This is a genomic window from Shewanella electrodiphila (genome assembly GCF_023283985.1).
Classification (GTDB): Bacteria; Pseudomonadota; Gammaproteobacteria; order Enterobacterales; family Shewanellaceae; genus Shewanella; species Shewanella electrodiphila.
The window spans coordinates 57,672-115,342 of the sequence record NZ_JAKIKU010000011.1; the positions used below are offsets into that span (position 1 = coordinate 57,672).

Below are 57,671 nucleotides of genomic sequence, written 5' to 3' on the forward strand. Positions count from 1 at the left end.
AACTGGTTTGTTTAAGTCTTCTAGTTCATCAAACATATCTTCACTGTGCTGGACTCTAACCACTCGGTCTTTATCACCATGAATAAGTAACACTGGCACATTGATATCTTTGGCCTTGCTCACTGGTGAACGCTCATAAAGCGCATCATAGTCATCACCAATTTGTTTTTTAACGATATCAAAGTTGCTATACCGTCTGGATGATTTTACTAAGTACTCAATGTCAGTAACGCCTGCAAAACTCACCGCACATTGATATAAATCTTTAGTCGTGGCCACTCCCATTAGGGCTGCATAGCCGCCATAACTGGCGCCAACAATACACACTTTATTGGGATCGGCGATGCCTTCATCGATTAACCAGCGAGTGCCATCTTCAACATCATTTTGCATATCAAGCCCCCAATTTTGTAAGCCAGCTTTCATGAAGTCGTAACCATATCCTGCAGAGCCTCGAAAGTTCATTCTAAGGACTGCATAGCCTCTGTTGGCTAAAAACTGAGTCCAGTAGTCAAAGCTATTGGAGTCATAGCTAATTGGACCGCCATGGGGGAAGATAATGGTTGGTAGCTGTTTAGCTTCTTTATCTAACGGTGTGGTTAAGAAAGCTTGGATTTCTAAACCATCTCTAGCTTTGTACGATAAGGTTTGGGTGTTAGCCAATAAATCAGGTGTTAGTTTTTTATATCGATAAGCAATCGGGAATAGCTTTCCTGCATCGCGGTCACCAAATAGATAAGTGCCAGCTTCTTTTGAGTTGGTTGAATACACAATGTAACGACGCTCATTATCACTAAACTGGGTTATATAATTACGGTATTCAGGCAGTGCTTTGTTTAGACCATTAACAAGGCCGATATATTCTTTATCCCAAAAGGTATATTCAGACTCATCGCCATCATCAATACCAATAACCTTTTGCTTGAGTTTTGAATAAATGAGTGAGCCTTCGACGTCGTTAAACTCTTTACTGAATATTAATTCTTTAGCAAGCTCAGGGTCGCGTAAATCAACCTTGAAGATTGCTTCAAAACCTTCATGATAAGCCTGAACATAGAGGATGTTTTTATCCTGAGCAAAGCCCATTGGCCAAACTTGATCTTCCTCGAAAGCTTCAAACTCCCATAGAATTCTTCTATCTTTATGGGCATCTTCTTGTTCATAAATGCGGTATTTGGTTTCTTTACGGTATATGCCGATTCGAATTCTATTTTGCCTATCCGTTATCCAGTCTGTAACGTTTGCTTCAGCAGGTTGCTCAAAACGAATATTGCCGTTATTTAAGTTAACTTTGATAACCGACTCAAATTGAGTTTTATTACCAATACCATTAGTACCCAGTAACAAGTATTTGTCGTCATCGGGAAGGTAGTCGATAATATTTGATTGGATTTGTGGCATCCATTTAAACTTTTTAAGTCCAAAACGACTTAGTAAATTAGAGGTACTTTTCTTACTCAGAGAATACTTAATAATGCGAGTTTCTGTGGTTGGGGTACCGAAACGAACAGCGGGAAACTTAGCTTTTATGAGTAGTAAATCATCATTTGCCCAGCTCATGGATAAAATGACAAATTTTTCATTGTCCGTTTGAATAGGGTAAGAAGACTCACGAGTATCAATATCTAGAATATTGACTAATGTGCCTTCCATTCCTTTAGCTTCAGAACGAACTAAAGAAGCAATTTTAGTACCATTAGGAGACATAGTGACATGACTGACATCAGGAATACTGGCAAACGCTTCAACAGGTAGTTGCTGATTTTTTGCAAATGATGTCAGTGAAGATAACAGCAAGATTGATGCTGTTAGTATAAGTAAAATCCTTTTCATCCAAACTTTCCGTGTTGAACATAAACATGTTGCACACATGTTATCAGCAAAAAGATGGATAAAGCCAGTTTTACTAATGCTAAACCTATGTAATGGTTATATTTGCTTAAAAGCCTGACTGTATTTGTAATGCAGCGCGAGTGAGGCGCTACGGCACAGCATAAAGGCGCTCATTGCCGCCCATAAACCGTGATTACCGTAACCTTGTAATAGATACCAGCAAGGAAAAAACACCACGAAAGTGGCAATAATCATGCTGTTTCGCATTGCTCTACCTTGAGCAGCGCCAATATAGACACCATCAAACAAATAAGATCCGAATGCCAATAAAGGCATAAACACTAACCAAATAAGGTACATATTGGCTTGCTGTTGCACGATTTCGATACTGGTAAGTAAGCTAATAATGCCACTTCCACCAAAATAGAATAACAAGCAAAATCCCACTGAGAATAATGCAGACCAATAGCCAGCTAAGAGCACCGACTCATGCAGTAAGGGGAGGTTTTTCTGACCGACTGCACGGCCGACTTCAGCTTCTGCATAATAGGCTATGCCATCTAGGGCATAAGAGATGAGCATGAGTAAGTTTAACAACACCGCATTAGCGGCAATGATGTCATCGCCTAAGCCAGCGCCGTAAAAGGTCATGAAGGTAAAGCTCGCCTGTAAACATAAACTGCGGATAAAAATGTCACGGTTAAGTTTAAGCAGTTGCGAGTAGCCTTTATAGCTCAGGTGGATGAATAGCTTACTGAGATTAAAATCACTTTGCTGATAAAGGGCACGTTTAACAATCACCGCTGCGACAGTGAACGCACAAATATCTGCGATGACCGAGGCTAAAGCGGCACCTTTAACGTTCCATTCAAAACCGATGACAAACACTACATCCAAAACAATATTAACGATGTTGGCAATGATAAGTTGCCACATCGCAGCTTTAGGCGCTTGTCTGCCGAGCAGCCAGCCGAGTAAGACTAAGTTCACTAATGCGAATGGAATCGACCAAATACGGATGTTGACGTATTCGCTGCAAAAGTGCTTTACCTCTTCACTGGCTTGGCTAAGAGACATGGCGAATTCAAGCAATGGCTGTTGTAAGATGATTGCGCTAAATCCAAATATCAATGCTAGGCTACAACCTTGTACCAGCAATTTTTGCTGAGTTACGGTATCATTAGCGCCATATGCTTGGGCGACAAGACCCGTAGTCGACATTCTCAAAAAGCCCAATAGCCACACAATTAAGGTAATAATTGTGCTGCCTAATGCCACACCGCCTAAGTAATAGGCTTCACTTAAATGACCAATGACAGCGGTATCGACTAAACCTAATAGTGGGATAGTGATATTGGATAAAATCATCGGCAATGCTAACGCAAATAGCTGACGGTTTTTTTGGCTGTTAAATAGTAATGCTTTTATGGACATAGGAATCTTATGTTAAAACAAAGTCTTTTGGGATTAATCTGCTTATTCTCGTTTAATGCCAGTGCAGTGGTGATTTTGCAATATCATCATGTATCAGAAACCACGCCTGCCAGCACGAGTGTGACACCGGCGCAATTTGAAGAGCAAATGCAATATCTTGCTGATAATGAGTTTACCATCATTAGCTTGCAAGAGGCGGTGGATGCCATAAAAGAAGATAACCCCATGGCTGACAAAACTATCGTGATTACCTTTGACGATGGATACGACAGTATTGCAGCTGCAGCAGCGCCCATTTTAGCCAAGCATAACTTTTCATATACCTTGTTTGTCTCGGTTGAACCCATTGAAAAAGGTTATGCAGGGATGATGAGCTGGGATGACATTAATCAACTTGCTCAAAATGGTGCGACGATTGCCAACCATAGCTGGGCGCACGAACACCTCAACCGCAAATTAGACGGTGAAAGTCGCCAGCAATGGTTAACTCGCATCGAAAAGAATTTACTGGATACCGAAGCTGAAATTAAAAAGCATACGGGGCAAAGCGTACGCATGTTGGCTTACCCTTATGGTGAATATAATGCGGATGTTGAAGATATTCTTAAACAGCATGATTTTATTGGCTTAGGGCAACAGTCTGGCGCAGCGGGTAAGTATTCGATACTGACGGCATTACCCCGTTTTCCTGTTGCAGGGGCTTATGCGGATTTGGATAGTTTAAAAGTTAAATTTACCAGCCTGAACATGCCAGTGGTTAAGCAAAATATCACTGATCCATTATTAACTTCTGGTGATTGGCGACCTGAGTTAAAAGTCGAGTTAGACATCACTGATATTTACCCACATCAAGTGATGTGCTTTGTTCAGGGGCAAGGCGCGAAAAAGCCAACATGGTTGACCGAAACAGAGTTTAGCATTCAAGCGCCAGCGAATTTACCCGCAGGGCGTAGCCGTTATAATTGCACCGCACCGAGTAAAACTCAGAAAGGCTATTATTGGTTTTCACAGGCTTGGGTGAGACCCAATAATGATGGAAGTTGGCCCAAAGAATAATCTTTTGGTTAAGGATAAAACTTAGGTTTTCGGTATATGTTTTAATCTAGTTTTTATTCTAAGTATTTCAAAACTTCGTTTGGAGTAGATCAAGATCGTGGGTTGTCCACCTACACCCGACCAAAAGGGAGTGAACGGCAACTCCCTCTTGGAACACCCACCCGCTCCGGCGAAGTTTTAAAAAGCGAAAACTTCCAACGGAGGTTTTCATAGCTTTTGACTTCGTTTGTAGCCTGCTTCGACAAGCCACAAAAATCACTAACGCTTCCAATGGGGCGTCCCTTCCCCTCGAAAGCTAGCCAGACATCCATGTCTGGACTCACGTGATTTTCTTGCTTACCTCAATTTAAATTGAATATTAAAAGCCTTCAAAGATTTTAATTCGTGCTTAACTAGGACAAACGAACCTGCGGATACAACAATTCCCCATTGAAATTGCTGAAATGCGTTGAAGAAAATGGCGTAAGCCTGACAGGACGTCAGGCTAGCTTTAGTTGGCCAAGGATGGCCTATCTAAAGCGTTAGCTATTTTCGAATAAGCATGAAGCTTACTCGCTTTGAAAGAGTAATTTCGTAGGGGCGGCAAGGGATATCGAAAAGGGAAATGCTGTTGTTTCCCTTTCGTCTGGTGTGGGCGAAGCGCCACGACCTTGATCCTAATCCAAATGAAGTTTGGAAATGTACTTTGGAAATGACGATCCATAATCAAGAATGCACTAACGCTTCCAATGGGGCGTCCCTTCCCCTCGAAAGCTAGCCAGACATCCGTGTCTGGACTCACGTGATTTTCTTGCTTACTTCAATTCAATTGAAGCATTCAAGCCTTTTAAGATTTTAATTCGTGCTTAACTAGGGCAAACGAACCTGCGGATACAACAATTCCCCATTGAAATTGCTGAAATGCGTTGAAGAAAATGGCGTAAGCCTGACAGGACGTCAGGCTAGCTTTAGTTGGCCAAGGATGGCCTATCTAAAGCGTTAGCTATTTTCGAATAAGCATGAAGTTTACTCGCTTTGAAAGAGTAATTTCGTTGGGGCGGCAAGGGATATCGAAAAGGGAAATGCAGTTGTTTCCCTTTCGTCTGGTGTGGGCGAAGCGCCACGACCTTGACCCTAATTCAAACGAAGTTTGGAAATGTACTTTGGAAATGAATCTTGGGGTTGATGATCATAATCAAGAATGCGTTTTACAAATTTAAGAGCTAGCTCATTTTTGTCCCCGAATTATCATTTAGGCCGGAGTATAGTGACTTCTCTTTCTGCGTGAATATTGCAATTTATGCAATGATGACAGTTCTTTGTTTCACTCAGACAGAGAAACTAGGAATGAGTTGTTTCTACGTTATAACTCATTGTTGATACACTGGTTTACTGTTAGTCTTGAGTGATTAAAGTACTGGCTACCTGTTCTTATTAAGACCGTTCTTATTCGGAATTCAGCCTAATATACTGTTAAGTAGCCATGGAAAGTACGGCGTTTAAATGACCTACGAAGAATTTTATTACAGCATTGATTGTAAATTTCCTTACCATCAAGAAAGTGAGTGGAAGCGAATTATTGGTCAATCAATTGAAATAGCTGAAGACGCGCCTTTTCTCGTGCTTCATGAAATATGCAGAGTTCCTGCCTCAGAGAAGCTGGATAAATCGAAGCATATGGAAATGTATAAATATTGGAAGCAATCGTTTGTCAGCCCAGTACAGGATATCGTTGAACCAGCTTCTCTTTCATACATTAACAAAATTGAAATATCAGACTCCGAAGCACTAGACATAATGGAAAAACTTTCAGCGTTTCCAAAATCCTATAATGCGCTTCAAGTTGTCTTGTTTTCATGTCCAGATGATGATGAATTGGTCGACGAAAAATATGAAAATATTGTAGCTCAGTGGAAATCGGCTACTTAACAAGTTACTCAAAAGGACGCAAAACGCTTGGCTTTTGCTCCTTCGTCGCTAATTTTAGCCAAGCATTTATGCGCCCATTAGTAAGGCGTGATATCTCTTGGAGTTTATATTGACTGTAGTGGAAACAGAAAGGTTATCAATTCGTCAAATTACAGATGCAGATGCTGAGGAACTTTCGAAGGTCTTAGCTGACTCTGCAGTAATGAAATACTCTACAGTAGGGGTTCACTCCGAACAGCAGATTAAAGCGTATATTGTTAATTGCCAGCAACAATATGACCTAACTGGTTATGGACACTGGGCTATTTATAACTCTGCTACTTCTGAATTTGTAGGTGTTTGTGGCCTCAATAAACATAAAATTGATTCTGGCGAAGTTGTACATATCAATTACCGTTTAGCTGCCAATCAACAGGGCAAAGGCTATGCTGTTGAGTCTACGCTTGGAGTATTAGGCCTCGCTAAGCACACTTTACAGCTAGAAGTCGTACACGCACTTATTGAGCCTGAGAATACTAGCTCTATTAAAGTAGTAAACCGAACAGGCTTTAAATTCATTGGTAGTTCGTTATTTCGTGGGTTTGAAATAGATGTCTATCAAGTCATGCTATAAAACGAGCTTCAGCAAAGGGCTATCACTTAAATCGAACTCCTCAACGGCTCGTATTAAAAAGCCTCAATACTTTCATATTGAGGCTTTGTTATATTTCCAATACCTATATAAAATCTTAAGCACTTTCAATAATCTGCTTTAGATCAGCAACCAGCTCTTTATTTAAAATCTGTGGAATTTTCCCTGGTTGTTGTTTGGGTTTAAACACCGCAAACTTTTCCCCTTTAGGTGATACTAAAACATAACTAGCGCTGTGGTCGACTTGATAGTCAGCGCCGTCTCCCACCATGGCGTAGGCAAAGCCTAAGTCTCTGGTGAACGGGAATAACTGTGCATGTTCAGCGGTGACTGCTTTAAAGTCTTTATTAAAAAAGTTGATGTAATCTAAGCGCTTGGTTTGCGAATCTCTGTCAGGGTCAACCGAGACAAACACCACCTGAATATCGTCTGATACTGATTGCAGTTCAGTATAAGCAGCATTGAGCTTATTCAGTGTGGTTGGGCACACATCAGGGCATGAGGTAAACCCAACAAACACTAAACTCCATTTGCCTAGTAGTTGCTGATTAGTAAACTCATTGCCCAGTTGGTCATGCAAAGTAAATGGCGCTAATGCTCTTGGTTGGTCGAACATATAACTGCTGGCAAGTTCAAGCGGCTTAGGCTGCGAAAAATTAACCGCTACCGCCACCCCTAAACCTAACATCATCACAGCCAGTGCGATTATCTTTTTCACATTCCTTCCCCTCTACTGGTCACTGATACTGTCATTAATTGACCCAAAGGTAATGGTCGACAAGTAACACCAAAAACAGAATCATTAAGTGGTAGATAGAGAACTTAAATACATCCATCGCCAACCCTGGTTTGTCATGATATTTAAGTTGCCATGCTTTGCAGATAAAGCCACAACTTAAAATGGTGGAACCCACTAAATAAACTGGGCCACACATACCAACAAGCACAGGCAATAAACAGGCTATTGCTAGCAATAATGTGTATAGCAAAATACAGGTTTTAGTGAACTCTACTCCGTGGGTTACAGGTAGCATTGGCACATCGACTTTGGCGTATTCTTTTTTACGATGAATCGCTAAAGCCCAAAAATGTGGTGGTGTCCAAGTGAAAATGATGATCACTAATAACAGTGCATTACCATGCAGTTCATTGGTCACAGCTGTCCAGCCTAATAGTGGTGGCATGGCACCAGCTAACCCACCAATGACAATATTCTGCGGTGTCGCGCGTTTTAAATAGGCGGTATACACCACTGCATAGCCAATTAAACTAGCAAAAGTCAGCCATGCAGTTAATGGATTCACTAAAGCGTATAAAATGATAAAGCCACCGAGTCCGATAGACGTTGCAAAGGTCATTGCTTTAATTGCAGACACTTTACCTTTTGGTAAAGGACGGTTGTAGGTACGTGCCATTAAACCATCGATACGGCGATCAATAAGATGATTATAAGCTGCTGCTGCGCCTGCCATCATGGCTATGCCAATCATGCCAAAAATAAGTGGTTGCAGCGGTACAGCGCCAGGCAGTGCTAAGCACATACCGACCAATACCGTCAGTAGCATCAGCGCGACGACTTTAGGTTTGGTCATTTCGAAATAAGCACGCCATTGCAGAGTGTCATTTTTGGTTGCGCTTGCGGGTAAAGATAGTGATTTAGCCATAATAGAATCCTTGCTTTATGCTTTACGCCACAGCGCATAGTTAATGAAAATAACGGTTAACAGCAGTAATGCTGCGCCGCCGTTGTGTGAGACTGCAATGCCTAAAGGCAAGTGCATTACAATATTGCTGATGCCTAAGCCTACTTGTAATACGACAAGGGCAATTAATATCCACGCACTTTGACGTATGGTTGACGATTGTGCTTTGAGTAATTTAACGCCTAGCCAGCATAAGCTGATGGCAGTGATAACACCCCAAATGCGATGAGTGACGTGAATCGTCATTCGAGCAGGGTATTCAAGTACGCCATATTCAAAGCTAGGGTGATCGCCCTGAAATGGCGAGAAGGCTTTAGCAAATTGCAGGTTTTCTAACCAGTCACCTTCACAAATAGGCAATGTGGTACAAGCTAATGCGGCGTAGTTGGATGATGTCCAGCCGCCTAAAATAATTTGTATCACTAACACGACTAAACTCACCATTGCTAATGGCCCGAGTTTTCGCGCGTAAGAATCGCCGCCGGGGATCCTTAAGGGTTTGGTTCTTAGGTAGAGCAATAGTAGTAAGGCAAATAAACTAAAGCCGCCGATCAAATGCCCCATTACCACAATGGGCATTAACTTCATCGTGACGGTCCACATACCTAATGCCGCTTGAAATAAGATCAGTGCGGAAATGAAGATCGGCAGTTTTTTCGGTGCATCGGCTCTTTTTAAGCAAACAATTAAAATAGTTAACACCATTAAGCCTAATGCGCCGGCAATATAACGGTGGATCATTTCTAGCCAAGCTTTTTCAGGCTCGACGGTAAGATCTGGAAAATTGGTTTCTACTTTAGCCAAGTCGGCTGCATCACTGGGTACACCAATATGACCATAACAACCTGGCCAATCAGGACAACCTAAGCCCGCATCTGATAAGCGGGTATAAGCGCCCATTAAAATAACAGCGAAGGTAAATACCAAGGTGAATTTGAGGAGGTTTTTTATATCCATTAACCGACCCTCGACAACTTCAATAACTTACGTAGGTCGGCAATCATTGACTTGCCTTGAGCCATATTTTCTTGCTCACCGATGATGCCAGGATATTCCATCACTAGGCTGCCGAGCGGGTCGACAATAATCATTTGCTGTTCAGTCATCATTGCGATGATGGCTTGGCTAGCATTGGCTGTTTCAAATGGCACTTTGAGCTTTTCAAGGATTGCCGTGTCACTATCAGGTTGCAGCATGATAATCGGACTCACGCGATCTTGATGCTTACCCAGAGCCACATGACTTTGATGCAGTACGTATAAACGTTGCTGACATTGCTCTAGGCAGTCTTTAGGCAATAGATATAACAGCTGCCAAGATTGCGGATGCGGATTTTCCATTGATAAGCTTTGATAGCTCACCTCTGGCGGAATGAGTTGGCCTTTATTGGTTGCAGCGCCATTGTATAAGTCCATGCTTAATACCAGCTTTGCGATGGCCACTGGTAAGATAAATACCAGTACTAGGGCAAACAATGCCTTGTTGTTTTTAGGTTTTACTGGGGAGTTCATACTTGCTCCTCTTGTTACGGCTTAATTTATTAGTTTGGTTTTATTCGTTTTCACTTGTCTTGCTAGTTGTCTTGGTATTAGTGGCATGAGTTGAGTTTTTAGGTGTCGCTTTTATTAAGTGTTTCCATCCTATCCATAGCATCAGTGACAAAAATACTGCCGCCATGGTGAACCATTGCAGTGCGTAGCCTTGGTGTTTTTGGGCTGATAATGGAATGGGTGTCCAAGGGTTAGGTAATGCAATGTTAGGGATTGAATCTGGCTGCAGTACTACTGGTGCCAGTGGGTGGCCTATTTTCTCAGCTAAGGCCGCTAAATTGAGGTTTTGAAAACGCATCACTTTGCCGTCTTCTGCATGGAGCTGGTGGCTTAAAGGGTTAATTTGTTTTTGATAAACACGACCCGTTAGGCTAATGGCTGACAGTGGTACAGGGGTTATGTCAGGTAAAATTCGACGATCGATATTGGCAGCAACAAAGCCTAATTCAACCATAAGCCAAGGTAGGTCTTTTTTTACTGCTTCAGCATTATCAATTGTAATAGCACCTGTATTAGTACCTGTAACAACATTTGTATTAGCACCTGCATGATCAACTTGAAAGACTTGGTAGGCTAAGTAACCGACTCGCCCTTCAAACACTTGGTTATCGAGTAGCAATATTTGCTGATTTACCGGAGTCGCATTGACGCTTAAACGGTAACCACTGAGTCTTTCATCAGCGCCAAAAGCAAGCAGTTGATCAAAACTTAATTCACTCGCAGCTTGTCTAGCTGACAAGGTGGCTTGCCACGCCGTTTTTTGCTCAGCTCTATCAAGTTGCCAAACGCCTAACTTGACCAAAATACAAAACACACTCACAGTAACAAGCAGCAATAACCCAGTAGATAATCGCCAGACTCGCAAAGGAGAGCCCATGGATACCTTAGTTATTTTCAAGCTTGTATTAGTACTGCTGCTTGTATTCATATTATTTAATCTAGCTAGAGCCTTGTTTATTATGGTTAAAGCTGAAAATAAACAACCAATGAGTCAATTTTTAGGACGTCGAGTTATCTTTTCTGCTTTGGTGATGGTGCTGTTATTACTGGCCTTAGGATTAGGTTGGGTAACCCCTAATCCAAGGCCTTATTAGTTTGTTTAAATGACGTAGACAAAAATAAACAAACAGAGCCAAACCACATCGACAAAATGCCAATACCAACTGCCTGATTGGAAGGCAAAATGGCTTTCTGGAGTGAAGTGGCCTTTGAGAATCCTAAAGAACAAGATAATCAGAAAAACCGTACCCAGTGTGACGTGCATGCCATGGAAACCCGTGAGCAAAAAGAAGGTATTACCGTAGATGCCCGATGAAAGCGTGAGCCCCATTTCTTGGTATGCGTGAACATATTCTGCAACCTGCAAAAATAAGAACCCGATACCCAATAAAATGGTTAAGCCTAACCAGACTTTTAATGCACTACGTTTAGACTTTTCCAGTGACACGTGAGCAAAGTGCAAGGTGACTGAAGAAGCTAAAAGGATGAGGGTGTTATAAAGCGGTAACCCAGTCCAAGGCATGGCTTCAGTGGTGGTGCCATCAGGGGTTTTGATCAATGGCCACATGGCTTCAAATGTTGGCCATAACACTTCATGGGTCATGGCATTATTCGAGCTACCACCTAACCATGGAATAGCCACCATTCTGGCGTAGAATAAGGCGCCAAAAAATGCCCCGAAGAACATAATTTCAGAGAAAATAAACCAGCTCATTCCTTGGCGAAATGAACGGTCCATTTGTGCTGAATATAAGCCTGACATTGATTCATCAATGACATTTTTAAACCAGCCAAATAGCATAAAGATAATGACTGCAATACCAGCCACTAGGATATAACCACCTGAAGTATCTTCAGTGGCTAGCTGTTGCACGTAGGAACCTGCACCAAAAGCAATCAGGAATAACCCGATAGCGCCGGTAATGGGCCAAACGCTTTGCGCTGGCACATAGTAGTTTTCATGTTTAGTTGTCATCTTGCTGCTCCTTGCTCTATGGCCGCAGTTTGTTTGTCTGTGATGTCATAGAGGGTATAAGAGAGAGTCAAAGTTTTAATGGAATCTGGTAAGTCTGGATCCACATAAAAGATTAATGGCAGTTCAGCATCAGCCTTTGCAGCTAGGGGTTGTTGATTGAAACAGAAACACTCGGTTTTATTGAAATACGCCGCACCTTGACCAGGCGATACCGAGGGTATTGCTTGGCCGACAAGGGGTTTAGCAGAAAGGTTTTTTGCTAAAAATGCTGTGCGAGTGAGTTCGCCTGGGTGAACCTGAATACGGTTCACTTTAGGGCCAAACTCCCATGGCATGCTGCCTTGTACTTGGGCGATAAATTCAATAGTAATGGTGCGTTCTTTATCAACGACCACCGCCTCATAACTACTTGCTGTACCTTGGGGTTTTCCGTTAATTCCCAAGGTGTCACAAAGCACGTCATAAAGCGGTACCAGTGCAAAACCAAAGCCGAACATACCAATAGAGCCCAGTACGAGACCTATTAGTAATTTACGGTTTGATTTTGTTGGCTGGCTCATATCACTTTACCTCTGGTGGTGTAGTGAATGAGTGATAAGGTGCTGGACTTGCGATGGTCCATTCTAGACCTTCAGCGCCTTCCCAAGGTTTACCTGCTGCTTTTTCGCCGCCTCTAATACACTTAATCACTACGGCTAAGAAGATAAGTTGCGATAAACCAAATGCAAACCCGCCAATAGAGACGATTTGGTTAACATCAGCAAATTGAATTGCATAATCAGGAATACGGCGAGGCATACCCGCAAGTCCTAAGAAATGCATTGGGAAAAACAACACGTTGACTGAAATCGTACTACACCAGAAATGCCAGCGACCTAAGGTTTCGCTATACATGTGTCCTGTCCATTTAGGCAACCAGTAATAGGCGGCGGCCATGATGGAGTACACAGCACCCGTCACTAACACGTAGTGGAAGTGAGCAACCACAAAGTAAGTATCATGGTATTGGAAATCCGCAGGCGTAATTGCCAGCATCAGACCCGAGAACCCACCAATAGTGAACAAGATGATAAAGGCGACAGCGAATAACATCGGCGTTTCAAAGGTAATAGAACCACGCCACATCGTTGCGACCCAGTTAAACACTTTCACCCCTGTGGGCACCGCAATCAACATGGTGCAATACATGAAAAATAGCTCGGCGAATACTGGCATACCCGTAGTAAACATGTGATGCGCCCATACCAAGAACGACAGAATCGCAATACTTGAGGTGGCGTAAACCATGGAGGAATAACCAAAAAGCTTTTTACGGCTAAAGGTTGGCACAATCGCCGAGATAATACCGAAGGAGGGTAAAATCATAATGTAAACTTCAGGGTGACCGAAGAACCAGAAAATATGCTGGAACATCACCGGATCGCCACCACCTGCAGCATCGAAGAAGCTAGTACCGAAGTATTTATCGGTTAATACCATGGTGACAGCACCTGCGAGTACGGGCATCACCGCTATCAATAAGAATGCAGTAATCAACCAAGTCCATACAAACAATGGCAACTTCATCCATGTCATACCTGGTGCGCGCATATTCACAATAGTCACGACTACGTTAATCGCGCCCATAATGGAGCTTATTCCCATAATGTGTACTGAGAAGACGAATAATGCCGTGGTATCAGGACTGTAGGTCGTTGATAGTGGTGCGTAGAAGGTCCAACCAAAGTTAGGCCCGCCGCCTTCCATAAATAGCGAACTCAACAGAATGGCAAACGCGAATGGCAGAATCCAAAAACTCCAGTTATTCATCCGAGGTAGTGCCATATCTGGCGCACCAATCATCATTGGAATAAGCCAGTTAGCTAGGCCGGTAAAGGCTGGCATAACGGCACCAAAGACCATGATCAGCCCGTGAACTGTGGTCATTTGGTTGAAAAAGTTTGGATCAACTAATTGCAATCCTGGCTGGAACAGTTCGGCGCGGATAACCATCGCCATTGCACCGCCAGTGAGAAACATGATGAAACTAAACCATAAATATAATGAGCCAATGTCTTTATGGTTAGTGGTTAAAATCCAGCGCATGATGCCTTTCGGCGCGCCATGATGGTGATCATCATGGCCATCGTGAGACTGACCATCATGAGCTTCGGTTGTATCTTTTGTAATAGTGCTCATTTTAATCCCTTACTTTCCATGACCATCAACGTCAGAAGCCTGTACAGCATCTCCAGAATCATTACCCCAAGCGTTTCGCTCATAGGTAATAACTGCTGCGAGTTGTTGCGGTGTGAGTAGAGAGCCAAATGCCTGCATTGCAGTACCAGCTTTGCCATTGACGACAACTTCAATATGACCGTCAACAGGCCCTGCAATCGCTGGGCTGCCGATTAATGAAGGGAAAGCACCAGGTAAACCTGTGCCAGCGGCTTGGTGACATGCGGCGCAATTGGTCATATAGACTTGCTCACCCATGGTCATCAGTTCTTCCATGGTTAAATCATCAAGTACGACTTCTGCTTTTGCTTCTTCTATCACTTCGGTAACAGCTTCAGTTGCAGCTTGTTCTACTTGGTCAGCGGTCGCTGGTAAGGTCACAGGCGTTGCACTGTCACTCGCAGGGCCAGATTCAGTTGTTGAACCGCCGCCATTAATATCAGCTGCTTGTACAACATCACCTGAGTTATTACCCCAAGCATTTCGCTCGTAAGTTACAACAGCTGCGATTTCTGTAGCAGTAAGCTGTTTAGCAAATGCTTGCATTGCAGTGCCAGCTTTACCATTAACCACGATATCAACATGATGACTTACCGGGCCTTTAATCAGTGGACTACCAATCAGCGATGGGAATACACCAGGGAGACCAGCACCGTTTGGTTGGTGACATGCGGCGCAAACGCCCATATAGACTTGCTCACCTTGAGCCATTAACTCGTCATATGTGAGTGTTTGTGAAAGTGAAGCTTCAGCTGCAGCTTTGGCATCTACGGCTAGCTGCTTTTGGTCAAGCAGCCATTGCTCATAATCAGCTTCGGAAACGGCTTCAACCACGATTGGCATAAAGCCGTGATCTTTGCCGCACAACTCAGCACATTGGCCACGGTAGGTGCCGATTTTATCGATTTTTGTCCATGCTTCATTAATGAAACCAGGGTTAGCATCTTTTTTAACCGCAAATGCAGGTACCCACCATGAGTGAATAACATCATCACTGGTCATCAAGAATCGAACTTTACGATTAATAGGTAATACGAGAGGTTTATCGACTTCTAATAAGTAAGTTTCAGTCTTTTCCGCAGAGCCTTGGATTTGCTCTGCAGGCGTTGAGAGTAAACTAAAAAACTCGACATCTTCGTTGAAATAGCTGTAATGCCATTTCCACTGAGAGCCAGTCACTTTAATGGTTAAATCTGCATCGCTAGGATCTTCCATAGCAATCAGAGTTTTAGTGGCAGGAATTGCCATACCAATAAGGATGATAAATGGCACGATTGTCCATGCTATTTCAACCTTGGTACTGTCATGAAAATCAGCCGGCACTGCGCCTTTTGACTTTCTGTGGTAGATCATTGAGTAAATCATGATCCCAAAGACCACAACACCGATAGCACAACAGATATATAGAATAATCATGTGGAGGTCATAAACCTTGCCACTGATTTCTGTTACGCCTTGCGTCATGTTAAGCGGCATATCAGCCGCCGCAAGCGGTACTGCAAATAGCAGCACCATTAATCCATACAACAATCGCTTCACAAGACCACTCCTCTGCCAATTGCGATTTGCAATAACAACAAGGAAAAGTCACACAGTAATACTCTGCTCTATGCAAACTTCTCTATTCCCGAAAAAGTTTGATCACTTCAAAGTACACGGTGGCTGCGAGTATCAATACTCGATTATTCTATTGGTTTATGGTGGCCACACTTGTACCTAATACTGAACTTTTCAATTCTTAAATTGACGCTTTTTATTCAAGGCTTTCTATACCGCATGGTACCAGCACAATCTTTACAGCGTTTTGTAGCTTTTTATCATTTTATAAACTCAAGAGTGACAGCAAATTGTTACTCTCTTGTTAACTACATTACTTGGAGATTAAATATTGATCAAGATCACTTTATCATCTAATTTGCTGAAAAAAGGCGCAAAAAAAGCCCTTCACATAAATGAAGGGCTTTTTAAAGAGAGATTTGTTTAGTGAAAAGCAGATAAATTTAAGCTTGTTGGTGTTACAGAAGTATTGGCACCCATATGTTCATCATGTAAGTGAGTATTTACATCTTCAATGATGACACCTTGTGCTAATGCGCTTTTAGCAACCAATTGAATGCGTCGATTATCACGCGCATCTAGTGGTGTAGTCCAAGTAATAACGGCACTGGAAGTACCACTTGTTAGTGCTTTTTCCATCGCCCAAAGCGTTTCTACTTCATCTTTAGTGTGAACAAGCAAAACACGATCCATGCGAACGTTAGCGTTAGCCAATATTTGTTTATAGCCAATATGCGGAGGATTAATCAGTACAATCCAACGACCTTGCTGGCTTAAAATGGCCAAATGGCTACACAACTGGGTTAACTCAGTTAAGCCTTGGTTGGCACTTTTTTTAGTTTCAATGCCTTGTTTAACTGGCGCAGTTGTTGATGTCATATCGACCCATAGGCCTGGATGACGTGGTGCATTACCTAATAATGTGTTCATAACCAACCTCCATTTCGGATAACGCCAACTGCAAGCCCTTCAATTGTCAGGCTCTGGCATGTTAAATCTACTTTAATCGGCGAATACTGTTCATTTTCTGCGTGCAGATAAACAACGTTACCTTTCTTTTCAAAACGTTTAACTGTGACGTCATCATCTACACGAGCGACGACCACTTGACCATTTTTAGCTTGCTGCATTTTGTGAACAGCTAATAGGTCACCTTCAATAATGCCAATGTCTTTCATACTGTCGCCACGAACTCGTAGTAAGAAATTAGCATTTGGTTTGAACATTTCAGGATCAACTTGGAAGTATTGTTCAACATGTTCCAGCGCAAGAATAGGTTCACCTGCTGCAACTTGTCCGATAAGAGGGAGGCCTTCTTCAACTTCCTCTTCTTCCTGAATCATGCGGATTCCGCGTGAAGTGCCAGGAATAATTTCGATACAGCCTTTCTTCGCCAGCGCCTTTAAATGTTCTTCGGCAGCGTTAGCACTTTTAAAGCCTAATCTAGTGGCAATTTCTGCACGAGTCGGCGGCATACCTGTCTCTGCAATATTACATTTAATTAGTTCTAGAATTTCAGCTTGTCGTGGCGTTAAAGGTCTCATATTGATTCCTGTTTTTTTATACAGTGACTGTCATTATATACAGTATCTTTGGTCGCGCAAGTATTAACCAATGAAATTTATGGTACCTGCTAGTTCATTGTTGTTTTTATTATGTGATATTGGATTTTAGTTAATATAAATCAATGGTTTGATTGTTTTAGGTTATATGTGTTTTTTATTGGTACTAATTTTACCATTAGTACTTAACAGAGAGGTTTTAGGTCGATACAGTATATTTATACAGTACTGTTGATGCATTTCGTCCAGCATAAATCAGCATTGGAATTGCTTCATTATTTTCAGCGAATGGCCTTCATAATGCTGCTCAATTGTTAACTACATATAAGCAGGTTAGTGAATCCCATCTAGATTCTGGTATCCTATGCGCAATAAATCGTTGTAGATAATGCGAATACTCATGCTAAAACCAGATTCTATCATTGCTAAATCGTTGCGTTGGATTCAGAAATTAATGGTACACAGTGTTGTTGTGCCTGAAGATCCGTTCGCTGACTTAAATCTAGATCCAGAAAAGCCAGTGGTCTATGTCATGAAGACAGAGTCGCTGAGTGACATTGCTGCTTTGCATGAAATGTCGGCTAAATTTGGCTTACCAAGTCCTTATGAAAGACTGGATGTTGATGGTTTAAATACCCCAAGAATTGTCTGTGTTGAAGGACGTAAGCCGCTGTTTGGCAAGCGTCACAGTGGTGAGAAATTTGTCGCCAATTTCACCAAACTACTCGAATTACATCAAAAGAATAAAGAGCTAGATATTCAGTTGGTGCCTGTTAGTCTTTATTGGGGACGTATTCCTGGTAAGGAAGATGACACCATGACCGCTGCCGTGTTTGAGCGCGAAAACCCGACTTGGCTGCGTAAGTGGTTAATGATCCTGTTTTTAGGTCGCCATAACTTTATTCAATTCTCTAATGCAATGTCATTACGTTACATGGCTGATGAGCATGGTACGGATGTCAGTATTGCCCATAAACTCATCCGCGTTGCACGAGTCCATTTCAGACGTCAACGTAAAGTGATGACAGGACCGCAACTGCCAAATCGCCAAGCGATGTTCAATTCGTTACTAAAATCTGAATCTATTACTAAAGCGATTCAAGAAGAAGCGGCGAATAAAAAGATTTCGGAAGAGAAAGCACGCGAAAAAGCCATTGAGTACCTCGATGAAATTGCCGCTGATTATTCTGATAACTTGATCCGCATTGCTGAGCGCTTTTTAACTTGGTTATGGAACAAGTTATACAGTGGTATCAGTATTAAAAGTGCCGAAAAAGTCAGAAAGCTACACCATGACGGCCATGAAATTGTCTATGTGCCATGTCATCGTAGCCATATGGATTACTTATTACTGTCTTACATCCTTTATTATCAAGGCATGGTACCACCGCACATTGCTGCCGGAATTAACTTGAACTTTTGGCCTGCGGGGCCAATGTTCCGTCGTGGTGGTGCGTTCTTTATTCGTCGTAGTTTTAACGGTAATAAATTATATACCGCCGTATTCAGAGAATATTTAGATCAATTATTTGCCAAAGGTTATTCAGTTGAGTACTTCACTGAAGGTGGTCGCTCACGTACAGGTCGTTTACTAGCGCCAAAAACGGGCATGCTAGCGATGACTGTGAACAGTGTTTTGCGTGGCATTGAGCGTCCAGTGACATTGGTGCCTGTGTATTTGGGTTACGATCACGTGATGGAAGTGTCGACTTACCATAAAGAGTTAAGCGGTAAGAAGAAGCAAAAAGAATCGGTGTGGCAGGTATTTGGTGCATTACGTAAATTAGGTAATTTTGGTCAAGGTTATGTCAATTTTGGCGAACCCATTAACGTACAACAATTCTTGAACCAACAAGCGCCAGACTGGCGTGAAGAAATTGCTCAAGATCCTGAGCAAAAACCGACTTGGTTAACGCCTGCGGTTAACACACTTGCCAATAAAGTGATGACCAATATCAACAGTGCTGCTGCGGCGAGTTCAGTCACGTTAACCAGTATGGTGCTGTTGGCTGCAGAGCAAAATGCGTTAGAGCGCAGTGAGCTTGAAAGCCAGTTAGGCTTATACCTGAAGTTATTGAAAGATGTGCCGTACACCGGCTATACCTCGGTTGCCGAAGGGACGCCAAGTGAGTTGATTGAGCAATGTTTATCGCTGAAAAAGTTTACTTCAACTAGTGATCAATTAGGTGAGATTATTGCGATTGAAGAGCATGCGGTGATTGCGATGAGTTATTATCGCAATAACATTATTCACTTGATGGCAGTGCCTTCATTAATTGCCAGTTGCTTAGTGCAATATGAAGAACATAATCGTGAAAATATTCATAAAATCGTCAATGACTTTTACCCATTACTTAAAGCTGAATTGTTTATGGGTATCGAGGATTTAACCGCATATGTCGATCATGTTTTAGACTTGTTTGTTGAGCAGCAATTGATTTCAGGTACTGACGAGTTTGAAGTCAATCAAGGTAATATTACCCAGTTAATGCTATTGTCCGAAACTGTCAGTGAGACATTACAACGTTACGCGATTATCTTTAATTTATTGGCTTACAAGCCAGATATTGAACGTTCAGATCTCGAAAGCGCGAGCCATATGCTAGCTCAGCGTTTAGGTGCTTTACACGGAATTACTGCGCCAGAGTTTTATGATAAAAAACTCTACAATAATTTGAGTGTAAAATTAAAAGAATTAGGGCACTTGTCGGGTAGTGACAATCAATTTGCTGTCATCCGAATTCGTGACCATGCCAATGGCATGTTGCGATTATCTGTTCGTAAAACCATAGTCGATAGTGTGACTGTGGAACATGGGTAACGACTAACTTTATGAGTTCAACACAAACGCAGCTGAAAAATAAATCCTTGTTAGGCGGCGCAATGATCATTGCTGGTACCACTGTTGGTGCCGGTATGTTTTCTCTTCCTGTTGTGAGTGCTGGTATGTGGTTTGGCTATTCAATAGTCATGCTCATCGGCATTTGGTTCTGTATGTTAGTTTCAGGCTTATTGCTGTTAGAAACCAACTTACACTTTAAACCAGGTGACAGCTTTGACACTCTAACCAAAGTCACTTTAGGTCAGTTTTGGCGTATCGTGAACGGCCTATCAATAGCCTTCGTGCTATATATCCTTACCTATGCTTACATCAGTGGCGGTGGTTCGATTGTGAACCATACTTTGTCGGGTATGGGGATTAACTTGCCGCAAAGCCTCGCAGGATTAGTGTTTGCGGCCTTGCTAGCAGCTGTGGTGGTGATAAGTACTAAAGCCGTTGACCGTATCACGACTGTGATGATTGGCGGTATGATCATTACCTTCTTTTTAGCGGTTGGCAATCTACTCATTGATGTCGATAGCGTAAAATTATTAGTACCGGATGGCGAAGCAAGCTATGCGCCTTATATTTTAGCGGCGCTGCCTTTTGGTTTGGCAAGTTTTGGTTATCACGGTAACGTGCCTAGCCTAGTGAAGTACTACGGCAAACAGCCAAAGGTGATTATCAAAGCGATATTCATCGGTACTTTTATTGCGTTAGTGATTTATAGCTGTTGGTTAGCAGCCACGATGGGCAATATTTCTCGTAGCAGTTTCAGTGACATTATTGCCCAAGGCGGCAATATGGGCGTATTAGTTGGTGCATTATCTGAAGTCATGTCTAGCTCATGGCTTAATACCATGCTGACTTTATTTGCTAACCTTGCCGTAGCATCGTCTTTCTTAGGTGTCACACTCGGATTGTTTGATTACTTAGCCGATTTATTTGGTTTTGATGAGTCAAGCAATGGCCGTTTAAAAACCGCCGTGGTGACGTTTATTCCTCCAACCGTTTTAGGCTTATTATTCCCGAATGGTTTCTTAATGGCGATTGGTTTTGCCGCTTTAGCTGCCACTATTTGGACCGCGATTGTACCTGCGATGATGGCATATCAATCTCGTAAAATGTTTGCTGACGAAACGAGTTATCGCGTGCCAGGCGGCACGCCATTACTTGCTGTGGTGATGCTGTTTGGTATCGTCACTGGTGCTTGCCACCTGTTAGCAATGGCGGACTTACTGCCTGTGTATCAATAATGAAATGTTGATTGCTACAGTTTGATATTAAGCCCTCTTATGAGGGCTTTTTTGATGCAGCTTTTCAATATATTGAGTCGGTGTTTGACGATGAAGACGCTGAAAACTTTTACTGAAACTGCGTACATTCGCATAGCCTAGCAAGGCCGAAACCTCACTCACGCTTCTTCCTTCTAGCATATAGTTGATCGCCAAATTACCGAGAATATAGCGCATTAACTCCGTAAAACTGAATCCGTTTTGCTGCAGACGCCTTTGCAGTTGTTGACGTGAAAAACCGCACAAATCTGCCAATGAGTCCACTGTAGGTAAACCATAAAAACGAATGTAATTGACTAACTCATACAGCACCTTAGGTGTGTCATGGGTTTGTGGCATATTTAAATAAGAGTCAAGCTGATTGAGTGAGATGCTGTTGCTGTTGTTTTTTTTAATTTGCTGCAGCGTTGACTGAGAAGATAAAAAATCTTGTTCAGAGCTTATTAAAGAGTCTATGTCCAACCACATTTCTGTAAGCGGCGCATTCCATGTCACTTTACAGCCAAAGGCTTGTTCAACCCCAAGTTGGCCAATTGAAGGGCCGCTAAGCATGACTTTTTTGGGCTGAAAATCTGCTCCGAGAAAATACCGACAAGTGTTTAGTAAGGTCAGTGCGACTCTCAACGAGTCATGAGATTTTGCTTTTGAGCTGACGTAATCATTGCGATAACACCACTTAATGATTTTGTTTGACTGAGCTCCGTAATAACTAGCCCCTGAATGAAAACAAGCCATAGCATAGTTAACCCGTCTAAAGGTGATGGCTAAATCAGGTGTGGCGAGAAACCAATTATTAGGCAGGTTAAATCTGCCGATATCTAAATATTCTTGAATGTTAAGCATGTAGTCACTGTCACCTGTTAACAACTCAATTTTTGTTAACCACATGGCCACCTCCGAGAAAGGGATCAATGTCATGGGCTCTAACATCAAGCTATCAGGGATCGAAAGATCCTTATGGGTGATGTTATAGCGATCTTCAACCCCTTGCAGTACAGGAAGCACACAGCAAACGCGGATAAAAGAGACATTAAAAGCCATGGCAATTTCTCTGTAGTAAAGGTTCAGGTTAATGACATGAAGGTGTCAGATTAACTCAAAAAATAACATTTATTGATACAAATGGGTACTTAATGTTGTGATTTGAAGCGGTAGGGGCAAACTAGCCACATCTAAGTTTACAGAAGTGAGATCAATATGAGTTTATTCAGTATGCCATTCGTCGATTCAGGTGTTGATGCTGCACTTCATGGCGTTGCATTAGTGGTTTTAGTCGGCGTAGTTGCCGCAGCAGGTTATGGCTTTTGGAAGGTACATGAATTGCCAATTGATAAGGCGCATAAAGAAAACCATCAACAAATAGGGCTCATCACTGCGCTCACCTGGATAGGCTTTTTGTGGCATTGGGTTTGGGTATTAGCTGTGATGGTTGCGTTTATTGATACAGGTAAAGCACTGAGAAAAATTAGAGATGTATGGCGTGAAAAGGATACTGACGAACCAGTATCAGCCACTCCCCAAAAAGAGGAGGTTAACTCATGATTGAAGGTTTAGCCGTATGGGCATTGTTTATTTATATTCTGCGTATGGTGGGTATGCCGTGGAATAAAGGCACTAAAGCGTTTGCATATTTAGGGGGCACGGGTTGGTTAATGTTCGTGTGGGTCGGTTTACTAAATTATGCACCTATGGATATTACAGGCGGCTCTGTTGTGCAATCACCGCATATTCAGTTACGTCCTGCGTCAACGAAAATTAAAGGTAATGTAAAAGGTATTTATGTTGAACCCAATGAAAGGGTCGTGGCAGGGCAGTTGATATATGAGCTTGATGATGAGCCCTATCAAATTGCTTTAAATAAAGCCTCTGTGGGTAAGCAAACCGCGACAGTCGCATTGTCACTAGCGAAAGAAGATATCCTTATTGCAGAGAAAGAACTGCAATCGGCAAATTCTGATGAAGCCATAAGTAAAAACCAACTGCATGCAGCTAAGAAAGATTTAACTTGGAAAGAGACAACGCTGGCGCGTTACGTTGAGCAAAATAGCATAGTGCCTGACACGATTACAGAAAGTCAGTTAGATGAGCAGCAAACAGCTGTTGATTTAGCCCAAGCCAAAGTCGATGCCTATGTCACTCAAATTGCTAAATCGAAAACTGAAGTTCAAAAAGCCAAGCTCGATATTCAAAAAGCTCACTTAACGGTTGATAGCCGTCAGTCGGATTTAGAAAGTGAAATCGAAAATGTGGCTCAAGCACAATGGAACCTTGATAATACAAAGGTTTATGCACCTGCTAATGGTTATGTGACTAACTTCATTATGCGAGAAGGCCAATATGTTGGTGTTGCGCCGAGAATTCAGATGTATACCGATGAAAAGTATGTACTGATGCGAGTCAATCACCAAGCGATACGTAACGTTGAGGTTGGCCAAATGGCGGAGTTTGCATCAGCGGTGTACCCAAGTAAAATTTTCAACGCTGAAGTTGAAGGGATTATTGAGGCAACAGGAGAGGCGCAAGGCAGCTTATTAGCACGTGATGACAATGTCAGACAGACCACAGGGCAAAACATCAATAATAAGCATCACTTTGTCCGCTTAAAGCTACAAGAGTCTGCAGAGTATGATATCCCAGTCGGTTCAGTTGGATTAGCTTGGGTATCAGGGACTAAGCCTGCTGAGTTTATGAGCTTTTTAGATGTGATACGCGGCATTATTATTCGAATGAAGTCTCAGATTTACTATATCTGGTCTATATAAAGGTAAGTTCTTAACATAAAGATAAGTACTTAACGATTGAATTAGTGAGTCTCAAACGTTCCAAAAGCGTCCTTAGATAAGGGCGCTTTTTTATGCCAGTAAAGAGTTGTATTTATCAAGATTCTCCTCGACAGCGGCTGAAAAAACGTCTTAACTGTTAAGTCATGTTCACGTTATTCATTGCTAACTATTACAAGGACAAGTATGTATGAAAGTGTCTAAATACGCTCAAGGTCAGCCTTGTTGGGTAGAGCTTGCAAGTCATGACTGGTTTTCTGCCAAAAGCTTTTACCAAAACCTTTTTCAATGGCACGCCGATGATATGCCTATGCCAGAAGGTCATTACACTATGCTGCAGATAGAGGGTGATGATATTGGTGCTATGTATCAAATGCCAAAAGAAATGGCATCACAGCCGACACATTGGGAGCTGTATTTTGCAGTCGATAATGTCGACGAAACAGTGAAATTGATTAAACATGCTGGTGGCGAAATTATTGCAGGCCCTCATGAAGTGGGAGATTCAGGCCGAATGGCGGTCTGTCACGATCCTGAAGGGGCGCGTTTTTCTATTTGGCAAGCCATTGAACATGTAGGAATTAAACGTTCTTTTGAACCTAATACACTTTGCTGGGTTGAGTACATGTGCCGTAATGCAGGCTTATCTAAAAACTTTTACTGCCAAGTTTTGGGCTTTGACACTGAAACGGTGGACATGTCGGAAGTGGGTGTTGCTGAGTATACCCAATGGATGGTGGCTCAGCAGGCTATTGGTGGCATGATGGAAATGACCGAAGAGTTTGGCGATATGCCACCTCACTGGATGTTGTATTTTAGCGTTGAAGATTGCGATGCAATGGCAGCTAAAGCGGATGAGTTGGGCGGTAAAATTTGCGTGCCGCCGACAGATATACCTGATGTGGGTCGGTTTGCGGTGATTGATGATCCTCAAGGAGGCACATTCTCAATCATTAAACTGAGTCTACCTGATTGCTAAATTATACTTTCGCCAAGGTCATGGGTTTGTTAGCTTAGTGAATCAGACAAAATTTTTAGTTTTATCAACCCAGTTCAAGGAAGAAACATGTCGCAGACCAAAGAGCAAAAATTAGCAGATATTCAAAAGAAAATGACCATGGTAGCAGTGATTGATTTCCCTGGAACATTGCTAATGGCTGCGGGCTTATATGGCATTTTTGCAGGCTTTAACATTGCAACGATGCCGATATTAGATAATGCGAATGTGCAGTATGTTATGGTGGCGATTGGCGGTGTGACCATGATGTGGGGAATGGTAAAAATGATGCAATTAGCCAAACTTAAACAGCAGATCATGAGTGAAGATCTATAAAATCAATGTTGTGTTTATAAAATTTAAAAGGCGCTGAGAGCGCCTTTTTTGATGGTGTTATTTAATCAGATGATCTTGGTAGTTTCCTGCCATATATCAGTAAATAAATGGCTGGAATAACAAACAATGACAGTAGCGGCGCAGTCACCATACCACCGACCATAGGTGCGGCAATTTTCTGCATCACTTCATTGCCTGTACCACTGCCCCACATAATCGGTAATAAGCCGAAGAATATAGTGGCAACGGTCATGGCTTTAGGGCGAATACGCATCACGGCGCCGTGGATTAAGGCCTCGCTTAAATCACTGCGCTGCTTGTATTGCCCTTTGGCTTGTCTGTCTTTAATGCTGTTATTCAAATATACCTGCATCACCACACCAAATTCAGCCGCGACCCCTGCAAGTGCAATCATCCCGACAGAAACTGCTACCGAGAAATTGAAATCCAACAAGTACAATAACCATGCACTGCCAACAAGCGAAAATGGCAGGCTCAACATGATCACTGAGGCCTGGGTAAATGAGCCAAAAGTCATCATTAGCAGCATGAAAATCACCGCAAGCATTAACGGAATAACCAACTCCATTTTTGCTTTCACGCGTTGCATATACTCATATTGGCCAGCAAAAGTGTAACTATATCGAGGTGGAAGCTGAACTTGTTCATTAAGCGCTTGTTTGGCTGTAGCAATATATTCACCAATGGATATGTTGTCCAAATCGACAAATACCCAACTGATTAATCTACCATTTTCACTGGCAAGCATGGGCGCACCATCGCTAATAGAAATGGTTGCTAAGTTGCCTAATGGTAAGTATTTACCTGTTTTGGTCATGACAGGTAAGTCTTGCAGCTTTTCGATACTGTCACGCAGTTCGCGGGGGTAGCGAATATTGATTGGGTAACGTTCTTGCCCTTGAATAGATTGACCCACTTGCATACCGCCAATGGCCATTTGCACCACATCTTGAATGTCTTTGAGGGTCATTCCGTAACGAGCAGCATTTTTAAGATCTGGCTCAATATCAATATAGCGGCCACCACTTGTTCGCTGAGCAAATGCCGATTGCGTACCAGGTAGTTGGCTGACAACGGCTTCTATTTCAGTACCAATACGCTGAAGTTCATCAATATCTGCGCCGGAAATCTTAATTCCGACAGGGGTTCGTACTCCTGTTGAGAGCATATCAATGCGAGTTTTTATCGGTTGAACCCAAGCATTGGTCATTCCGGGTACTTTAACCGTCTTTTGAAGCTCAGCAATGATCCCCTCAAGTGTCATACCTTCGCGCCACGTATCACGCGGGTTAAGCATGATGGTGGTTTCTAGCATGGTTAACGGCGCAGGATCGGTGGCAGTCATCGCTCGGCCAACCTTACCAAATACCCGCTTTACCTCGGGTACGGTTTTAATGAGTCGGTCAGTTTGCTGCAAAATTTCAGCGGCTTTACCAGCACTTACGCTTGGTAGAGTCGTTGGCATATAAAGCAAATCACCTTCTTCAAGTTCAGGCATAAACTCGCTGCCCATTTTTGTCATTGGATACACCGCACTGCCAAGGGCAATGATGGCTAATAAGATGGTGAACTTTGGAAATTTAAGCACTAAACGCAGCATAGGCTCGTAAATGGCAATCAATAGTCTGCTGAGAGGGTTTTTCTTCTCATCAGGGATTTTACCGCGAACGAAATAGCCCATTAACACCGGGATCAAGGTAATAGCTAATATCGCACTGGCAGCCATGGCAAAGGTTTTAGTAAATGCCAAAGGGTGAAATAATCGGCCTTCTTGAGCTTCTAGGGCAAACACAGGCACAAAGCTTAAGGTGATAATCAACAGACTGAAAAATAGTGCTGGGCCGACTTCAACCGAAGCTTTTCGCACTAACTCCCAATGGGTGTCACCCGTAGGAGTTTGACCATTATGTTTTTCTCGATATTGTTCTAAATGCTTATGCACATTTTCGACCATCACAATGGCGGCATCCACCACCGCTCCTATGGCAATGGCTATCCCACCTAAACTCATGATGTTGGCATTTACCCCGATAATATTCATCACGATAAAACTGATTAATATTGAGATTGGTAACGAGATAATCGCCACTAAGGTTGAGCGGGCATGAAGCAAGAAAATCAGGCAGATAATGCCTACGACCATCATTTCTTCGAGGACTTTATGTTTAAGATTGTCCACTGAGTTAAGAATAAGCTCAGAGCGATCGTAAGTGATCACTAACTCCACCCCATCAGGCAGGCCGTTTTCGATTTCTTTAAGCTTATCTTTGACATTGTTGATGGTGGCGAGGGCATTTTCACCGTAACGCATCACCACAATGCCGCCAACCACTTCACCTTTACCATCTAGTTCGGCGATTCCGCGTCGGGCGGCAGGCCCTGTGCGTAGTTGCGCCACATCTTTCATCAATACCGGCGTGCCAGATTCAGACACTATGCCTAATGGTATTTCCCTAAAGTCAGCCAGTGTTTGCCGATAACCTGTTGAAGTGATCATGTACTCGGCTTCTGCCATTTCAATGACTGAGCCACCTGTTGAACTGTTAGAATTGTCTAAGGCATTTTTTACAGTCATTAAATCAATTTGATACAAAGCCAACTTATGCGGATCAACAATGATTTGGTATGACTGCTCCATGCCGCCAATAGTCGCGACTTCTGACACGCCGCTAACACTTTGCAACTCAAGCTTTAAAAACCAATCTTGCAGTGAACGCAATTGCGCTAAATCATGTTGGCCTTTGCGATCAACTAACGCGTACTGAAATACCCAACCAACTCCAGATGCGTCAGGTCCCAGAGTGGGAGTGACATTGTCGGGTAGCTGCCCTTGGGTTTGGGATAAATATTCTAAGACTCGGGAGCGAGCCCAATAAATGTCTGTGCCGTCTTCAAAAATAATGTAGACGTAAGAGTCGCCAAACATAGAAAAACCGCGAACAGTTTTAGCACCAGGTACGGCGAGCATGGCGGTTGATAACGGATAGGTTATTTGGTCTTCAACTAATTGTGGTGCTTGGCCTGGGTATGAGGTTTTTACAATCACTTGCACATCAGATAAATCTGGTAGTGCATCCAGTGGTGTCATACGCATTGCCTGATAACCAATTAAGGCAATCACCGCAGTAAGCACTAACACCATAGCTCTTTGCCTAATCGAGGCGCTGATTATTTTTTCTAACATGTTAGCCTCCGATTAATGATGCGCATGAGGATCAGCTGCGGGTTCAGTGTTACTGCCACTTAATCGTTGCAAGCTACCTTGAATACTGGCTTCAGAATCTAATAAGAATTGGCCGGATACGATGACCTTTTCACCCGCTTGCAGACCTTCGATAATCTCTGCTTTACCTTGAGCAATCATGCCGACTTTGACGGCTACTGAAGCAAAGCTATTATCATCACGTTGGACTACAACACGGTTCTCTCGGCCTGTTTGAATTAAGGCTTCAGTAGGAATGGATAATACGCCGCGCTTTGGGCCGCCAAATAGTTTCACATCAACTAAGCTGCCTGGTTTTAAGCTTTTACCTGGATTTTCGAGTTTGATGCGCACTCGCATCGCACGAGAAACGGGATCAAGTTCTGGGTAGATATAATCGATTGTGGACTCAAGATCGAACAAACCTTGGGCTGAAGACGTTACTTCAACTGGACGACCTTGCTCTAACCAGCTTTGCTCATTTTCAAACACATCAGCAATAACCCAAACACTTCGTAAGTCGACGATTTCAAATAAGGTTGTTCCGGGTTCAACATACATACCATGACGAACACTCAGTTGACTGATAAAGCCATCTTGGTCGGCATAATATGGAACGCGATAAATGGTCTCGCCAGTGTTTTCCAGTTGTTGGATAGTTGTGGAACTCACCCCAAGTAGTTCAAGGCGTAATCGAGCTTTTTTAAGCAGCCCAGCACCGCGTTCAGGGTCTTGCATGAGATAATCTTTGGCTTGCATATAATCATCTTGAGCGTTGATTAACTCAGGGGAATACAGTTCATATAGCAGCTGGCCTTTTTTAACCCTCTGACCTACATTATGGATCATGAGAGTTTCTAACCAACCACTGACACGGGTATGCGCATGGCCAATGGTGTTTTCGTTGTATTCGACGGTGCCAATGGTTTTAACTAGTTTCCATAATGTGCCTTCGCTGACTTGTTCACTTCGCATTCCAAGTGCTTGTTGCATACCTCCGGATACGCCAACCACGACTTCTTCGCCTACGCCGCCCATAGTGACTTTTTCTAGATTCATTCCGCAAATCGGGCAGGTGCCTTGTTCATCAGAAATCACGTGAGGGTGCATTGGGCAAACGTATTTGATATTACCTTCATCATTCGCTTGTGGAGTGGTGAGTAATGCCGGTTTAGGCTGACTAAGTACCTGCTCAGCTTTAGATTGACTTGCTGACTTATCAGTCAGAGTCACAGCATGAGTCACAGCATGAGTATGGCTATGACCCGCATGTTCAACTGAAGTGGACTCTTCCTCTTCTTCCTTGACTAAGAACATATTACATTGCGGGCAGTGACCTTTTTCATGGCTGGTTTCTTCAGGGTGCATTGGGCAATAGTAATTGGGGTTATTTGTCACTAATTCATCGATTGCAGATTGCTCATTTTTGACCAGAAACATATTACACAGTGAGCAGCGACCTTTTTCATGGCTGGTTTCTTCTGGATGCATTGGGCATGAATACATTGGATGCGGATCAATTGAGTGATCAGCATGTTGATGATTATCTCGGGTATCAGTAGCTGCGTTAGCGGTGCTAATAGCAAGTACAGCCCCCAACGTCATTGCAATAAAAAGACTGATAATGTGTTTCATAAAAACCTCAAGTAACGAATGACGAACAACAATCCACATTTGGCAGTGAATTAGGTCATCGTAAAAGTAAAACCGGTAAAGTGATCGTTTGTAAAATGCGCCATATGAAATCACGTTTTGGTGATGTAAACAGTAATGTATGGCGGGTTTAATGCAGTTTAGGCAATAGGAGGTTTAAATGCTGGCAAGGTTTGATGGTAAAAAAAATGCGGTAATTTAGTCGCTTCTGCTTTTATATTCAGTGATTTAGCAATGATGATATCGACATTCTGCATGTGACCGGTCATCGAAATTTTCATACAATGACTGCAATCAAGACTGCAACCTGCCACTGAATCACAACATGAAGATGGTTCGGTCTGTGCTATATCAGTTATAGAGTCGCAACAATGTTTGCTTTGCTTGTTACTGTCTATCATTGAGGGGATGTTGGTCGATACCTGCTGGTGGCAGTCCATCGTAGCGCTTTCCACATCCTCGGTAGCTGCATCACTCGTTGGTTCTTTATCAACTATATGAGTCATAGGCATTGCCACCATCGCATAGCCATTAGTGACTAAGCCTTGTCCGAGTAATGCGAACAAAGCGAAGAAAATAATGATGTGGTGAGACAGTTTAACGCTCATTTATAGCCTGTAGATCCTAATTATTAAAAGTCGTAATAACAGTAAAAGAATTTTACTCATTAACTTGGTGAATATAGCTTGTTAACATTCAGCGAGCAATAAAACGGGTCACAAAACAGATAATTAAATAATATAGATTGTTTAAGTTAATGATAGTTCATTAGTTTTATTGATGGTGTCAGTTTTATGAACTTTCTAGATATTGTTAAAGAAACTTTGCCAATAAGCCCAGCTTGTATTAGGTTTAAGTAAGCTAGATTGGGTCACTAATTTTGTGGTTATTTCGATCTAGGTCTCATTTTGAACATAATGTAGCAACTTATTAATTAAAACATGCCTTTAAATCATTTTTTTAAGGCTAAAACAACCTAGAATACAAATATTATTTTTAGAATTTAAAAATTATATTTTAGAGTTTAAGAATTATAAATTATAAATTTTCTATTGGAGATGACCGATGAACTGGCGTGCACTTTTCAAACCAAGCGCAAAATATTCAATTATCGCACTGATTGTAGTCGGTGTGATTATGGGTGTAGTAGGCTACTTCGCTACACAGCAAACCTTACATGCGACAAGTAGTGATGCATTCTGTATGAGCTGTCACAGTAACCACTCACTAAAAGATGAAGTACTTGCTTCAGCTCATGGTGGTGGAAGCGCAGGTGTAACTGTGCAATGTCAAGATTGTCACCTTCCACATGGCCCAGTTGATTACTTGGTTAAGAAAATCATCGTATCGAAAGATCTATATGGTTTTGTGACTATCAAAGATTTCAACACGCAAGCATGGTTAGATGAAAACCGTAAAGAGCAAGCAGATATTGCACTTGAATACTTCCGTGCAACTGACTCAGCTAACTGCCAACATTGTCATACTCGTATCTACGAAGATCAGCCTGAAACAATGAAGAAAATGGCTAAAAGAATGCACGAACGCAACGCCAAGCAAGAAGGCGATAAGAGAAAGACTTGTGTAGATTGTCATAAAGGTGTTGCTCACCCTTACCCTAAAAAGTAAGTAGACCTACATAAGAGGTGGCGAATAGGGAGTGATGACCCTTGCAGCTATCAATTAAAAAAACCTCGCTATGGCGAGGTTTTTTTATGGCTGAAATTTGCTGTTGTGAATTAAAAAGCAAGAAGGCGACTATTATTCTAAGCAGAAAGACTTGTGTAGATTGTCATAAAGGTGTTGCTCACCCTTACCCTAAAAAGTAAGTAGACCTACATAAGAGATGGCGAATAGGGAGTGATGACCCTTGCAGCTATCAATTAAAAAAACCTCGCTATGGCGAGGTTTTTTTATGGCTGAAATTTGCTGTTGTGAATTAAAAAGCAAGAAGGCGACTATTATTCCAAGCACAAAGACTTGTGTAGATTGTCATAAAGGTGTTGCTCACCCTTACCCTAAAAAGTAAGTAGACCTACATAAGAGATGGCGAATAGGGAGTGATGACCCTTGCAGCTATCAATTAATGTCTACAACCAGTTCATTGGTGCTTGGATGCAATTAAGAACATGCTAAGCAAGAAGGTCTGATAACAACACAAAGACTTGTGTAGATTGTCATAAAGGTGTTGCTCACCCTTACCCTAAAAAGTAAGTAGACCTACATAAGAGATGGTGAATAGGGAGTGATGACCCTTGCAGTTATCAATTAAAAAAACCTCGCTATGGCGAGGTTTTTTTATGGCTGAAATTTGCTGTTGTGAATTAAAAAGCAAGAAGGCGACTATTATTCCAAGCAGAAAGACTTGTGTAGATTGTCATAAAGATGTTGCTCACCCTTACCCTAAAAAGTAAGTAGACCTACATAAGAGGTGGCGAATAGGAAGTGATGACCCTTGCAGCTATCAATTAAAAAAAACCTCGCTATGGCGAGGTTTTTTATGGCTGAAATTTGCTGTTGTGAATTCAAAAGTAAGAAGGCGATTATTATTCCAAGCAGAAAGACTTGTGTAGATTGTCATAAAGGTGTTGCTCACCTTACCCTAAAAAGTAAGTAGACCTACATAAGAGGTGGCGAATAGGGAGTGATGACCCTTGCCATTATCAATTAATGTCTATAACCATATTGATTAGTGCTTTAAAGCGTAACCCATAATAAAAGCTCAATAAAAAGCCCCACGAATGTGAGGCTCATAACTTAGATGCTGTTTAATTTCGTTATCACTTCATTTGTGATGCCAGCTATAAGTATCAATCTTCAGCTTGAGGTAAATCCAATACTTTTTGGCGGTATTCTAATAAACCAAAGACACCCAAGAAATAGACTTTAATGTAATCGACTAACTTAAGTTTTAGTAATGTGTTGAACATGGTGTAAAAAATCAATAATTGGAACAAGTGCATAAATGCCGTGATCAATAACAGAATATTGAGAACAATGCTGACCTTGCCATCGAATGGCATGAACACATTATAAAACATCACCAACCATGTCAGCAGGGTAAAGCTCTTACCTGCCAGAATAAAAAATTTCATCTGTAACCTTTAATCAATTTGATATTGGAATAAACGGTAGGTCACTTGCCCTGCCGATTTTTGTTTAAGCTCAACCCAAGTATTGGGGATGTCTAACTGAGCTAAGTCGGATTCCGTTTCGACATAAATTTGTGCATTTTCATTGAGCCATTGTTTTTCATCTAGCAGCGCGATGGTTTTACTGGCCAGATCTTTGCGAAAAGGAGGATCGACAAAAACAATATCAAAGCCTTTATCTGGATTACCTTTGGCGAGCAAAGCCAAACTATCACCATTAATGACATCGGCCGTTTCGCATTTTAGGGTTTGTAAATTTTGTTGCAACTGCTTCGCTGCGCTGGATTGCAGTTCAAAAATTCGAGCATAGTCAGCGTAGCGTGATAATGCTTCTAGGCTCAGTGCGCCGCTTCCAGCAAAACAATCCAACACTCTTGCACCGCGAACGTCTGTGGATAACCAGTTAAATAAGGTCTCGCGCACTCGATCTGTGGTTGGTCGAAGACCTTCAAGATCGTGAATAGGAAGTTTTCGTGAACGCCATTGTCCTGAAATGATCCTGACTTGGCCGCTAGCGGACTTATTTTTGGACATTTTGCCCTCGTGATTTTGCCTGAACAAAGAAAGTGGTAGACTATGCAACCAATTAGAATACTCGATATTTTATACCAAACTGATGCCTAAAGGTGAGCAATCCTTCTGACATTATCTGTATTAAGTTATCGAGAGTATTTTTCCGAATTTTTTAGCTCACTAAGTACTGGTAGTAGACATGGCAAAGAAAGGTTTTTTTTCGTGGTTTCGTAAAGACAAAACCAAAGAACAAGAGAAAGTTACAACCGACAACGCTCAAGAGCAAATTGACACCAGTAGTACTGAGCAGGCTGAAACAGAGCTTGCTGCTCAGCAATTAGCTGAACAGCAACGTGTTGAAGAGCAAAACCGTCTTGCAGCAGAAAAAGAAGCTGCTGAAAAGGCTGAAGCTGAATTACAGGCTCAGCAGTTAGCTGAACAGCAACGTGTTGAAGAGCAAAACCGTCTTGCAGCAGAAAAAGAAGCTGCTGAAAAAGCTGAGGCAGAATTACAGGCTCAGCAATTAGCTGAACAGCTACGCGTTGAAGAACAAAACCGTCTTGCAGCAGAAAAAGAAGCTGCAGAAAAAGCTGAAGCTGAACGATTAGCTCAGGAACTTGCAGAACAGCAATTAGCCGAGCAACAGCGCGCTGAAGAGCAAGCCCGTATTGAAGCTGAACAAAAAGCAGCGGAACAAGCAGCTTTAGAGTTGGCAGCTCAAGAAAAAGCGGCTGCTGATAAAGCCGAAGCCGAACGCCAAGCACAAGCTGAAGCAGATCGCCAAGCTGAGCAACAACGAGTCGCAGAACAAACTCGCCTTGCCGAAGAGCAATTAGCTCAAGAACAAAGAGAGCTAGAAGAGGCTGAACGTGCAGAAGCTCAGCGTCTCGAAGAAGAAGAAGCTGCTGCTAAAGCGGCACAAGAAGCAGAAACAACAGACCTTGTCGCAGAGCCTCAAGCTAAACCTGTTAAAGAAGGTCTTTTTGCTCGCTTAAAGCGTGGCCTAAAGCGCACCAGTGAAAACATTGGTAGCGGCTTTATGGGGATCTTTAGCGGTAAGAAGATTGATGATGATTTATTCGAGGAATTAGAAGAACAGCTGCTTATTGCCGATGTTGGTGTTGAAACCACCACTCGACTTATTGATAGCCTGACTGACAGCGCCTCTCGCAAACAGCTTAAAGACGCCGAAGCGCTTTATGATTTAATGCGCGATGAAATGCAAACCATTCTAGACCCTGTTGCGATTCCTTTAGTGCCTGAAAATGCCAATGGCCCATTTGTGATTTTAATGGTGGGTGTTAATGGCGTGGGTAAAACTACCACCATTGGTAAATTGGCAAAACAGTATCAAAAACAAGGCAAATCTGTCATGTTAGCTGCGGGTGATACCTTCCGTGCTGCAGCTGTTGAACAGTTACAAGTATGGGGACAGCGTAATGAAATCCCTGTGGTTGCTCAGCACACTGGTGCAGATAGCGCCTCAGTATTGTTTGATGCACTGCAAGCGGCTAAAGCACGTAATGTGGATGTATTAATTGCAGATACAGCAGGGCGTTTACAAAACAAAAGTCACTTGATGGAAGAACTGAAGAAAGTCGTTCGCGTGATGAAGAAATTAGACCCAGATGCGCCGCATGAAGTCATGTTAACGTTAGATGCAAGTACCGGCCAAAATGCGATTAGTCAAGCACAGCTGTTCCAAGAGGCTGTTGGCGTTACAGGTATCACGATCAGTAAATTAGATGGCACAGCAAAAGGTGGCGTAATTTTCGCGATTGCCGATAAGTTTAATATCCCTATCCGTCACATTGGTGTTGGTGAACAGATTGATGACTTACGTACCTTTAATTCAAACGATTTTATCGAAGCATTATTTAGTCAGGATAAGGCAGAATAGTCACATATGATCCATTTTGAGCAAGTCAGTAAGATCTATCCGGGTGGCCAAAAAGCACTCTCTGAAGTCAATTTTCGTCTTCAACAAGGTGAAATGGCCTTTTTAACCGGACACTCTGGCGCAGGTAAAAGTACCTTGCTCAAATTGATCACTGTCATTGAGCGTGCCAGTGCCGGTAAAGTTTCTATTAATGGTCATGACATTGCCAAGCTTGGCAAAAAGCATGTGCCATATCTTCGCCGTAATATCGGCATGATTTTTCAAAACCATCATCTACTCATGGATAAAAGCGTGTTTGATAACGTGGCTTTACCATTAGTGATTGAAGGTTTTTCTCACGGTGAAATTCGTAAACGTGTTGCAGGCGCCCTTGATATGGTGGGCTTGTATGGCAAAGAGCGTCATTTACCAGTGATGTTGTCAGGCGGTGAGCAGCAACGTGTTGGTATTGCTCGCGCCATTGTGAATAAACCGCCTTTACTGCTTGCCGATGAGCCAACAGGTAACTTAGATCCTAAGTTATCGATGGACATTCTACGTTTATTTGAAACCTTCCATGACTCTGGCACCAGCGTCCTAATCGCAACCCATGATTTGGGCTTAATTGCGCGAATGAAATACCGCACCTTAACTTTACGCCAAGGCAAAATGCTTGGTGGTGATGAAATCTATTCAGCTGATACTCAGGGGCAGATTTAATGTCGAATAAAGTTAAGATAACCGCAAGTAAACTGCCTTTTACTGGGCGCTTAGTGATGTTTTTTGTACGTCATATTCAACAAGCAATGGCCAGTATTGGTGAGCTGTGGCGTAACCCTGTGTCATCTGTAATGACAATGGCAGTGCTTGGAGTCAGCTTGAGCTTACCTGCTGCACTACAAGTCCTAGTTAAAAATGCTGAAAATATTACTCAGTCTTGGAATAACGCAGCAGAAATCTCGCTATTTATTAATGAAGGCCGCAGTGAACAGTCAATACAAAGTCTGATTTCACGGATTAATGTCTATTCCGAAGTGGATGTGGTGCACTACATTAATCGCGACCAAGCTTTAGAAGAATTTCAACGTTTATCAGGTTTTGGTGAAGCATTATCTTATCTCGATAGTAATCCGTTACCTGCAGTGGTGGTGGTTACGCCATTAGCACGACATTCAAGCCCTGAAGGTGCAAGAAAGTTGCTCGACAAGCTTGAGCGCGAACCTGAGGTCAGTTTTGGTCGTTTAGATATTGAATGGCTTGAACGATTACAAGCCATGGTGAGACTGATTGAACGCACTGTACTTGCCATTGCAGCCTTATTAGTACTCGCGGTGGTGTTAGTTATTGGTAACACCATTCGATTAGCGATTATGAATCGCCGCACCGAAATCGAAGTGATGAAGTTAGTTGGTGCAACGGAAGCCTTTATTCAAAGGCCCTTCTTATATACCGGTATTTGGTATGGAGTGATTGGCGGTGTGCTCGCCTGGATCATCATTAACCTTTTAGTCTGGTATCTTGATTCTGCCCTTGCTGAGTTACTTGGCTTATACGGTAGCCAACTGCAAATACAAGCCTTAAGTATGGCTGAGTTAGTCAAATTGGTGCTATTGGCTTCTTTCTTAGGCTGGTTAGGCTCATACCTCTCTGTTAGGCAACATTTACGCGCAATTGAACCTTCTTAATATTACTGTCGTATTGTAGTGGCAATATATGATGTCCAAATGTGTTGGTAAGATTATTTTGGACTAAAAATGAACATTTGTTCACTTGCAATTGCTTTGGATTCAGCAGAGTATAATTCAGCGCGCATTTTGTGTGCATCCTTGTGTTGAACCACTGTTGACATATGTTGTCCGATAATAGATAGTTCACCACTTAACTTAAAATATTTTAAGTTACATAAGTGTTAAAAACGCAGTAATAGTAGGAGCTTTAATGGCCTTTCAATCGCAATCTATGTCACTCACTGTCCCTAGAGGAAGTAGCAGCTTAGAAGCTTATATGCAATCAGTCACAGGCATCGAGATGCTTGGGGCAGACGAAGAGCAGGAGCTTGCAAAACGCTTGCAAGAAACTGGCGACCTACATGCTGCAAAAAAACTGATTATGTCTCACTTGCGCTTTGTTGTGCATGTGGCGAAAGGTTATTCTGGGTATGGTTTGCCACAAGCAGACCTTATTCAAGAAGGTAACATCGGTTTGATGAAAGCGGTAAAACGTTTTGATCCTGGTGTTGGCGTTCGCTTGGTATCTTTTGCAGTGCATTGGATTAAAGCTGAAATTCATGAGTACGTGCTTAAAAACTGGCGTATTGTGAAGGTCGCAACAACCAAAGCGCAACGTAAATTATTCTTCAATATTCGTAAAACTAAAAAGCGTTTAGGCTGGTTTAGCGACGAAGAAGTCGGCATGGTAGCAGAGAATTTAGGGGTGTCTAAAAAAGACGTCACCGAAATGGAGTCGCGTATGGCGGCACAAGATCCTGCATTTGATTTAGCCAGCGACAATGACGATGATAGCAGTGTTGATTTTGCACCTGTTCATTATCTAGAAGATCATTCTTCTGATGTAGCCGTTGAAGTTGAAAATGAAAATTGGGAATCAGATTCTCAAGCGCGTTTATTCTCAGCGATTAAAACTCTAGACGAGCGTAGCCAGCATATTTTGCGTGCACGTTGGTTAGATGATGATAAAACGACTCTGCAAGAATTAGCATCAACTTATCAAGTTTCTGCTGAGCGTATCAGACAGCTTGAAAAGAACGCGATGAACAAACTTAAATCTTGCATGGAAATCTAATTCCGCTTGGTTAAGTTTATAATTAAAACCTGCTACGGCAGGTTTTTTTATGGCTTTTTTTAGCTCTGTTATAGAAGCGTTGTGGGACTTTAGCCTACAAAGGCAATCTTTGCTTTACTGCGGCAATAATCGCTTTACGAGGGATCTTAAGGCTAGTGGTTTTGATACCGGTTGGCCAAGAGTAATAATGTCTTGGGCGCTTGAAACGCGCAATTCTTTCAATAATAAATTGCTCGATTGAATTAACTTGTGCTGTTGATAATTGGGCTTCTACTGGAACAGTCGCAGTCTGTTGGCTTGATAGTTCACTATTCTTGAGTTGAATGATAGCTGCAGGCAATAAGCTGAATGTCTTATCTTCTTCTGCAAACACAAGCGCATTTTCGATTAAGGGGTGTGCTTTTAATGCCGCTTCAATCTCTTCTGGGTGAATATTTTCACCACCGCAAATAAACATGTTATCGGCGCGACCAAGTAAGCGAAGGTTATCAGAATCATCCAGTTCGCCTAAATCTTGGGTGTTAAACCAGCCTTGTTCATCAGTGACTTTTTCAGCAATACATTGCTGGTGTGAAGGTACAGTATTATCGGTTACTGCATCAGTTAAATAACCTAAGAATAGGCAGTCGCCTTTTACCCAAATAGTGCCATCTCTAATTTCCATTTGTCTGTGGCTTAATGGCTTTCCTAAATGACCCTGAGGGTTTATCAAAGCTGTTGTGATTTGTGAACTCATTTCAGACATGCCATAACTGCAATATGCATTAATATGTCTGTCAGCGAGCGCTGAGACTAATTTAGCTTCTATGGCGCCGCCGCCTAATAACAAGGCTTTTACTTGATCTAATGCTTGAGGATGCTGGGCCAAAATTTTACTTAATTGTGCAGCCACTAACGAGACATGACTGATTTCATTGTCGCTAATTTGTTGCCATAAAGGCTGATTATTACTCAGTACCACACATGCCCCAGCGAGCGTACAACGATTAATGATGGCTAAACCACCAATATGAAACAAAGGTAGCGATAATAACCAGGTGTCACCGCTTTTGAGGCTAATATTTTCAGCCGAGCCCTGTGCACTGGCAATGTGATTTGATAAACAATGCACCACGCCTTTTGGGGTGCCACTAGAGCCAGATGTGAGAATGATATTCAATGGCTTTTTGCTATCAATACTTGGCTTGCTTTGAATTGGGTCAGGATGTTTTCGCTCTAGTTGAAGATCAATTTTGAGCCGTTGTTGGGTCCCATCACTGATATTGAAATCAGACTGCTGCGCCTCTGACCAATAAAAATCAATCTTAAAACGCTGACATAATTGGGCTTGTTGCGATACAGGAAACTTAGGTGATATTGGCAAAAATATCGCGCCTAAATCAACGCATGCCCAATAAAGGCAAATCATTTCGAGGTTATTAAGGCTGATACAAGCGAGACGGCTATTATGACTAACGCCTTGCTTTTTCAGCGATGTCACAAGGTTAGTTACCAGCGCACTTAACTTAAGGTAACTGACTGCGTCACTATGCTTAATACTGGCTTTATCGCCGTTATCTGTTTGCTGAATAGCTATAGTTTCGGGCATGTCTAAAGCTGTTTGGTGTAGCGGAGAAATCATCACAAAACCTTTGTTAACCTGTCTGACTATGGCGTTTCTTATTCATTAGTATAGCGATTGATTAGCTGAGTAACTTGTGGATTCAGTTGATTGTTTTCGAGCATTAACGGCTCGCTAAAGTTAGCTAGCGTGTCGAGCCCCGGGATTTCATCAGGGGTTAACTGTGCGGCTAGCGTCGCTAAGTCGTTAATCCCCAGGTTAGCTTCTAAACTTGAGCTGAATATACAACGCACGCCATGTTCTGTGGCGGTTTCAATGAGTTTCGCTAGTTTGTCGATATTGCCAATAATCATCGGCTTGATGATAAGTGCTGCTAACCCATCAAACATAGTAAATTGATAGTCTGCATCATTTAACGTTTCATCTAGCGCAAAAGGAATCTTAAGTGCTTGATAAACCATGCGGCTTTCTTTGAGCGTTTGGCAAGGTTCTTCAATGTATTCGATGCTGGCTTTTGGTAAGCATGCCAGAAACTCAATGGCTTGCTCAGCACTAAAACCTTGATTCGCATCAAGGCGTAATTTGAGCTTTGGATTAATAGATAATATCTGATGAATAAACTGGATTTCTTGTTCTATTGAAGCTTGAGCCACTTTGACTTTTATTGCATAAGTACGTTTAGGTAGTGCATTTATTTTGGCCGCTAACGCTTCATTTGTCGTGTTAGGCTGATAATAAAATAAACTGATTTTTCGGTCATCAACATGGGCATATTGAAATGCCGAACTAAACTTAGTCGCTAATAAGCTGAGCCCAAACGCTGCAGAGGGCAGCTTTATTTCACTGGCAATATTAGCTAATTCGGTTAACGGCTTATTGATTAACAGCGGTAATTGCTGCTGGAGTAATGCAATCACTTGTTCAAGTGATTCTTCGCTAAATCCAACAAGAGGTTTGTTGTTGGTATCTACGCCTGACAAAGGGCTGATTTCGACACTTTCGCATTGAGCATGATTTAATTGAGCATGATTTAACTGAGCACTGATGACTAAACCAGACCGTTGATCGATGCGCTGAGTTGCCACAGGCAATGTGGGTGATAATGGGATTTGGTAACGGTGCAGTGTAAGCTCACTGATGATGGCAAGTTCGACTTTTTCAAGGCTAGAAGTTTCATTGTTATCATCAGTGTGCATAAAGCGTAAATCCTTTATTAACGAATACTCACCGCTTAACAGTGTTGTTAGCAGTTATGGGTAAAGCAGCTGTATGACGCTTGCTGCAAACATCTTTGGTTGCGCTTTATGGGTATTGTGCCCTGAATTTGGGATTGTGATCACCGATAAATCAATTTTCTGTTGCCACTTCTCTGCCAAGTTAGAAAATTTATTGTCATTTTCACCCACCAATAGATATCTCGGGCAGTGTAATTGTTTCAGTACTTTTTGGCCATTATCTTGTAATCCAAGTGAAGTGCTCTGAAAGCAATGCAGTAACGCTTGAGGATTATTTTTACTACGAATATTAATCAGCTGTTCACGAGCATCATTATTTAATTCAGCAAAAACCGGCTGTTGGTACCATTCACTTAAAAAATTTCTTATTGGCTTAGACGCTAGTTTATCTGCCCATTTCTGATCGTGTTTCAGTCTGGTTTGCTTATCACGTGTGGAACATAAACCTAAATGAGCTGACTCCAACATAAGACTCAATAGTGTCGCAGGATGGAATTTAGCGATATGCAGTGCAACTCGGCCACCTAAAGAGTATCCCAGCAAATGAAATTGCGGATAACCTAGATTAATCACTTGATGGGTAATGGTATCAGCAAGGGCTTCAAAGCCTGGCGTTGGCAATATCTGCTCGTTTTCACCATGGCCTGGCAGATCGATGCAAATACAATGAAAGTATTGGCTTAGGGTGGGTAAGCAAGCTTGCCAATCTTCTTTGGAACCTAAAAAACCATGTAATAAAACCAGTGCAGGTAATGCGGTATCACCGTATCGTTTAATGGTTGGCATTAGTGTTGTTTCACCCATTGTGCAATGAGCTTGATTTGATCGCTTGCTTGATTAGGGCTGACATTGACTTCAATCACAGAGGTGCCTGCAAAGGCCATTGCATCAACATAAGCTTCATTAAAGCTGGTTAAACAATCCACTTGGTTATATGGCAAACCAAACATGGCGGCAGCATAACCAAATTCCAGTCCGTGACTCAAACGGTAATATTCATCTCTTACTGCTTCATTAGGCACAGGTAATAAGTTGAAAATATTGCCGCCATCATTATTCAAAATCACAATCACAAATGGACTGTTAATTTGCTTGGTTATGGCGAGCGAATTAAGATCGTGCAAACTTGAAATATCACCAATGAGTAGAGTGCTTGGCTGTTTACTCGCGAGTGCCATTCCGCTTGCTGTAGCAATTAATCCATCGATGCCTGATGCACCTCGATTGGTATAAATCGCAGGCGTTTCGCAGGTAATAGGTGAATACATATCGTATAAGCGAACTGGCAAGCTATTACCAATAAACCATTGATGTTTTGAGGTCTGCACCTTAGCTATTTGGCGAACAACCTGGGGTTCACCAAAGCTGCTTTGATCAATATGCTGTGTTAGCAATGCTTCAATATTTTGATTCATTTCTACTAATGACAGCGCCCAATTGGCAGATGATGATCTTGGCCACTGTGCACTGCACATTGCTGAGACACTAGCGAGCCATATCCGTTTCGACTGATGGTTAGGGTCAAGGCGCTGTTGAGTCGGTAAGACTTGCCAGTAGCTATGCCATTGTTGCTCAACAATAAAACTAATCAGCCTTTTAGAAATAAAACGCCCGCCAAATACCAATACACGGTCTGCTTGTTCGACAAATTTAGCCGCTTTTGGGTTGAGCATCAGCTGATCAATATGACCAATTACACTTGGGTGTTGCCTGAGCTGAGACTGTGCATCGACCACAATAGGCCAGCCCAATTTTTGCCCCAGTTCAATAATCTGTTGTGGATTATCTTTTGGAGATAACGTGCCCACCACAATCACGCCTTTGCCATGGACGAAACGCATCATGGTGTCTTCAGTCGGTAAGTTGCTACTAGATGCTTGACCATAATCAGTATAGGGAAATGCGTGATTTAGCCAGTCTGAAATTGGCGTCACATAACCAGATAATGATGTTTTAACAAGTTGAGATAAGGTTTCTAATTCGCTTGGGTATAACGGCTCACGGTACATACAATTGAAATGTACTGGTTGAGTTTGATTACTCACTACTTCATCGATGGTAGTGAGCAAAGTATTTGGGGCGATGGCTAAATCTGGCGTTGGTAAATTAACTTGTTTAGCATAATCGGCGAATATTGCGGGTTGCACAATAGCTTGGTTTGCACCACAACCGATTAATTCAGGCGGTCTATCGCCACTTAACACAATCAAAGGAACTTGAGTTAACCAGGCTTCTACAATTGCTGGATACAGGTTGGCGACTGCGGTGCCTGATGTGGTGACAATCGCTACAGGGCTATTACTGGCTTTTGCTAAACCAAGCGCCATAAAACCTAAACCACGTTCATCGAAGTGTAAATGACGTTCAAGTTTATCTTGGGCAGCAGCGGCTAACGTTAATGGTGTTGAACGAGAACCAGGTGCCATGCATACGTGTTTTACGCCAAGCCGAGCCAGCTCTTCAAGGATGAGTGCACCCCAAAGTAAATTGATGTCAGAATTAGGCCGTGTTTGCATAGTGTTAAATACCCAATTTAAAGTGTTTGAAACCTGTAGTTTCAACATACTTGTTTAAGTTTAATCGACTTAAAAAGTGTTATTTATTTTAGTCTCTTATCAGCATTGTTGGCTATTTTACCAGTATAACCAATAAATTAATTTGAGAATGTGCGTTACGCTTGATTGTTAATCCATTCACTCATTACCACGTGGGTTTTAATTTTGACAATATCTACCTGGGCATCAATGTACTCACGAATTTCATGCAATCGCTTCATCGATGCGGCATTAACATAAACCAACAGATCCATTTCGCCAGTGATCCCTTGGCAAGTTATGACTTCAGGTATGGCATGAAATACGTGCACAACATCGGCACAATTGGCGCGTTCATGTTGTATTTCAAAGTATGCCGATACGCCTTCTTTTTGCGACTCACTTAATAAAACTTGATAGCCACGAATTACACCAGATTGTTCAAGTTTTTTTATCCGCTCAGTAACCGCACTCCGTGATAAGCTCACAGCTTCAGAGATATGAGAAATACTCTGACGAGCATTTGCTCTTAACGCATTTAAAATGAGTTGATCAAATTTATCCATTTTGATTCCAGTCGTTAGAAATACAACACCCGTCATATTGTTGGTAAATTTATTAATTACCGTCAAAATGTCGGTTTTATAAGTGTTTTTGCAGAGTGATTACGGCAGTTTGTATCCAATAACCATTTTATAATTCTTGCAAACACCACCATAGAGCAAGCTAATGAATCAAATTACAGGAACGATAGGGCGCTGGCAAGGTGCCGGACTGATGGCCACCACTTTGCTTGGTACAGGGGTATTTATTTTACCGCAAATGACCATTGCAGTGGCAAATAGTGGTGCTTTATTGGCATGGATTATTTTGACCGTCGCCATTTTGCCGGTGGCAGTGGTATTTGGTTTACTTGCTAGCCGCTTTCCTCATGCAGCAGGACCAGCCTATTTTATTGAAAAAGCCTTTGGTACCACTGCGGGGCGCACGATTGGATTGATCTTTTTGTTTGTGATCCCGATTGGTGCACCAGCGGCAATTCTAATGACTTTTCAATTCATGGATGCCTTAGTTTCTATCACTGGCTGGGGTCAGTTAGTGGCTGAGCTGATGATTGTGTTGGTGCTGTTATTGCTGAACTATCGCGGTATTCAGGTCTCTGCCAAATTGCAGTTTGCGCTGACTTTAGCCATTGTGGCAGTTGTCGCGGTGTTATTTAGTGCCAGTGGCACAAATGTCAGTGAAGCTGGTGCATTCACAGAGTTAGCTTCAGCTGAGGTTTCGACAGTCATGCTAGCCATGGGGATTGGATTTTGGAGCTTTTTAGGTATTGAAGCCATGACGCATTTAGCCAATGACTTTAAAAACCCTAAAAAAGACATGCTACCTGCAATGATGATTGGCACGGTATTAGTCGGCATCATTTACCTTATTTGCACCTTATTGCTACTGATGGTGCCTAGCGATAAAGAAGGATTAGCAATGATCCACACTTTCGAAACGTTATTGGGTAATGTGGTGTGGCAGGGCATGGGAGCGCAAGTTATTGGCATTTTGGGAATTGCTAGCGGCATTGCGACGGTTAACGTCTATTGCGCCAGTGCAGCACGTTTACTGTGGAGCTTTAGCAAAGAAGGCGTATTACCGAGTTACTTTAGCAAACTCAATCAATTTGGTGTGCCGCTGAGAGCATTAGTGACGATTTTATTGACCATGGTATTAGTCATCAGCTTTACTTTTGTTACTGAGCAAAAACTCGAGGACTTAATTGCTTGGAGTAACGGCGTATTCATTATTATCTATTTATTGACCATGTTATCAGCGGCAAAATTGCTCAGTAAACGCTATTTACCACTCGTGGTTGGTGGTTGCATATTCTGTCTAGGGGTGGGAGTAGCTCTGGCTGAAAATATGTTGTATTCCTTTATCTTAGTTATAGTGGTTGCGCCATTTATGTATTGGCAAAAACAGCATCAAACGCGTAAACAAGCGGCTTAACTTAAGGTTTGCTTGCGCAGAAATGTAAAAACGGGACTTTCTAAAGAAAGTCCCGTTTTTATTTGTCTTATAGCCAACAGCTTAAGCGTAAAGCTTAGTGCTTAAGGGGAGGAACTTAGCGTTCTTCCATGGCAATATTGCGCATTTGAATCACTTCACTGTGCTTTAAATAAAGTAAATCAGCGGTGCGGCGAATAATTTGGTCTTCATTTCGGCATAACTTGCCATCCGAGTAAGCCAACTTCCACATACACAGAAGTAATTTTTGCTTTTGCTCAATGGAACACTGAGCATTAATTTCTGCAGTAAACTCGAATAATGAAATTGAATTGCCTTGAACTAACTTGGCTTCGTCAATTAATGCGTTAGCTTCAGCAGCACTGATATTTAAATTGTCGCTAATTATGCCAGGAAGCATCGCTACTTCTTGCTCGTCTAGCGTTTCATCGGCATACATGACCTCAAGCAATAAACTTACTGCAGCTAACTTTAACTGTTGTGCTTGATCTTCTGGGGTCGTTGCTTGAGCATGCGACTGTAAAAACTGTTTCAGTTTCGCGATCATATGGCCTCCTAAACGTCTATAAAACAATGCAGCTGTACTGACTATTTTAGTGAGTATTGAAAAGTGAATATAAGATTAAGCTTAACAGAGACAATAATGCCGAGCGAATGGCTCGGCATTAAATAAAATTAATCCTAAATCAGCGAGTCATTAAAGTAATGAATTCACGCCTTTCATTAACAAATCAACCGTACCTTCAGTGCCGTTGGTTTCTAGGTATGATTTGGCAATATCAACCATTGGCGCAACGTATTCTTTTTTAATGCCTAACTGTTCGAACGCGTCGTATACCATTGCAGCACCTTCAAATGACTTACCTAAATCACCTGCTTGAGATAATAAACCTGACATGCCATCGTCCGATGCTAATGCAGGTACTGCAGATAAAAGTGTGTCAGCTCCAGGAATGCTGTTTGATAACTGGCTAAAGTCAGAATCGCCTAAGTTAGACTGCGCAAGGCTTAGCAAGGTGCCTAAACCGCCTTCCGCTTGATCTTTACTGAGGCCAAGTTGTGACATTACGTTACCTACTAAATCAGTAGATTGTGCATCAGCGGTAGTCTCTACTTTTTCTACTTTCTTTTCATCGGTGCCAAAAACACTGTCTAACCAACCCGCTTGTGCTGGAGAAGTAACTGCAAACATTGCGACTAAAAGACTTACTGCTGGGCTTAATTTCATCGTGGCCGTCCTGTGGTTTATGTTGAATGATTAAAAGTGAGTTTTCGATATCTTGTGACCATTTTAACGTTATTCACAAATTTGTGACAAATGATTTAACTAACTTTACTCTCACTTGATATCAATTGTGCAAAAACACAGTTTTTTCGGTATCCTTAGCAGCATATTTATCTATTTTTGATTATTGGAAGTCCCATGTCATTGTCTGCAATTTTGACTGAAGCATATAATTTCTTTCGTAACCACGTGGCGCAACTTGCCTCACTAACAGTGCCATTGCTGTTAATTCAAGTCATGATCCAAGTGTGGCTTGGCAGTGAGTTGGCTGCCCAAGCGGAAGTTGAAGTACCGCAATTTGGCGCTATCCATGGTGCCGCTATGATGGTGCTACTATTAATCTTCTCGTTGCTTATCGCTGCATTAACCTTATACCTAGAAGTTCGCTCACGCGGGCATGACGTTACTCCAGGTATGGTGCTGAAAAACAGCTTTACCTTTGTACCGCCATTATTATTAGCTGGAGTATTCTCTGGCTTAGCTATCTTGGCGCCGGTGATGTTATTTGCGGTATTCGGTCCGTTTTGGATTATCGGGTTGAGTATCAGCTTTTATTTGTTTGCTCGCCTTGCCTACGTTAACTTTATGGTGATCGTTGAGCGTGTCACGCCATTAGAAGCCATTAAAAGCAGCTTTAAATTTTCATCGCCAATCGTGCTGAAAACCATGATGATATTAATGCTTTACCTACCATTATCAATGGTCGGTGGTATCGTTATACAGCTGACAGAGTTCGGTGGATTCCCGCTACGCGTCATTATTGATACCTTGTTCGCATTTTTAGGACTTTTCGTTAACGTTGCACTGTTTAGATTGTATATGGTTAACCGTAGTACTGATGATAAAGAGTCAGAGACCACTGAAATCTAAGTGAAAAGTTAATAACAGCAGAGGAGTAACCGCCAGTGTTAAATGATATTGAGTTTATTGGCGGCTTCTCGGCTGAGATAGTGGATGATTACACCAAAGCTAAAAGTTATGTGCGCGATATTCCTACCCAAGCTTTGGTGTTTGTTCGCAGCTTTACCCATCAAGTCACTTCATTATTATCTGAAAAACATTCAGTTAAGTTTAATGGCCCAAACCTATATGACCGCATCGAGCAGTTAAATCGCATGCGTTATATTGATGTGCCTACTACCCGTGCATTGCATCGACTGCGTAGTGATGGTAATCGCGGCGCCCATCCTGAAAAATACCATTTAACCCAAGAACAATTAGTCTCGTTGGCCGAAAAGACTATCAAGAATATCTTGTCGTTAATCACCCTGCTTTATCCAAAAGTACATCGTAAAAAAGCGCCTGAATATCAATTTGAAGCGTTTGATTCGTTTGTTGGCCGTGAGCTTTGCTATCAAGCGGTGATGCATAACGATCATCAAGCTCAATATCTTGTGGGCATGTCTTTAAAATCAAAGGCGTTAATGCAGCAAGAACAAGAGCAGTCGCTTGATCAAAATGAGGCAGAGCATGCCGAATCAGTGAGCACATTCAAGCAAGCCGCGAACTGGTTTGAATTGGCATCTGAGCATCACCAGCAAGCACTATTTGAACATGGGGTTGCACTGCTTCATGGTTACAATGGCAGTAAAAATGCCGTAGCAGGTGAGTTGGCAATTGAGCGCGCAGCCCAAGCAGATGTTGTTGAGGCCAAAGCGTTATTAGGTTTCTTCTACTTAGTTGGCAGTGAGAACTTTAGCCCAGACTTAGTAATAGCGGCAACTTGGTTAGAGCAAGCAGCATTGGCGGAAAATACCGAGGCGATGTCAAATCTCGGCGTGTTGTATTATCAGCAACAGCAACTGGATAAAGCGTTTGAGTGGATTAATAAAGCTGCCCAAGCAGGTTATCCTCATGCCCAGTATCACTTAGCCTTAATGTTATTTAACGGCGAAGGCTGTGAAGCTAATGCTAATACAAGCGAACATTGGTTAGCGGAAGCCGCCGAGCAAGGGCAACTTGATGCGATGTTTATGCGCGCACAACATATGCTAAATGATGATTCTGCTTTAGGCACCGATGTGTGTTTAGCTGAGCGATATTTACGTGATGTGATTAACTACGGCCGCAGTGTTCCCGCGATGATAGAGCTCAGTGTTGCATTGGCCGATGGCGTCTTTAAACGCATTGATGTGGTGGAATCAGCGTCACTGCTTAAACTTGCCAAACAATATGCTAATGATGAACAAGCTGAAATCATCGAGCCAATTTGGCAGTCATTGCAGATCCAAATCGATAATGTGATTGAACTTAACCTCAGTGATGAAGAGCTTAAATCCTTGATTCATGCACAAGGGATCTTGGCATAATTTTATTTTTGGGTTAGTTCATTTCTTTTTTATAAAGAAGATCAAAGTCGTGGCGCTTCGCCCACACCAGACCAAAAGGGAGTGAACGGCAACTCCCTCTTGGATCTCCCATCCGCTCCATTGAAGTGTTATTTCCTCAGTCTTATAAGTGAGTTTACTAACGCCTCAGATTAGCCATCCCTGGCTCAACTGAGGCTATCTCGACATCCATGTCGAGCTTACGCAAATTCACTCAACGCCTTCGGACACTTCAAGCGGAGAATCTTTAAGCTGCTAGCTCATTGGTCTGGATACTCCGATATATAGAGTCAATCAAGAGAATTGCGTAAGTCCAGACATGGATGTCTGGCTAGCTTTTGAGGGGAAGGGACGCCCCATCAGAAGCGTTAGTGATTTTCGATGGTGGACGAAGAACTTACCAAATCTGGTTTCAGTCTAGATAAATTTCCGTTGGAAATAATCGTTTTTCAGATTATTTCGCCGGAACGGCAAGGGATATCGAAAAGGGAAATGCTGTTGTTTCCCTTTCGTTGGGTGTGGGCGAAGCGCCACGACTTTAGTTCTTGACTACACTTAAATCTGGGTTATAAAAAAACACCGCCATTTGGCGGTGTTTTAGTTTGTACTATAAATGTTTGAACGTCTTAATAAACATCATGGCCAATTAACCTTGGGGGGGAGCAAGGTTAACTGACCATATGAATGTTTAGTCTGCTTGATGTTCGAAAGTTCGGCCGCCTGATGACGGATTTGAGCGTTTAAACATTTCCGATTTATACAATGATTGCTCGCGCTCTACATTTGGATTATCACGGTACACTTCATCTTGCTGTGAACGGTTTCCGAAAATTGGCTGCATTTTAGGTGCTAGGTATTTACGGCCTAGTAAGTTAAGTCCGATAAAGCTCACTAGAGCGAATACCAGTAAAAATGGTAGCAATACAATCGTGGTAAGTGCGATAGCAATTATCGACAGTAGTGCTAAAAATGGGTGCATGGTGCCAACGCGCTGCTTGACCTGTGCTTGATTTACAAACTGATTAAAGTTCATTGATGTTCCTCAATTAAGCTGGCTGAGCGTGTATCAAAAGGGCGATGGATACAGTTTCAGTCTTTCATAAAATCACTTTTTACAGTGATGACAACTTCAGTGTGCAATAAAACACCTATTAACGTCACGTTAATCCTGATTAATGTTTGATTATGATAGCTACTCACAACGTTTTAAAAACCATAACAACTTGTATTAATAGGTGTTGTTAATCTTATTTCAGCATTTCTATTTCAGTTTGATTGACTGCTTTAGCGACACTTTCACAAATAATGTTTCTTAGCCACAAGTGTCCAGGAGCTTGGCTGTTACGTTCATGCCATAACAACACATAAGCCATAGGCATAAAATCAAATGGCAACGGAATTTCTTCAAGGGGGTATAACTTGACAGCGTGCCGCGCAAAGCTCGATGGCAGAGTAAAAATGAGGTCGCTATGGGCACAAATACTCGCCGCGCCATAAAAGTCTGGCACAGTAGTGCTGATACGACGGCGCAAATTGAGATCGGCTAAGTGATAATCTAATGCCCACCAATCATTGCCTTCACAGCGCACTTGTACATGGGACATGCTCAAATAGCTGTCTCTATCCCATTTTTTTTGTTTGATAGCGTCTAACATTGGATGATCTTTACGCACTAAACAGACTTGCTTATCTTTAAATAAGGTCTGATATTCAATGCCATCAGGCAGTTGCTCTATTTTTATATCAGCTTGAGGGTGCGTATCTCGACCGGCAATTCCAAAATCGATTTGGCCAAGTTGTAAGTCTTGGATTGATTTTTCGGTCCACACATATGAGTCGAGTTTGACGTTAGGTGCATCGTGTAAAATTCTGCCAATGAAATAAGGCAGTAATGTTTCGTAGGCACTCTCGACCATAGAAAACGAAAAATGCTGGTGACTGCTGGCTGGTATAAATGTCGGTGGTTGGGTCAGTTGATGTAAGGTCTGTAAAATTTGCGGTAACTGCAGTCCTAATTGCACCGCATGGGCTGTCGGCTTTAGACCATGAGCTGTTCGTTGGAATAGCGGATCATCAAGTGTGGTTCGCAAGCGATTAAGACTTTTACTCAACGCAGACTGGCTTAAGTGTAAGCGGCTTGCTGCGCGAGTGACGCTTTGCTCTTCAAGTAATACCTGCAAAATGACCAGCAAGTTTAAATCTATTTTGGCGAGATTATCGATATTCATGTGATATTCCTTAAAGGAAATTTACTTAGGAAATCATACCATTTCTATTCATACCATGAGTAGTCTAAAATGCGCTCCATAATTAACATCTAGATAAAGAAAGAGTATAAAGAAAATGAGACGTAACTTGCTGCCAACACTGATGTTTATGGTGCTACTTAGCCCATTAGCCATCGATATTTACTTACCGTCAATGCCGACTATGGCAGTTGAGTATGGTGTAAGTGGTAGTCAGATACAGTCGACGTTGGTGTTGTTTTTATTTGCTATGGGTCTTGGGCAGATTTTGATTGGGCCGTTAGCTGACCGCTTTGGCCGCCGCCCAATTGCACTATTTGGTATTGTTTTGTACGGCATCAGCAGCCTCATTGGCGCAATGGCGCAAGAGTTTGAAGTATTACAAATTGCCCGTGTGTTGCAGGGTTTAGCGGCTTGTTCAACCTCTATCGTGGTGTTTAGTGCGGTTCGCGACTGCTATAGCAGTAAAGAAAGCGTTAAAATGTACAGTTACCTTAATGGTGCGATTTGTGTGATACCAGCGTTAGCACCGACATTAGGTGGCTTATTGGCACTACAGTTTGGCTGGCGCTCAACCTTTATCTTTATGGCGCTATACGCCATTGTCGTATTAGCTATCGTACTGTTGAAATTCCCTGAAACTCGTCCTGAAAATACTGACACCAGCGGCACTCTTTATCGCTGGGCTCGCTATAAACCAGTGTTAAGTGATGCACACTTCTTGTTTTATGCCAGCACTTGCATGGTCGCAATGGCGTCAATTGTTACCTACGTATCGTATTCACCTATGTGGCTAATCGGTGAGCTAGGGGTGAGTGAACTTGCCTTTAGTGGTTTATTTGGACTCAATGCAGCAGTGAATATTGCAGCGTGTTTTGCGGCGCCAGTGTTAGTGAAACATATTGGTAATCGCCCCGCTGTGGTAGTGGCATTATCAATGATGTTATTAGCTGCTGTGCTTGAAGTTGTGGTGCAATTAGCCGGGCCTCAATCAGGTTTAGCTGCTGGCTTTGGCTTCATGTTACCTATGATGCTGCTTTGTATTGGCTTTGCTATTTTGCTTGGCCCTGCCACTTCTATGGCGTTATCAGCCTTCGGTGAGCGAGCGGGTACTGCAGCTGCTATGTTAGGTTGTATTCAAATGAGTGGTGCGTCAGTGCTTGCTGGATTAGTGCAAATGACCGATCTAACCGCACCTTATGCTGTAGCCTTGTTGATGGGCGGATTGTCGCTCATATTATTGACTATGATGTCATTGAAAAGTTTGAATCATTTACATGTTGAGCAAGTTCACCCATAAGTCTAGTTTGACTGGCTAAGCTGCTAAATAAAAATGCCAAACGATCATTATCGTTAGGCATTTTTATGTGTGTTGTTACAATTTCTTATAAGCGCTAAAAATTGACTTTAGAATCTACCGTTAATGGCGATGCCAACGCTAGTATCTGAATCGCTATCAATAAAGCGTTGCTCAATAGCGGCTCTAGCCGATACATATTTAGAAAAGTTCCAAAAGTAGCTGGTGTTGAGTGTATAGATATTGGCACTGTCGGAATCACTATAATCTCGGTTACTCTCATATATCTCATCGGCCGTTTCTCGGGAATAACGATATGAACTGTCGCGGTCATAATTAAGGTATTGATACCCGCCTCCAACAGACCATGAATTGGTAATATACCAATCAGCATCCATCCCCAGGTTGGTTTCTTTTGTTGTACCCTCATTAGCGGCTTCAATTCTAGCCACAACAAGTTCATCATTGTCATTTAAAAAAATAGTATCGTATTTGCTATCGTATTCAGAATCAGTATTTGAGTAACTGCCTACAGCGGTTAGCATCAGACCTGATGTGGATTCGAACGGTAGATAATGTTGATATTCAACTTGGAAACCATCGTAATCTTCACTTGAATCTCGGTTATAATAACCGATAGCGTCAGAAGTATGCGTAGAGTTCGAGTCTGAGTGAGTCAGGTATGAAAATGTCAATTTAGCATGTGGATTAAAATAATAACCTGTTTTGAGTTCGTAGGCATCTAGATCCGTGGTCGGTGCAAAGGCCCTGTCTGTGGATAGTCGAGAATAAGCGCCACCAATAAAGAATTTTGAGTCAAATACATATTCGCCAGAAAGTTCATACAGATCTTGGCGTTCTGTCATTGCATAGCGGGCTGAAATTACTGAAGATTGGCTTAAGAATGCAGCCAGTTCATAGGGGACATCATTTTGCTTGACCCCTTGAAAATAATAACTATATTTAGCGCTAGCTAAACCATCAGAATTTTCACTGGTGTCAAGAAAGCCAATTTCAGCTTCGTGATTAAAGGTGTTGTCAGCGGCTGGGCTATTTGCTGAAATTGTTTCAGCGGCAAAAGCGGCGCAGCTAGCGAGATAAAGCATCACTGCTAGTGATAACGTGCTACGAGTCATAATTCTTCCTTGAGTTTAATGAAGCTTTTTTATCTAATAAATGTCCATAAATTAGAGTTTTACATTTTACTTAAGGTGCAAATATTACATTTGCGGTTATCTTTTGCAATATATTACATACAAGGTGTTTGGTATTTAATGACTAGATTATATTGTCAAAACTGTGGCTACCCAAAGTCAGCGTGTATTTGCGATAGTGTGACTAAGATGACGGCTAAAACCACGGTGATTGTGCTGCAGCATCCTTCTGAAGCTGAACATGCCAAAAACACGGTGAAGTTATTGTGTTTAACCTTGCCAGCGACGAAAGTGGTGGTGGGTGAAACGGCGGATGACTTTGCTGAGCTGCAAGTTTATTTAAAGGAGGCAGGTAAACCGGTTTATTTAGTTTATCCCAGTGAAACCAGTCAAAGCGCCGCTGACTCTGGCGCCCCTGAAGAGTGCATTATCTTATTGATTGATGGCACTTGGCGCAAAGCCTTTAAAATGCTCCAGCTAAACCCATGGTTATTGGAGTTACCTGCGCTGCATATTGAGTTTGAAGGGGTATCGCAATATCGAATTCGCAAAGCAAAGCGTAGTGATAGTTTATCAACCCTAGAAGCAACAGCGTATATGCTTCAAGCTATCAACCCATTAATGGATATTGCACCTATGTTTGCAGCCTTTGATGCAATGGTGCAACATAAGTTAGATGCGATGCCTGCAGCCGTGCGTGCTCGCTATATTCAAGAGAAATAGCAGCAACAAAAACAAGGAAGATAATGAATATGTTGAACCGTATGATGGCAATGGCTTTTATGAGTTTGATACTCGCAATCTCTTTTACTGCAATAGCCAATGATAAGCCACGCCTAACCTTATCCCAGCAAGCTGATCAAGGCCGAATTGATTCTAAAAAGACTGAGCAAAGTCAGTTAGAAAAAGCTCGAAAAGCCGCCAGCGATACCCAATCTCGCGAGCAAGAAGTTCTAGAACGCCAAGAGTCAGGCGAATGGGAAAAAGAACAAATAGAGAAATCCCAAGCTCAGTTTAAAGAGCGAGAGTCTCGCGCTGATAAATACCTGCGCGAAGCCAAAGAAGCCGCAGCTAAAGAACGTAAAATTGAAGAGCAAGATTAACTTATAACGCTTTTATATCCTTCGGTCTGTTCATTTGCTACAAACTCTAAGTAATTGTTGATGCTAGCTAAATTATCTTCATGATAATGAGAGACGTATAACAGCTGGCTCAAGTTTTCCCGTGCAATCAACTCAAGGGTATTTCTCACTAACCTTATCCCCAAGTAATCTAATCCTTGATAGGGCTCATCTAATATTAATAATGTAGGTTGTTTTACCAAGGCTCGAGCGATTAACAATAGTCGTTGCTGACTATAATCTAGTTGCTTGATAGGTGTGTTAGCCAATGCTTCCATGTGCAAAATCGTTAACCAATCTTTAGCCATGCCTAGTTGGGGGGCTGTGGCTTTTTGGTAAAGGCCAATAGAGTCATAAAAACCTGAGAGGATCACATCAATCGCGCTACAGTTAACGCGATATTGCAGATGTAATGCTGATGACACCATGCCAATATGCTGTTTAATTTCCCAAATGGTTTCGCCACTACCACGCTGCTTGCCAAAGATCTGTATATCGTTGCTATAGCATTGCGGATGGTCACCAAATATCAACCCTAATAAGGTACTTTTTCCACAGCCATTAGGGCCTTTGACCTGCCAGTGTTGGCCATTATCAATGCGCCAATTCACGTCAGTGAAAATGGTTTTATTACTATAGGCGACTTTGCCATTTTTCAGTTCAAATATCGGGTTTTCAAACTTGCATTGGTGACGGTGTCGTTGCATCAGCGCTAACATTAATTCACTTTGTACCTTAGATTGCGACTTAATTTGCCCGATAACAGGGTGACTATTCCAGCTGGATTTATCCATAACAGTGTCTAATTTCCCATGGCTGAATATCGCCACTTGTTCAATCCATTGAGGCATATCTTCTTCACGAGAAAATATCACCATCATGGGAATTGGTAACTGATTTAAATAAGTTGTAAGTGATGCTCTGTGGTCGATATCTAATCCTGCAAATGGGTTATCTAGTACTAAGAAATCCGGCTGAGAGGCAATGGCACGAGCCAACATGACACGGCGGGTTTCACCTGTTGATAGCTCTCGAAAGCCATAATCTTTAAGATGCTGCAAATCTAACTGAGTGAGTAACGTTTCAAGTAACGCGCTGTTTGCCTGGGGCGGTATCTGCTGGCTGATAAGTTGAGTAACTGTGCTGCCGGTATCAATTACATTGAGAAAGTCGGTGTCATCATGTTCAATTTCTAAAGCCAATAACCTTTGCTGCTCTGCTAGTGAAACTTGCGCAATGTTGTTAGATGATTTTTGCAAGCGACCAGAGGTAATTTTAATGGTTTGATGAGGGATATTATTGCTTGCACATAGTAAGTCACCAATGACTGAACCTATGTCGTTATGGGCACAGAAAACGGCCCATGACTGATTTTGAATATGCCAATCAGCGATATCGAGACTGACATTACAACTCTTGGCAGTAAACTCACTAAACTTTATATCCATTAACCTTAACCCTTTAATATTTTGCTGTTGGTCAGTTTAAAATCACCATTACACTATCTATTTGAAGCATAACAAGGTGATGAATAAAGCCATAATATTGTTTATTTATAAGATGGAGGGCATACGTAGTAAACAAATCGAAACAATTTCTTCAGCCTTGCTGTAACAAATTATTTAACAACTTCGGCTAGACACTGTAGATTAAATCGCAACAAAAACGATAATAACCATGGATGATTTATGCGCCTCACGACTCTCGCACTGTGCCTTGCGACACTTTCTGCTACTTTTGCCCCATCAATATTGGCTAAAACCCCTGATGCAGCTCAGCTAGCTGCTGACGTTGAACAGAAAGTGATTGAGTGGCGCCGCGACTTACATCAACACCCTGAGTTATCTAATCGTGAATTTAGAACCAGTAAAGTCATTGCTGCTCACCTTGAATCTTTAGGTTTAGAGGTGCAAACCGGCATAGCTCATACAGGGGTGGTAGCGGTATTAAAAGGCGCCAAGCCTGGTCCGCTTATTGGTATTCGCGCTGACATGGATGCGCTGCCAGTAACAGAAGAA

Annotated in this window: 55 protein-coding genes and 1 pseudogene (2 of these 56 cut by a window edge); 26 read left to right on the top strand and 30 right to left on the bottom strand. The window is 42.2% G+C overall.

All coding sequences use genetic code 11. From position 1 onward, the window contains the following. Nucleotides 1-1,833: the 5' portion of an alpha/beta hydrolase family protein gene (locus L2737_RS17495; RefSeq protein ID WP_248956598.1), read on the bottom strand. 102 nt of this gene lie to the left of the window's left edge; only the first 1,833 of its 1,935 coding nucleotides appear in the window; the start codon lies at nucleotides 1,831-1,833; its stop codon lies beyond the left edge, outside the window. Between the two features lie 96 nt (nucleotides 1,834-1,929). Beyond that, nucleotides 1,930-3,267 (bottom strand): MATE family efflux transporter, encoded by a 1,338-nt coding sequence (locus tag L2737_RS17500; protein WP_248956599.1) that lies wholly within the window; start codon nucleotides 3,265-3,267, stop codon nucleotides 1,930-1,932. A 9-nt stretch (nucleotides 3,268-3,276) separates the two neighbouring features. Here L2737_RS17500 and L2737_RS17505 point away from each other — a divergent pair, with 9 nt between their 5' ends. From L2737_RS17505 to L2737_RS17515, 3 genes are all read left to right on the top strand, one after another. Continuing rightward, nucleotides 3,277-4,323 (top strand): polysaccharide deacetylase family protein, encoded by a 1,047-nt coding sequence (locus tag L2737_RS17505; RefSeq protein WP_248956600.1) that lies wholly within the window; start codon nucleotides 3,277-3,279, stop codon nucleotides 4,321-4,323. A gap of 1,482 nt (nucleotides 4,324-5,805) precedes the next feature. Beyond that, the gene (locus tag L2737_RS17510) at nucleotides 5,806-6,231 is read left to right on the top strand and encodes a hypothetical protein (protein WP_248956601.1); all 426 of its coding nucleotides are present in this window, start codon (nucleotides 5,806-5,808) and stop codon (nucleotides 6,229-6,231) included. Between the two features lie 118 nt (nucleotides 6,232-6,349). Further along, nucleotides 6,350-6,844: a GNAT family N-acetyltransferase gene (locus L2737_RS17515; RefSeq protein ID WP_248956639.1), complete on the top strand. Its 495-nt coding sequence runs from the start codon at nucleotides 6,350-6,352 to the stop codon at nucleotides 6,842-6,844. Nucleotides 6,845-6,959: 115 nt separating this feature from the next. Here L2737_RS17515 and L2737_RS17520 read toward each other — a convergent pair whose 3' ends face one another. From L2737_RS17520 to L2737_RS17540, 5 genes are all read right to left on the bottom strand, one after another. Continuing rightward, on the bottom strand, nucleotides 6,960-7,553 hold the full coding sequence (locus L2737_RS17520) for an SCO family protein (RefSeq protein WP_248956640.1): 594 nt from the start codon (nucleotides 7,551-7,553) through the stop codon (nucleotides 6,960-6,962). 61 nt (nucleotides 7,554-7,614) lie between these two features. Next, a complete protein-coding gene (gene cyoE / locus L2737_RS17525) occupies nucleotides 7,615-8,526 on the bottom strand; it encodes a heme o synthase (protein WP_248956602.1) in 912 nt (303 codons plus the stop codon). Nucleotides 8,527-8,541: 15 nt separating this feature from the next. Next, on the bottom strand, nucleotides 8,542-9,522 hold the full coding sequence (locus tag L2737_RS17530) for a COX15/CtaA family protein (protein ID WP_248956603.1): 981 nt from the start codon (nucleotides 9,520-9,522) through the stop codon (nucleotides 8,542-8,544). Next, entirely contained in the window at nucleotides 9,522-10,076 is a 555-nt protein-coding gene (locus L2737_RS17535; RefSeq protein WP_248956604.1) for a hypothetical protein, read from the bottom strand. Before L2737_RS17535 ends, L2737_RS17530 begins: the two co-directional genes overlap by 1 nt. 40 nt (nucleotides 10,077-10,116) lie before the next feature. Next, nucleotides 10,117-10,992: an SURF1 family protein gene (locus L2737_RS17540; RefSeq protein ID WP_248956605.1), complete on the bottom strand. Its 876-nt coding sequence runs from the start codon at nucleotides 10,990-10,992 to the stop codon at nucleotides 10,117-10,119. On the opposite strand from L2737_RS17540, the gene L2737_RS17545 reads away from it, so the two are divergent. After that, entirely contained in the window at nucleotides 10,991-11,209 is a 219-nt protein-coding gene (locus tag L2737_RS17545; RefSeq protein ID WP_102526718.1) for a DUF2909 family protein, read from the top strand. The genes L2737_RS17540 and L2737_RS17545 overlap by 2 nt on opposite strands. Before the next feature lie 5 nt (nucleotides 11,210-11,214). On the opposite strand, the gene L2737_RS17550 is transcribed toward L2737_RS17545, so the two are convergent. From L2737_RS17550 to lexA, 6 genes are all read right to left on the bottom strand, one after another. After that, nucleotides 11,215-12,090, bottom strand: coding sequence for a cytochrome c oxidase subunit 3 (locus tag L2737_RS17550; RefSeq protein WP_248956606.1), 876 nt, complete (start codon nucleotides 12,088-12,090; stop codon nucleotides 11,215-11,217). Continuing rightward, the gene (locus L2737_RS17555; RefSeq protein ID WP_229370819.1) at nucleotides 12,087-12,650 is read right to left on the bottom strand and encodes a cytochrome c oxidase assembly protein; all 564 of its coding nucleotides are present in this window, start codon (nucleotides 12,648-12,650) and stop codon (nucleotides 12,087-12,089) included. The genes L2737_RS17550 and L2737_RS17555 overlap by 4 nt, the downstream gene beginning before the upstream one ends. Before the next feature lies 1 nt (nucleotide 12,651). After that, nucleotides 12,652-14,268, bottom strand: a complete 1,617-nt coding sequence (ctaD, locus tag L2737_RS17560; RefSeq protein WP_248956607.1) for a cytochrome c oxidase subunit I — start codon at nucleotides 14,266-14,268, stop codon at nucleotides 12,652-12,654. 9 nt (nucleotides 14,269-14,277) lie between these two features. Further along, entirely contained in the window at nucleotides 14,278-15,846 is a 1,569-nt protein-coding gene (coxB, locus tag L2737_RS17565; RefSeq protein WP_248956608.1) for a cytochrome c oxidase subunit II, read from the bottom strand. A 441-nt stretch (nucleotides 15,847-16,287) separates the two neighbouring features. Next, nucleotides 16,288-16,794, bottom strand: a complete 507-nt coding sequence (locus tag L2737_RS17570) for a cell division inhibitor SulA (protein ID WP_248956609.1) — start codon at nucleotides 16,792-16,794, stop codon at nucleotides 16,288-16,290. Next, complete coding sequence (gene lexA, locus L2737_RS17575) at nucleotides 16,791-17,408, bottom strand: transcriptional repressor LexA (protein ID WP_102526723.1); 618 nt, start codon at nucleotides 17,406-17,408, stop codon at nucleotides 16,791-16,793. The genes L2737_RS17570 and lexA overlap by 4 nt, the downstream gene beginning before the upstream one ends. Nucleotides 17,409-17,826: 418 nt before the next feature. On the opposite strand from lexA, the gene plsB reads away from it, so the two are divergent. Both plsB and mtr read left to right on the top strand, forming a co-directional pair. Beyond that, a complete protein-coding gene (gene plsB, locus L2737_RS17580; protein WP_229370822.1) occupies nucleotides 17,827-20,247 on the top strand; it encodes a glycerol-3-phosphate 1-O-acyltransferase PlsB in 2,421 nt (806 codons plus the stop codon). 11 nt (nucleotides 20,248-20,258) lie between these two features. Next, on the top strand, nucleotides 20,259-21,503 hold the full coding sequence (gene mtr / locus L2737_RS17585; RefSeq protein ID WP_248956610.1) for a tryptophan permease: 1,245 nt from the start codon (nucleotides 20,259-20,261) through the stop codon (nucleotides 21,501-21,503). 27 nt (nucleotides 21,504-21,530) lie between these two features. On the opposite strand, the gene L2737_RS17590 is transcribed toward mtr, so the two are convergent. After that, a complete protein-coding gene (locus tag L2737_RS17590) occupies nucleotides 21,531-22,583 on the bottom strand; it encodes an AraC family transcriptional regulator (RefSeq protein ID WP_248956611.1) in 1,053 nt (350 codons plus the stop codon). A gap of 156 nt (nucleotides 22,584-22,739) precedes the next feature. Here L2737_RS17590 and L2737_RS17595 point away from each other — a divergent pair, with 156 nt between their 5' ends. The 4 genes from L2737_RS17595 to L2737_RS17610 all read left to right on the top strand — a co-directional run bounded on the left by L2737_RS17595 (nucleotide 22,740) and on the right by L2737_RS17610 (nucleotide 25,655). Then, complete coding sequence (locus L2737_RS17595) at nucleotides 22,740-23,084, top strand: MFS transporter (RefSeq protein WP_229370826.1); 345 nt, start codon at nucleotides 22,740-22,742, stop codon at nucleotides 23,082-23,084. After that, nucleotides 23,081-24,304: an HlyD family secretion protein gene (locus L2737_RS17600; protein WP_248956612.1), complete on the top strand. Its 1,224-nt coding sequence runs from the start codon at nucleotides 23,081-23,083 to the stop codon at nucleotides 24,302-24,304. Before L2737_RS17595 ends, L2737_RS17600 begins: the two co-directional genes overlap by 4 nt. Nucleotides 24,305-24,512: 208 nt before the next feature. After that, the gene (locus tag L2737_RS17605) at nucleotides 24,513-25,301 is read left to right on the top strand and encodes a VOC family protein (RefSeq protein ID WP_229370828.1); all 789 of its coding nucleotides are present in this window, start codon (nucleotides 24,513-24,515) and stop codon (nucleotides 25,299-25,301) included. An 87-nt stretch (nucleotides 25,302-25,388) separates the two neighbouring features. After that, nucleotides 25,389-25,655 (top strand): CorA family divalent cation transporter, encoded by a 267-nt coding sequence (locus L2737_RS17610; RefSeq protein WP_248956613.1) that lies wholly within the window; start codon nucleotides 25,389-25,391, stop codon nucleotides 25,653-25,655. A gap of 61 nt (nucleotides 25,656-25,716) precedes the next feature. Here the strand turns inward: L2737_RS17610 and L2737_RS17615 are convergent, their stop codons facing one another. The 3 genes from L2737_RS17615 to L2737_RS17625 form a co-directional block, all read right to left on the bottom strand. Next, nucleotides 25,717-28,860 carry an efflux RND transporter permease subunit gene (locus L2737_RS17615; RefSeq protein ID WP_248956614.1) on the bottom strand — a complete coding sequence of 1,048 codons (3,144 nt, stop codon included), beginning with the start codon at nucleotides 28,858-28,860 and terminating at the stop codon, nucleotides 25,717-25,719. A gap of 12 nt (nucleotides 28,861-28,872) precedes the next feature. Further along, nucleotides 28,873-30,513, bottom strand: a complete 1,641-nt coding sequence (locus tag L2737_RS17620) for an efflux RND transporter periplasmic adaptor subunit (RefSeq protein ID WP_248956615.1) — start codon at nucleotides 30,511-30,513, stop codon at nucleotides 28,873-28,875. Nucleotides 30,514-30,671: 158 nt separating this feature from the next. Continuing rightward, nucleotides 30,672-31,139: a hypothetical protein gene (locus L2737_RS17625; RefSeq protein ID WP_248956616.1), complete on the bottom strand. Its 468-nt coding sequence runs from the start codon at nucleotides 31,137-31,139 to the stop codon at nucleotides 30,672-30,674. Nucleotides 31,140-31,596: 457 nt separating this feature from the next. Here L2737_RS17625 and L2737_RS17630 point away from each other — a divergent pair, with 457 nt between their 5' ends. From L2737_RS17630 to L2737_RS22555, 5 genes and pseudogenes are all read left to right on the top strand, one after another. Then, nucleotides 31,597-32,160 (top strand): NapC/NirT family cytochrome c, encoded by a 564-nt coding sequence (locus L2737_RS17630; protein ID WP_102526733.1) that lies wholly within the window; start codon nucleotides 31,597-31,599, stop codon nucleotides 32,158-32,160. Nucleotides 32,161-32,246: 86 nt separating this feature from the next. Then, nucleotides 32,247-32,360, top strand: a complete 114-nt coding sequence (locus tag L2737_RS22540) for a NapC/NirT family cytochrome c (protein ID WP_428848403.1) — start codon at nucleotides 32,247-32,249, stop codon at nucleotides 32,358-32,360. Nucleotides 32,361-32,446: 86 nt separating this feature from the next. Beyond that, entirely contained in the window at nucleotides 32,447-32,560 is a 114-nt protein-coding gene (locus L2737_RS22545) for a NapC/NirT family cytochrome c (RefSeq protein ID WP_428848404.1), read from the top strand. 119 nt (nucleotides 32,561-32,679) lie between these two features. After that, nucleotides 32,680-32,745 (top strand): annotated as a pseudogene (locus L2737_RS22550) (NapC/NirT family cytochrome c); the annotation flags it as partial. Between the two features lie 86 nt (nucleotides 32,746-32,831). Further along, on the top strand, nucleotides 32,832-32,945 hold the full coding sequence (locus tag L2737_RS22555) for a NapC/NirT family cytochrome c (protein ID WP_428848405.1): 114 nt from the start codon (nucleotides 32,832-32,834) through the stop codon (nucleotides 32,943-32,945). A 396-nt stretch (nucleotides 32,946-33,341) separates the two neighbouring features. Here L2737_RS22555 and L2737_RS17635 read toward each other — a convergent pair whose 3' ends face one another. Then, the gene (locus tag L2737_RS17635; RefSeq protein WP_102526734.1) at nucleotides 33,342-33,626 is read right to left on the bottom strand and encodes a DUF1145 domain-containing protein; all 285 of its coding nucleotides are present in this window, start codon (nucleotides 33,624-33,626) and stop codon (nucleotides 33,342-33,344) included. A gap of 9 nt (nucleotides 33,627-33,635) precedes the next feature. Then, entirely contained in the window at nucleotides 33,636-34,217 is a 582-nt protein-coding gene (rsmD, locus tag L2737_RS17640; protein ID WP_229370838.1) for a 16S rRNA (guanine(966)-N(2))-methyltransferase RsmD, read from the bottom strand. 178 nt (nucleotides 34,218-34,395) lie between these two features. On the opposite strand from rsmD, the gene ftsY reads away from it, so the two are divergent. The 4 genes from ftsY to rpoH all read left to right on the top strand — a co-directional run bounded on the left by ftsY (nucleotide 34,396) and on the right by rpoH (nucleotide 38,877). Beyond that, entirely contained in the window at nucleotides 34,396-36,096 is a 1,701-nt protein-coding gene (ftsY, locus tag L2737_RS17645) for a signal recognition particle-docking protein FtsY (RefSeq protein WP_248956617.1), read from the top strand. 6 nt (nucleotides 36,097-36,102) lie between these two features. Further along, nucleotides 36,103-36,795, top strand: coding sequence for a cell division ATP-binding protein FtsE (ftsE, locus tag L2737_RS17650; protein ID WP_102526737.1), 693 nt, complete (start codon nucleotides 36,103-36,105; stop codon nucleotides 36,793-36,795). After that, the gene (gene ftsX, locus L2737_RS17655) at nucleotides 36,795-37,760 is read left to right on the top strand and encodes a permease-like cell division protein FtsX (protein WP_102526738.1); all 966 of its coding nucleotides are present in this window, start codon (nucleotides 36,795-36,797) and stop codon (nucleotides 37,758-37,760) included. The genes ftsE and ftsX overlap by 1 nt, the downstream gene beginning before the upstream one ends. 253 nt (nucleotides 37,761-38,013) lie before the next feature. Beyond that, nucleotides 38,014-38,877, top strand: a complete 864-nt coding sequence (rpoH, locus tag L2737_RS17660; protein ID WP_102526739.1) for an RNA polymerase sigma factor RpoH — start codon at nucleotides 38,014-38,016, stop codon at nucleotides 38,875-38,877. A 94-nt stretch (nucleotides 38,878-38,971) separates the two neighbouring features. Here rpoH and menE read toward each other — a convergent pair whose 3' ends face one another. From menE to L2737_RS17685, 5 genes are all read right to left on the bottom strand, one after another. Then, nucleotides 38,972-40,498, bottom strand: coding sequence for an o-succinylbenzoate--CoA ligase (gene menE / locus L2737_RS17665; RefSeq protein ID WP_248956618.1), 1,527 nt, complete (start codon nucleotides 40,496-40,498; stop codon nucleotides 38,972-38,974). A 38-nt stretch (nucleotides 40,499-40,536) separates the two neighbouring features. Continuing rightward, nucleotides 40,537-41,634, bottom strand: a complete 1,098-nt coding sequence (gene menC, locus L2737_RS17670) for an o-succinylbenzoate synthase (RefSeq protein WP_248956619.1) — start codon at nucleotides 41,632-41,634, stop codon at nucleotides 40,537-40,539. 54 nt (nucleotides 41,635-41,688) lie between these two features. Then, nucleotides 41,689-42,459, bottom strand: a complete 771-nt coding sequence (gene menH / locus L2737_RS17675) for a 2-succinyl-6-hydroxy-2,4-cyclohexadiene-1-carboxylate synthase (RefSeq protein WP_248956620.1) — start codon at nucleotides 42,457-42,459, stop codon at nucleotides 41,689-41,691. Further along, on the bottom strand, nucleotides 42,459-44,189 hold the full coding sequence (gene menD, locus L2737_RS17680; RefSeq protein ID WP_248956621.1) for a 2-succinyl-5-enolpyruvyl-6-hydroxy-3-cyclohexene-1-carboxylic-acid synthase: 1,731 nt from the start codon (nucleotides 44,187-44,189) through the stop codon (nucleotides 42,459-42,461). The genes menH and menD overlap by 1 nt, the downstream gene beginning before the upstream one ends. A 155-nt stretch (nucleotides 44,190-44,344) precedes the next feature. Further along, a complete protein-coding gene (locus tag L2737_RS17685; protein ID WP_102526744.1) occupies nucleotides 44,345-44,773 on the bottom strand; it encodes an Lrp/AsnC family transcriptional regulator in 429 nt (142 codons plus the stop codon). A 163-nt stretch (nucleotides 44,774-44,936) separates the two neighbouring features. Between L2737_RS17685 and yjeH the strand changes: the two genes are divergently transcribed. After that, a complete protein-coding gene (gene yjeH, locus L2737_RS17690; RefSeq protein ID WP_102526745.1) occupies nucleotides 44,937-46,205 on the top strand; it encodes an L-methionine/branched-chain amino acid transporter in 1,269 nt (422 codons plus the stop codon). A gap of 115 nt (nucleotides 46,206-46,320) precedes the next feature. Here the strand turns inward: yjeH and L2737_RS17695 are convergent, their stop codons facing one another. Further along, complete coding sequence (locus L2737_RS17695) at nucleotides 46,321-46,770, bottom strand: tellurite resistance TerB family protein (protein WP_102526746.1); 450 nt, start codon at nucleotides 46,768-46,770, stop codon at nucleotides 46,321-46,323. 150 nt (nucleotides 46,771-46,920) lie between these two features. After that, complete coding sequence (locus tag L2737_RS17700; protein ID WP_102526747.1) at nucleotides 46,921-47,451, bottom strand: DUF2780 domain-containing protein; 531 nt, start codon at nucleotides 47,449-47,451, stop codon at nucleotides 46,921-46,923. Nucleotides 47,452-47,646: 195 nt separating this feature from the next. On the opposite strand from L2737_RS17700, the gene L2737_RS17705 reads away from it, so the two are divergent. Together L2737_RS17705 and L2737_RS17710 are read left to right on the top strand one after the other, a co-directional pair. Then, entirely contained in the window at nucleotides 47,647-48,378 is a 732-nt protein-coding gene (locus L2737_RS17705) for a hypothetical protein (protein ID WP_102526748.1), read from the top strand. A 35-nt stretch (nucleotides 48,379-48,413) separates the two neighbouring features. Further along, on the top strand, nucleotides 48,414-49,817 hold the full coding sequence (locus tag L2737_RS17710) for a tetratricopeptide repeat protein (protein WP_248956622.1): 1,404 nt from the start codon (nucleotides 48,414-48,416) through the stop codon (nucleotides 49,815-49,817). Between the two features lie 706 nt (nucleotides 49,818-50,523). On the opposite strand, the gene L2737_RS17715 is transcribed toward L2737_RS17710, so the two are convergent. Both L2737_RS17715 and L2737_RS17720 read right to left on the bottom strand, forming a co-directional pair. Beyond that, nucleotides 50,524-50,868, bottom strand: coding sequence for a hypothetical protein (locus tag L2737_RS17715; protein ID WP_102526750.1), 345 nt, complete (start codon nucleotides 50,866-50,868; stop codon nucleotides 50,524-50,526). Nucleotides 50,869-51,082: 214 nt separating this feature from the next. Continuing rightward, the gene (locus L2737_RS17720) at nucleotides 51,083-52,063 is read right to left on the bottom strand and encodes a LysR family transcriptional regulator (protein WP_229371798.1); all 981 of its coding nucleotides are present in this window, start codon (nucleotides 52,061-52,063) and stop codon (nucleotides 51,083-51,085) included. 115 nt (nucleotides 52,064-52,178) lie between these two features. Between L2737_RS17720 and L2737_RS17725 the strand changes: the two genes are divergently transcribed. Further along, on the top strand, nucleotides 52,179-53,381 hold the full coding sequence (locus L2737_RS17725) for a multidrug effflux MFS transporter (RefSeq protein ID WP_248956623.1): 1,203 nt from the start codon (nucleotides 52,179-52,181) through the stop codon (nucleotides 53,379-53,381). 107 nt (nucleotides 53,382-53,488) lie between these two features. Here L2737_RS17725 and L2737_RS17730 read toward each other — a convergent pair whose 3' ends face one another. Further along, entirely contained in the window at nucleotides 53,489-54,514 is a 1,026-nt protein-coding gene (locus L2737_RS17730; RefSeq protein WP_248956624.1) for a putative porin, read from the bottom strand. Nucleotides 54,515-54,652: 138 nt separating this feature from the next. Here L2737_RS17730 and L2737_RS17735 point away from each other — a divergent pair, with 138 nt between their 5' ends. Together L2737_RS17735 and L2737_RS17740 are read left to right on the top strand one after the other, a co-directional pair. Beyond that, entirely contained in the window at nucleotides 54,653-55,255 is a 603-nt protein-coding gene (locus L2737_RS17735) for a tRNA-uridine aminocarboxypropyltransferase (protein WP_248956625.1), read from the top strand. A gap of 23 nt (nucleotides 55,256-55,278) precedes the next feature. Next, nucleotides 55,279-55,635 carry a hypothetical protein gene (locus L2737_RS17740; RefSeq protein WP_229371782.1) on the top strand — a complete coding sequence of 119 codons (357 nt, stop codon included), beginning with the start codon at nucleotides 55,279-55,281 and terminating at the stop codon, nucleotides 55,633-55,635. Here the strand turns inward: L2737_RS17740 and L2737_RS22395 are convergent. Beyond that, a complete protein-coding gene (locus L2737_RS22395; protein WP_283108393.1) occupies nucleotides 55,632-57,101 on the bottom strand; it encodes an ATP-binding cassette domain-containing protein in 1,470 nt (489 codons plus the stop codon). The genes L2737_RS17740 and L2737_RS22395 overlap by 4 nt on opposite strands. Nucleotides 57,102-57,341: 240 nt before the next feature. Here L2737_RS22395 and L2737_RS17755 point away from each other — a divergent pair, with 240 nt between their 5' ends. Next, nucleotides 57,342-57,671, top strand: partial view of an amidohydrolase gene (locus tag L2737_RS17755; RefSeq protein ID WP_248956626.1) — the 5' end (the start) only. Its footprint extends 972 nt past the window's final position; only the first 330 of its 1,302 coding nucleotides appear in the window; the start codon lies at nucleotides 57,342-57,344; its stop codon lies off the right edge, out of view.

What these genes read in the sequence shown, in the direction of transcription:
- L2737_RS17500 (WP_248956599.1), bottom strand. Translation starts at nt 3,267, where the DNA reads ATGTCCATAAAAGCATTACTATTTAACAGCCAAAAAAACCGTCAGCTA.
- L2737_RS17505 (WP_248956600.1), top strand. Translation starts at nt 3,277, where the DNA reads ATGTTAAAACAAAGTCTTTTGGGATTAATCTGCTTATTCTCGTTTAAT.
- L2737_RS17510 (WP_248956601.1), top strand. Translation starts at nt 5,806, where the DNA reads ATGACCTACGAAGAATTTTATTACAGCATTGATTGTAAATTTCCTTAC.
- L2737_RS17520 (WP_248956640.1), bottom strand. Translation starts at nt 7,553, where the DNA reads ATGATGTTAGGTTTAGGGGTGGCGGTAGCGGTTAATTTTTCGCAGCCT.
- cyoE (WP_248956602.1), bottom strand. Translation starts at nt 8,526, where the DNA reads ATGGCTAAATCACTATCTTTACCCGCAAGCGCAACCAAAAATGACACT.
- L2737_RS17530 (WP_248956603.1), bottom strand. Translation starts at nt 9,522, where the DNA reads ATGGATATAAAAAACCTCCTCAAATTCACCTTGGTATTTACCTTCGCT.
- L2737_RS17535 (WP_248956604.1), bottom strand. Translation starts at nt 10,076, where the DNA reads ATGAACTCCCCAGTAAAACCTAAAAACAACAAGGCATTGTTTGCCCTA.
- L2737_RS17545 (WP_102526718.1), top strand. Translation starts at nt 10,991, where the DNA reads ATGGATACCTTAGTTATTTTCAAGCTTGTATTAGTACTGCTGCTTGTA.
- L2737_RS17540 (WP_248956605.1), bottom strand. Translation starts at nt 10,992, where the DNA reads ATGGGCTCTCCTTTGCGAGTCTGGCGATTATCTACTGGGTTATTGCTG.
- L2737_RS17550 (WP_248956606.1), bottom strand. Translation starts at nt 12,090, where the DNA reads ATGACAACTAAACATGAAAACTACTATGTGCCAGCGCAAAGCGTTTGG.
- L2737_RS17555 (WP_229370819.1), bottom strand. Translation starts at nt 12,650, where the DNA reads ATGAGCCAGCCAACAAAATCAAACCGTAAATTACTAATAGGTCTCGTA.
- ctaD (WP_248956607.1), bottom strand. Translation starts at nt 14,268, where the DNA reads ATGAGCACTATTACAAAAGATACAACCGAAGCTCATGATGGTCAGTCT.
- L2737_RS17570 (WP_248956609.1), bottom strand. Translation starts at nt 16,794, where the DNA reads ATGAACACATTATTAGGTAATGCACCACGTCATCCAGGCCTATGGGTC.
- lexA (WP_102526723.1), bottom strand. Translation starts at nt 17,408, where the DNA reads ATGAGACCTTTAACGCCACGACAAGCTGAAATTCTAGAACTAATTAAA.
- plsB (WP_229370822.1), top strand. Translation starts at nt 17,827, where the DNA reads ATGCTAAAACCAGATTCTATCATTGCTAAATCGTTGCGTTGGATTCAG.
- mtr (WP_248956610.1), top strand. Translation starts at nt 20,259, where the DNA reads ATGAGTTCAACACAAACGCAGCTGAAAAATAAATCCTTGTTAGGCGGC.
- L2737_RS17590 (WP_248956611.1), bottom strand. Translation starts at nt 22,583, where the DNA reads ATGGCTTTTAATGTCTCTTTTATCCGCGTTTGCTGTGTGCTTCCTGTA.
- L2737_RS17595 (WP_229370826.1), top strand. Translation starts at nt 22,740, where the DNA reads ATGAGTTTATTCAGTATGCCATTCGTCGATTCAGGTGTTGATGCTGCA.
- L2737_RS17600 (WP_248956612.1), top strand. Translation starts at nt 23,081, where the DNA reads ATGATTGAAGGTTTAGCCGTATGGGCATTGTTTATTTATATTCTGCGT.
- L2737_RS17605 (WP_229370828.1), top strand. Translation starts at nt 24,513, where the DNA reads ATGAAAGTGTCTAAATACGCTCAAGGTCAGCCTTGTTGGGTAGAGCTT.
- L2737_RS17610 (WP_248956613.1), top strand. Translation starts at nt 25,389, where the DNA reads ATGTCGCAGACCAAAGAGCAAAAATTAGCAGATATTCAAAAGAAAATG.
- L2737_RS17615 (WP_248956614.1), bottom strand. Translation starts at nt 28,860, where the DNA reads ATGTTAGAAAAAATAATCAGCGCCTCGATTAGGCAAAGAGCTATGGTG.
- L2737_RS17620 (WP_248956615.1), bottom strand. Translation starts at nt 30,513, where the DNA reads ATGAAACACATTATCAGTCTTTTTATTGCAATGACGTTGGGGGCTGTA.
- L2737_RS17625 (WP_248956616.1), bottom strand. Translation starts at nt 31,139, where the DNA reads ATGAGCGTTAAACTGTCTCACCACATCATTATTTTCTTCGCTTTGTTC.
- L2737_RS17630 (WP_102526733.1), top strand. Translation starts at nt 31,597, where the DNA reads ATGAACTGGCGTGCACTTTTCAAACCAAGCGCAAAATATTCAATTATC.
- L2737_RS22540 (WP_428848403.1), top strand. Translation starts at nt 32,247, where the DNA reads ATGGCTGAAATTTGCTGTTGTGAATTAAAAAGCAAGAAGGCGACTATT.
- L2737_RS22545 (WP_428848404.1), top strand. Translation starts at nt 32,447, where the DNA reads ATGGCTGAAATTTGCTGTTGTGAATTAAAAAGCAAGAAGGCGACTATT.
- L2737_RS22555 (WP_428848405.1), top strand. Translation starts at nt 32,832, where the DNA reads ATGGCTGAAATTTGCTGTTGTGAATTAAAAAGCAAGAAGGCGACTATT.
- L2737_RS17635 (WP_102526734.1), bottom strand. Translation starts at nt 33,626, where the DNA reads ATGAAATTTTTTATTCTGGCAGGTAAGAGCTTTACCCTGCTGACATGG.
- rsmD (WP_229370838.1), bottom strand. Translation starts at nt 34,217, where the DNA reads ATGTCCAAAAATAAGTCCGCTAGCGGCCAAGTCAGGATCATTTCAGGA.
- ftsY (WP_248956617.1), top strand. Translation starts at nt 34,396, where the DNA reads ATGGCAAAGAAAGGTTTTTTTTCGTGGTTTCGTAAAGACAAAACCAAA.
- ftsE (WP_102526737.1), top strand. Translation starts at nt 36,103, where the DNA reads ATGATCCATTTTGAGCAAGTCAGTAAGATCTATCCGGGTGGCCAAAAA.
- ftsX (WP_102526738.1), top strand. Translation starts at nt 36,795, where the DNA reads ATGTCGAATAAAGTTAAGATAACCGCAAGTAAACTGCCTTTTACTGGG.
- rpoH (WP_102526739.1), top strand. Translation starts at nt 38,014, where the DNA reads ATGGCCTTTCAATCGCAATCTATGTCACTCACTGTCCCTAGAGGAAGT.
- menE (WP_248956618.1), bottom strand. Translation starts at nt 40,498, where the DNA reads ATGATTTCTCCGCTACACCAAACAGCTTTAGACATGCCCGAAACTATA.
- menC (WP_248956619.1), bottom strand. Translation starts at nt 41,634, where the DNA reads ATGCACACTGATGATAACAATGAAACTTCTAGCCTTGAAAAAGTCGAA.
- menH (WP_248956620.1), bottom strand. Translation starts at nt 42,459, where the DNA reads ATGCCAACCATTAAACGATACGGTGATACCGCATTACCTGCACTGGTT.
- menD (WP_248956621.1), bottom strand. Translation starts at nt 44,189, where the DNA reads ATGCAAACACGGCCTAATTCTGACATCAATTTACTTTGGGGTGCACTC.
- L2737_RS17685 (WP_102526744.1), bottom strand. Translation starts at nt 44,773, where the DNA reads ATGGATAAATTTGATCAACTCATTTTAAATGCGTTAAGAGCAAATGCT.
- yjeH (WP_102526745.1), top strand. Translation starts at nt 44,937, where the DNA reads ATGAATCAAATTACAGGAACGATAGGGCGCTGGCAAGGTGCCGGACTG.
- L2737_RS17695 (WP_102526746.1), bottom strand. Translation starts at nt 46,770, where the DNA reads ATGATCGCGAAACTGAAACAGTTTTTACAGTCGCATGCTCAAGCAACG.
- L2737_RS17700 (WP_102526747.1), bottom strand. Translation starts at nt 47,451, where the DNA reads ATGAAATTAAGCCCAGCAGTAAGTCTTTTAGTCGCAATGTTTGCAGTT.
- L2737_RS17705 (WP_102526748.1), top strand. Translation starts at nt 47,647, where the DNA reads ATGTCATTGTCTGCAATTTTGACTGAAGCATATAATTTCTTTCGTAAC.
- L2737_RS17715 (WP_102526750.1), bottom strand. Translation starts at nt 50,868, where the DNA reads ATGAACTTTAATCAGTTTGTAAATCAAGCACAGGTCAAGCAGCGCGTT.
- L2737_RS17720 (WP_229371798.1), bottom strand. Translation starts at nt 52,063, where the DNA reads ATGAATATCGATAATCTCGCCAAAATAGATTTAAACTTGCTGGTCATT.
- L2737_RS17725 (WP_248956623.1), top strand. Translation starts at nt 52,179, where the DNA reads ATGAGACGTAACTTGCTGCCAACACTGATGTTTATGGTGCTACTTAGC.
- L2737_RS17730 (WP_248956624.1), bottom strand. Translation starts at nt 54,514, where the DNA reads ATGACTCGTAGCACGTTATCACTAGCAGTGATGCTTTATCTCGCTAGC.
- L2737_RS17735 (WP_248956625.1), top strand. Translation starts at nt 54,653, where the DNA reads ATGACTAGATTATATTGTCAAAACTGTGGCTACCCAAAGTCAGCGTGT.
- L2737_RS17740 (WP_229371782.1), top strand. Translation starts at nt 55,279, where the DNA reads ATGAATATGTTGAACCGTATGATGGCAATGGCTTTTATGAGTTTGATA.
- L2737_RS22395 (WP_283108393.1), bottom strand. Translation starts at nt 57,101, where the DNA reads ATGGATATAAAGTTTAGTGAGTTTACTGCCAAGAGTTGTAATGTCAGT.